General features: G+C 71.1%; 54 protein-coding genes (2 of these 54 running past the window's edge). 27 read left to right on the top strand and 27 right to left on the bottom strand.

Annotated elements, in window-relative coordinates:
* From ABKA17_RS31820 to ABKA17_RS31800, 5 genes are all read right to left on the bottom strand, one after another.
* Nucleotides 1-894, bottom strand: partial view of a glycosyltransferase family 2 protein gene (locus tag ABKA17_RS31820; protein ID WP_353695753.1) — the 5' portion only. Its footprint begins 105 nt before the window's first position; the window shows 894 of its 999 coding nt (coding positions 1-894); the start codon lies at nt 892-894; its stop codon lies off the left edge, out of view.
* Nucleotides 891-1712, bottom strand: a complete 822-nt coding sequence (locus tag ABKA17_RS31815) for a glycosyltransferase family 2 protein (RefSeq protein ID WP_353695752.1) — start codon at nt 1710-1712, stop codon at nt 891-893. Before ABKA17_RS31815 ends, ABKA17_RS31820 begins: the two co-directional genes overlap by 4 nt.
* Before the next feature lie 376 nt (nt 1713-2088).
* A complete protein-coding gene (locus tag ABKA17_RS31810; protein ID WP_353695751.1) occupies nt 2089-3186 on the bottom strand; it encodes a GNAT family N-acetyltransferase in 1098 nt (365 codons plus the stop codon).
* A gap of 1 nt (nt 3187) precedes the next feature.
* The gene (locus ABKA17_RS31805; protein WP_353695750.1) at nt 3188-3613 is read right to left on the bottom strand and encodes a hypothetical protein; all 426 of its coding nucleotides are present in this window, start codon (nt 3611-3613) and stop codon (nt 3188-3190) included.
* Nucleotides 3614-3793: 180 nt separating this feature from the next.
* Nucleotides 3794-4996 (bottom strand): S8 family peptidase, encoded by a 1203-nt coding sequence (locus ABKA17_RS31800; RefSeq protein WP_353695749.1) that lies wholly within the window; start codon nt 4994-4996, stop codon nt 3794-3796.
* Between the two features lie 314 nt (nt 4997-5310).
* On the opposite strand from ABKA17_RS31800, the gene ABKA17_RS31795 reads away from it, so the two are divergent.
* On the top strand, nt 5311-6105 hold the full coding sequence (locus tag ABKA17_RS31795; protein ID WP_353695748.1) for an SGNH/GDSL hydrolase family protein: 795 nt from the start codon (nt 5311-5313) through the stop codon (nt 6103-6105).
* A gap of 4 nt (nt 6106-6109) precedes the next feature.
* Here ABKA17_RS31795 and ABKA17_RS31790 read toward each other — a convergent pair whose 3' ends face one another.
* The 4 genes from ABKA17_RS31790 to ABKA17_RS31775 are packed head-to-tail and all read right to left on the bottom strand — an operon-like array spanning nt 6110 to nt 12458.
* Nucleotides 6110-7699, bottom strand: a complete 1590-nt coding sequence (locus tag ABKA17_RS31790) for a serine/threonine-protein kinase (protein WP_353695747.1) — start codon at nt 7697-7699, stop codon at nt 6110-6112.
* Between the two features lie 57 nt (nt 7700-7756).
* A complete protein-coding gene (locus ABKA17_RS31785) occupies nt 7757-9457 on the bottom strand; it encodes a nickel/cobalt transporter (protein ID WP_353695746.1) in 1701 nt (566 codons plus the stop codon).
* The gene (locus ABKA17_RS31780) at nt 9454-10881 is read right to left on the bottom strand and encodes a tetratricopeptide repeat protein (RefSeq protein ID WP_502994440.1); all 1428 of its coding nucleotides are present in this window, start codon (nt 10879-10881) and stop codon (nt 9454-9456) included. The genes ABKA17_RS31785 and ABKA17_RS31780 overlap by 4 nt, the downstream gene beginning before the upstream one ends.
* 41 nt (nt 10882-10922) lie before the next feature.
* On the bottom strand, nt 10923-12458 hold the full coding sequence (locus ABKA17_RS31775; protein ID WP_353695744.1) for a DUF4331 domain-containing protein: 1536 nt from the start codon (nt 12456-12458) through the stop codon (nt 10923-10925).
* Nucleotides 12459-12689: 231 nt separating this feature from the next.
* Here ABKA17_RS31775 and ABKA17_RS31770 point away from each other — a divergent pair, with 231 nt between their 5' ends.
* The 3 genes from ABKA17_RS31770 to ABKA17_RS31760 all read left to right on the top strand — a co-directional run bounded on the left by ABKA17_RS31770 (nt 12690) and on the right by ABKA17_RS31760 (nt 14434).
* Nucleotides 12690-13232 carry a sigma-70 family RNA polymerase sigma factor gene (locus ABKA17_RS31770; protein ID WP_353695743.1) on the top strand — a complete coding sequence of 181 codons (543 nt, stop codon included), beginning with the start codon at nt 12690-12692 and terminating at the stop codon, nt 13230-13232.
* Entirely contained in the window at nt 13229-14038 is an 810-nt protein-coding gene (locus ABKA17_RS31765) for an anti-sigma factor (protein ID WP_353695742.1), read from the top strand. The genes ABKA17_RS31770 and ABKA17_RS31765 overlap by 4 nt, the downstream gene beginning before the upstream one ends.
* 126 nt (nt 14039-14164) lie before the next feature.
* The gene (locus ABKA17_RS31760) at nt 14165-14434 is read left to right on the top strand and encodes a hypothetical protein (protein WP_353695741.1); all 270 of its coding nucleotides are present in this window, start codon (nt 14165-14167) and stop codon (nt 14432-14434) included.
* 226 nt (nt 14435-14660) lie between these two features.
* On the opposite strand, the gene ABKA17_RS31755 is transcribed toward ABKA17_RS31760, so the two are convergent.
* Both ABKA17_RS31755 and ABKA17_RS31750 read right to left on the bottom strand, forming a co-directional pair.
* A complete protein-coding gene (locus ABKA17_RS31755) occupies nt 14661-15449 on the bottom strand; it encodes an ABC transporter permease (protein WP_353695740.1) in 789 nt (262 codons plus the stop codon).
* On the bottom strand, nt 15446-16393 hold the full coding sequence (locus ABKA17_RS31750) for an ATP-binding cassette domain-containing protein (protein WP_353695739.1): 948 nt from the start codon (nt 16391-16393) through the stop codon (nt 15446-15448). Before ABKA17_RS31750 ends, ABKA17_RS31755 begins: the two co-directional genes overlap by 4 nt.
* 62 nt (nt 16394-16455) lie before the next feature.
* Here ABKA17_RS31750 and ABKA17_RS31745 point away from each other — a divergent pair, with 62 nt between their 5' ends.
* Nucleotides 16456-17175, top strand: coding sequence for a TetR/AcrR family transcriptional regulator (locus ABKA17_RS31745; RefSeq protein ID WP_353695738.1), 720 nt, complete (start codon nt 16456-16458; stop codon nt 17173-17175).
* 89 nt (nt 17176-17264) lie between these two features.
* On the opposite strand, the gene ABKA17_RS31740 is transcribed toward ABKA17_RS31745, so the two are convergent.
* The 3 genes from ABKA17_RS31740 to hmgA all read right to left on the bottom strand — a co-directional run bounded on the left by ABKA17_RS31740 (nt 17265) and on the right by hmgA (nt 20592).
* Nucleotides 17265-18422 (bottom strand): type ISP restriction/modification enzyme, encoded by a 1158-nt coding sequence (locus ABKA17_RS31740; protein ID WP_353695737.1) that lies wholly within the window; start codon nt 18420-18422, stop codon nt 17265-17267.
* Between the two features lie 26 nt (nt 18423-18448).
* Nucleotides 18449-19198 (bottom strand): GntR family transcriptional regulator, encoded by a 750-nt coding sequence (locus ABKA17_RS31735; protein WP_353695736.1) that lies wholly within the window; start codon nt 19196-19198, stop codon nt 18449-18451.
* Between the two features lie 77 nt (nt 19199-19275).
* The gene (gene hmgA / locus ABKA17_RS31730; protein ID WP_353695735.1) at nt 19276-20592 is read right to left on the bottom strand and encodes a homogentisate 1,2-dioxygenase; all 1317 of its coding nucleotides are present in this window, start codon (nt 20590-20592) and stop codon (nt 19276-19278) included.
* Nucleotides 20593-20762: 170 nt separating this feature from the next.
* Here hmgA and ABKA17_RS31725 point away from each other — a divergent pair, with 170 nt between their 5' ends.
* The 13 genes from ABKA17_RS31725 (at nt 20763) to ABKA17_RS31665 (ending at nt 35272) form a co-directional block, all read left to right on the top strand.
* Nucleotides 20763-21389 (top strand): hypothetical protein, encoded by a 627-nt coding sequence (locus ABKA17_RS31725; protein ID WP_353695734.1) that lies wholly within the window; start codon nt 20763-20765, stop codon nt 21387-21389.
* The gene (locus ABKA17_RS31720) at nt 21386-22003 is read left to right on the top strand and encodes a TetR/AcrR family transcriptional regulator (RefSeq protein WP_353695733.1); all 618 of its coding nucleotides are present in this window, start codon (nt 21386-21388) and stop codon (nt 22001-22003) included. The genes ABKA17_RS31725 and ABKA17_RS31720 overlap by 4 nt, the downstream gene beginning before the upstream one ends.
* A 66-nt stretch (nt 22004-22069) precedes the next feature.
* Nucleotides 22070-22570 carry a hypothetical protein gene (locus ABKA17_RS31715; protein WP_353695732.1) on the top strand — a complete coding sequence of 167 codons (501 nt, stop codon included), beginning with the start codon at nt 22070-22072 and terminating at the stop codon, nt 22568-22570.
* Nucleotides 22516-24753 carry a molybdopterin oxidoreductase family protein gene (locus tag ABKA17_RS31710; RefSeq protein ID WP_353695731.1) on the top strand — a complete coding sequence of 746 codons (2238 nt, stop codon included), beginning with the start codon at nt 22516-22518 and terminating at the stop codon, nt 24751-24753. The genes ABKA17_RS31715 and ABKA17_RS31710 overlap by 55 nt, the downstream gene beginning before the upstream one ends.
* 138 nt (nt 24754-24891) lie before the next feature.
* On the top strand, nt 24892-26334 hold the full coding sequence (locus ABKA17_RS31705; protein ID WP_353695730.1) for a CitMHS family transporter: 1443 nt from the start codon (nt 24892-24894) through the stop codon (nt 26332-26334).
* Nucleotides 26335-26425: 91 nt separating this feature from the next.
* Complete coding sequence (locus ABKA17_RS31700) at nt 26426-27667, top strand: MFS transporter (protein ID WP_353695729.1); 1242 nt, start codon at nt 26426-26428, stop codon at nt 27665-27667.
* A gap of 108 nt (nt 27668-27775) precedes the next feature.
* The gene (locus ABKA17_RS31695; RefSeq protein ID WP_353695728.1) at nt 27776-28381 is read left to right on the top strand and encodes a hypothetical protein; all 606 of its coding nucleotides are present in this window, start codon (nt 27776-27778) and stop codon (nt 28379-28381) included.
* Nucleotides 28371-29210, top strand: coding sequence for a class F sortase (locus ABKA17_RS31690; protein ID WP_353695727.1), 840 nt, complete (start codon nt 28371-28373; stop codon nt 29208-29210). The genes ABKA17_RS31695 and ABKA17_RS31690 overlap by 11 nt, the downstream gene beginning before the upstream one ends.
* Before the next feature lie 172 nt (nt 29211-29382).
* A complete protein-coding gene (locus ABKA17_RS31685) occupies nt 29383-30726 on the top strand; it encodes an ABC transporter ATP-binding protein (protein ID WP_353695726.1) in 1344 nt (447 codons plus the stop codon).
* A gap of 20 nt (nt 30727-30746) precedes the next feature.
* Nucleotides 30747-31199: a DUF3574 domain-containing protein gene (locus ABKA17_RS31680; RefSeq protein ID WP_353695725.1), complete on the top strand. Its 453-nt coding sequence runs from the start codon at nt 30747-30749 to the stop codon at nt 31197-31199.
* Between the two features lie 106 nt (nt 31200-31305).
* Complete coding sequence (locus ABKA17_RS31675) at nt 31306-32694, top strand: aldehyde dehydrogenase family protein (protein WP_353695724.1); 1389 nt, start codon at nt 31306-31308, stop codon at nt 32692-32694.
* A gap of 10 nt (nt 32695-32704) precedes the next feature.
* The gene (locus tag ABKA17_RS31670; protein WP_353695723.1) at nt 32705-33784 is read left to right on the top strand and encodes a Zn-dependent alcohol dehydrogenase; all 1080 of its coding nucleotides are present in this window, start codon (nt 32705-32707) and stop codon (nt 33782-33784) included.
* A 165-nt stretch (nt 33785-33949) separates the two neighbouring features.
* Nucleotides 33950-35272 carry an MFS transporter gene (locus tag ABKA17_RS31665; protein WP_353695722.1) on the top strand — a complete coding sequence of 441 codons (1323 nt, stop codon included), beginning with the start codon at nt 33950-33952 and terminating at the stop codon, nt 35270-35272.
* On the opposite strand, the gene ABKA17_RS31660 is transcribed toward ABKA17_RS31665, so the two are convergent.
* The 3 genes from ABKA17_RS31660 to ABKA17_RS31650 all read right to left on the bottom strand — a co-directional run bounded on the left by ABKA17_RS31660 (nt 35264) and on the right by ABKA17_RS31650 (nt 37690).
* The gene (locus ABKA17_RS31660) at nt 35264-36178 is read right to left on the bottom strand and encodes a DMT family transporter (RefSeq protein WP_353695849.1); all 915 of its coding nucleotides are present in this window, start codon (nt 36176-36178) and stop codon (nt 35264-35266) included. The two genes, ABKA17_RS31665 and ABKA17_RS31660, sit on opposite strands and share 9 nt — an antisense overlap.
* 113 nt (nt 36179-36291) lie before the next feature.
* Nucleotides 36292-37014 (bottom strand): ArsR/SmtB family transcription factor, encoded by a 723-nt coding sequence (locus ABKA17_RS31655; protein WP_353695721.1) that lies wholly within the window; start codon nt 37012-37014, stop codon nt 36292-36294.
* 34 nt (nt 37015-37048) lie between these two features.
* Nucleotides 37049-37690, bottom strand: a complete 642-nt coding sequence (locus ABKA17_RS31650; RefSeq protein ID WP_353695720.1) for a TetR/AcrR family transcriptional regulator — start codon at nt 37688-37690, stop codon at nt 37049-37051.
* Between the two features lie 77 nt (nt 37691-37767).
* Here ABKA17_RS31650 and ABKA17_RS31645 point away from each other — a divergent pair, with 77 nt between their 5' ends.
* From ABKA17_RS31645 to ABKA17_RS31635, 3 genes are all read left to right on the top strand, one after another.
* Entirely contained in the window at nt 37768-38919 is a 1152-nt protein-coding gene (locus ABKA17_RS31645; protein WP_353695848.1) for an acyl-CoA dehydrogenase family protein, read from the top strand.
* A 61-nt stretch (nt 38920-38980) separates the two neighbouring features.
* On the top strand, nt 38981-39226 hold the full coding sequence (locus ABKA17_RS31640) for a YiaA/YiaB family inner membrane protein (RefSeq protein WP_353695719.1): 246 nt from the start codon (nt 38981-38983) through the stop codon (nt 39224-39226).
* Between the two features lie 70 nt (nt 39227-39296).
* Entirely contained in the window at nt 39297-39923 is a 627-nt protein-coding gene (locus tag ABKA17_RS31635) for a TetR/AcrR family transcriptional regulator (RefSeq protein WP_353695718.1), read from the top strand.
* Here the strand turns inward: ABKA17_RS31635 and ABKA17_RS31630 are convergent, their stop codons facing one another.
* On the bottom strand, nt 39924-40385 hold the full coding sequence (locus ABKA17_RS31630) for a MaoC family dehydratase (RefSeq protein ID WP_353695717.1): 462 nt from the start codon (nt 40383-40385) through the stop codon (nt 39924-39926). It abuts the gene before it with no gap.
* A 100-nt stretch (nt 40386-40485) separates the two neighbouring features.
* Here ABKA17_RS31630 and soxR point away from each other — a divergent pair, with 100 nt between their 5' ends.
* Nucleotides 40486-40986, top strand: coding sequence for a redox-sensitive transcriptional activator SoxR (gene soxR / locus ABKA17_RS31625; protein WP_353695716.1), 501 nt, complete (start codon nt 40486-40488; stop codon nt 40984-40986).
* A gap of 255 nt (nt 40987-41241) precedes the next feature.
* On the opposite strand, the gene ABKA17_RS31620 is transcribed toward soxR, so the two are convergent.
* On the bottom strand, nt 41242-41970 hold the full coding sequence (locus ABKA17_RS31620) for a 3-keto-5-aminohexanoate cleavage protein (RefSeq protein WP_353695715.1): 729 nt from the start codon (nt 41968-41970) through the stop codon (nt 41242-41244).
* A 136-nt stretch (nt 41971-42106) separates the two neighbouring features.
* Nucleotides 42107-42709, bottom strand: coding sequence for a hypothetical protein (locus ABKA17_RS31615; RefSeq protein ID WP_353695714.1), 603 nt, complete (start codon nt 42707-42709; stop codon nt 42107-42109).
* 223 nt (nt 42710-42932) lie between these two features.
* Between ABKA17_RS31615 and ABKA17_RS31610 the strand changes: the two genes are divergently transcribed.
* Nucleotides 42933-45731: a penicillin acylase family protein gene (locus tag ABKA17_RS31610; RefSeq protein ID WP_353695713.1), complete on the top strand. Its 2799-nt coding sequence runs from the start codon at nt 42933-42935 to the stop codon at nt 45729-45731.
* Nucleotides 45732-45752: 21 nt separating this feature from the next.
* Here ABKA17_RS31610 and ABKA17_RS31605 read toward each other — a convergent pair whose 3' ends face one another.
* Nucleotides 45753-47069: a serine-threonine protein kinase gene (locus tag ABKA17_RS31605; RefSeq protein ID WP_353695712.1), complete on the bottom strand. Its 1317-nt coding sequence runs from the start codon at nt 47067-47069 to the stop codon at nt 45753-45755.
* Nucleotides 47070-47165: 96 nt separating this feature from the next.
* The gene (locus ABKA17_RS31600; RefSeq protein WP_353695711.1) at nt 47166-48398 is read right to left on the bottom strand and encodes an exo-beta-N-acetylmuramidase NamZ family protein; all 1233 of its coding nucleotides are present in this window, start codon (nt 48396-48398) and stop codon (nt 47166-47168) included.
* A gap of 112 nt (nt 48399-48510) precedes the next feature.
* On the opposite strand from ABKA17_RS31600, the gene ABKA17_RS31595 reads away from it, so the two are divergent.
* From ABKA17_RS31595 to ABKA17_RS31585, 3 genes are read left to right on the top strand one after another with little or no spacing between them, the layout of a single operon-like run.
* Nucleotides 48511-49281: an SDR family oxidoreductase gene (locus ABKA17_RS31595; RefSeq protein ID WP_353695710.1), complete on the top strand. Its 771-nt coding sequence runs from the start codon at nt 48511-48513 to the stop codon at nt 49279-49281.
* On the top strand, nt 49278-50945 hold the full coding sequence (locus ABKA17_RS31590; protein ID WP_353695709.1) for a class I adenylate-forming enzyme family protein: 1668 nt from the start codon (nt 49278-49280) through the stop codon (nt 50943-50945). The genes ABKA17_RS31595 and ABKA17_RS31590 overlap by 4 nt, the downstream gene beginning before the upstream one ends.
* Nucleotides 50946-50971: 26 nt before the next feature.
* Complete coding sequence (locus ABKA17_RS31585; RefSeq protein WP_353695708.1) at nt 50972-51565, top strand: TetR/AcrR family transcriptional regulator; 594 nt, start codon at nt 50972-50974, stop codon at nt 51563-51565.
* A gap of 59 nt (nt 51566-51624) precedes the next feature.
* Here ABKA17_RS31585 and ABKA17_RS31580 read toward each other — a convergent pair whose 3' ends face one another.
* The 3 genes from ABKA17_RS31580 to ABKA17_RS31570 all read right to left on the bottom strand — a co-directional run bounded on the left by ABKA17_RS31580 (nt 51625) and on the right by ABKA17_RS31570 (nt 54392).
* Nucleotides 51625-52839 carry an acyl-CoA dehydrogenase gene (locus ABKA17_RS31580; protein ID WP_353695707.1) on the bottom strand — a complete coding sequence of 405 codons (1215 nt, stop codon included), beginning with the start codon at nt 52837-52839 and terminating at the stop codon, nt 51625-51627.
* Nucleotides 52840-52845: 6 nt separating this feature from the next.
* A complete protein-coding gene (locus ABKA17_RS31575; RefSeq protein ID WP_353695706.1) occupies nt 52846-53868 on the bottom strand; it encodes a phosphotransferase family protein in 1023 nt (340 codons plus the stop codon).
* A gap of 227 nt (nt 53869-54095) precedes the next feature.
* Nucleotides 54096-54392: a hypothetical protein gene (locus ABKA17_RS31570; RefSeq protein WP_353695705.1), complete on the bottom strand. Its 297-nt coding sequence runs from the start codon at nt 54390-54392 to the stop codon at nt 54096-54098.
* A 112-nt stretch (nt 54393-54504) separates the two neighbouring features.
* On the opposite strand from ABKA17_RS31570, the gene ABKA17_RS31565 reads away from it, so the two are divergent.
* Nucleotides 54505-55476, top strand: a complete 972-nt coding sequence (locus tag ABKA17_RS31565; RefSeq protein WP_353695704.1) for an NADP-dependent oxidoreductase — start codon at nt 54505-54507, stop codon at nt 55474-55476.
* A 121-nt stretch (nt 55477-55597) separates the two neighbouring features.
* Here the strand turns inward: ABKA17_RS31565 and ABKA17_RS31560 are convergent, their stop codons facing one another.
* Together ABKA17_RS31560 and ABKA17_RS31555 are read right to left on the bottom strand one after the other, a co-directional pair.
* Entirely contained in the window at nt 55598-55933 is a 336-nt protein-coding gene (locus ABKA17_RS31560; RefSeq protein WP_353695703.1) for a DUF202 domain-containing protein, read from the bottom strand.
* Nucleotides 55930-56113, bottom strand: partial view of a YidH family protein gene (locus ABKA17_RS31555; protein WP_353695702.1) — the final stretch only. It continues 209 nt past the right edge of the window; the window shows 184 of its 393 coding nt (coding positions 210-393); its start codon lies off the right edge, out of view — the gene reads right to left on this strand; the stop codon is at nt 55930-55932. Before ABKA17_RS31555 ends, ABKA17_RS31560 begins: the two co-directional genes overlap by 4 nt.

Raw genomic sequence — 56113 nt, 5'->3', positions numbered from 1 at the left:
CGCGACGATCGCGCCCGCCCGCCCGGCGCCGCCCGGCCGGGCCAGCGCGGCGTCGCGCAGTCCGCGCACCACCCCGGCGGGCAGCACCCGGGTGGTGTACCGGCGTTCGGACTCGAGTCCCTTGTCCGCGCCGACACTTCGCGCCACCAGCGCCTTCGACAGGCCCTCGGCGTAGGCGCGGGTGCGGAAGTACCCGAAGTGCTCACGTGCCTCGGGCACCCGGTGATGGATCACCGCCCGGTCGTCGATCAGCAGGACCGCGTCGGGCCGCGCCCGGGTGAGCCGGATGCACAGCTCCGTCTCCTCGCAGCCCAGCGGCCGCTTGTCGCCGTCCCGCCCGATACCGGTGGCGAAACCGCCGGCCGCGTCGAACGCCGTACGCCGGAACGAGGCGTTGCCCCCGAGCACGTTGCGCACCCGCACCAGACCGGGCGGCAGCCCCTTGTACGTGCAGCCCACCACCCAGTCGAACTCCTCGGGGAACCAGGCCGGACGACGTCCCGACGCCCAGATCGGCACCGTACGACCGCCCACGGCCATCACCCGCGGGTCGGCGTACCCGGCGGCGAAGTGGCGCAGCCAGTCCCGTTCGGCGACGGCGTCGTCGTCGAGGAAGGCGACCACCTCGCCGCGCGAGGCGGCGATCCCGGTGTTGCGCCCCGCGGACAGGCCACGGGGGCCCGCGTTGGCGAGCACCCGCACCTCACCGGAGTCCGAGAAGTCCTTGTACTCCTTGGCCAGCCGGTCCAGGAGCGCCGTGTTGTGGTCGACGACCAGCAGCGTCTCCCGCGCCGGGTACGACTGCGCACCGACCGAGGAGACCGCCGCGAGGATGTCCTCCCAGCGGTCCTCGGTGTACACGCAGATCACGACGGAGATGTCGGGACCGCTCAAGACACCTCTCCCCGGACCGAGTCGAGCATCGGGGAGTGATGGGCCTGGCGGCGCAGCTCACGCCGGTTGGAGCGCTCGCCGAGGATCACCTTGAGCACCCGGAACCCGTCCCGCACGGCGCGCAGGTTGCTGGCGCCGTGGATGCGGAGGTACTCGTAGCTGGGTATCTCCTGCACCTTCAGGCCCGCCTTGACCACCCTGATGTTGATCAGGGTCTCGATCTCGAAGCCCGTGCAGTCGAGGTCGATCTTGTCCAGGCAGTGCCGCCAGAACGCGTTGTATCCGTAGCAGAGATCCGTGTAGCGGGCGCCGAACTTGCGGTTGACGATGGTGCACAGCGCCCAGTTGCCGAGCTTGCGGATGAAGGTCATGTCGTCCGTGCCGCCGCCGTTGGCGAACCGGGACCCCTTGGCGAAGTCCGCGCCCGAGACCAGGGCGGAGACATAGCTGAGGATCTCGTTGCCGTCGGCCGAGCCGTCCGCGTCGACCATCACGATGATGTCGCCGGTGCACGCCTCGAACCCGGTGATCAGCGCGTCGCCCTTGCCCTTGCCGGACTGCCGGACGACCTTCACCTCCGGCCACAGATCGCGGGCCACTTGGACGGTGTCGTCCGTGGAGTTCCCGTCCACCAGGACCACTTCGTGGATCCAGTCGGGCAGGGTCTTGAAGACGTACGGAAGGTTCTCCGCCTCGTTCATGGCGGGGATCACGACACTCACCGGTGGCGCTATGGCCAGGTGAGTGGAGACAGGCCGGTACTTCCCGGCCGTGGACAGATCCTGGCCCGTGGTCGCCGAGCGCAGCACTGAGCTCATGAGTCTGGTTCCCTCTCGTCCGGCTGGACCGCCCGCCCCTGGGCGGCCCGGCTGTTGTCCGGTTCGAAAGGGGGGTTTGTTCACCTACGGCATGCCGAAAGGGATCTCCGAGCACGCCCGGGTGAGCTGGCAAAGCCGGCCGACGACCAAAACGGCCGCCGGTCGCGCGGCACGACTCGGTCACAAGTGCGGTCACCGAGCACGGCACCCCCCTACCGCGCCCCGCCCCGGTCCGTCGCGGTCCTTGAGCCCTCCCCTAGTACCGCTGGGTGACGTTCCGACACGGGTGAGATGTATGACGGTATTGACGATTGAACCCGTATGGCAAGACCTGGAACCAGGCCTCACGTTTTTGTTGGTTTGACCGTTACGGAACCTATTCGTTCCTTGAACGGAGCTGCCCCATCCGCTTCAGCATCCGGTCCGCCGGCTCGAACAGCTCCGGCCGCGACTGGACGGTGTTGCGCAGCGCCCGGACCGGGGCGCGGCGCGCCCTGTGTCCGAGTGCGACCGGGTGACGCCGGGTCACCCACCCCTCCGACACGGAGATCTCCCGTGTCCGCAGGGAGTCCTTGTACTCCTTCTGCCCCCGCCCCAGATCGAGGTACGCGATGCCGTCGGCGGCGGCCGCCTCGGCCATCCGCAGATGCAGGACCAGCCCCGGTGAGTACTTCGAGAACGCCGGGTCGTACGCCGGGAACCAGCAGGCCAGCACCCGTTCGCTGCGGAGTCCGAAGTGCGCCGCGATCGGCTTGCCGCCCGCGTACAGCACCGACAGGATCCCCGCGAACGGCTCGGACCGGGTGTGGAACAGGTGCTCCACGAGCTGGGTGATCCAGGCGTGGGCGAAACGGTCGCTGCGCCCGGTCCTGCGGTACTGGGCGGACTTCCAGCCCATCAGGGTGCGCAGCGCCACGGGGTCGCGCTCGTCGTGGACGTAGCGCAGCTCGCCGGCGTCCCGGCCGAGCTTGCGCTCCTTGGCGAGCGTGGTCCTGGTGAACTTCGGCGCGTGGGCGCGCAGATGGGCCAGATAGGCGTCGTAGCCCTGGTCGACGTCCATGACCGGGGACGGGAAGCTGCCGGTGGCCCCGGTCGCGAACGGCTCCTGGCCCTCCACCAGGTGGTCGAACTCCCAGAGCGCGAGCCCGCAGGCGCGCAGCAGTTCCTGCGCGTCCCAGGTGAACCCGGGCCGGTGCACCAGCCCCTGCGCGTCCGAGATGCCGAGCCCCACGGCCCGCCCCACTCCGGTGACGCTCCTTTGGTACGGGAAGAACGCGGCGGGCTCCCCGCCCTCGCGCACCACCGCGATCCGTACACCCCGCCGGTACCGGCCCACCGCGAGCGCGAACTCGGGGGACAGGAACGGGTTCGCCAGTTCCGGCGACCCCTGGAGGTGGGCCTTGGACTGCAACGACGTCCACGCCGCCCGGTCGGCCGCGCTGAGCTCGCCGGGGCGGTACACGCTGATGTCCACGTCAGGGAGTCCGTCCCGTCGCCGTACGGCCGGGTCGCCGTCGCACCCAGACCAGCAGGAGGAGAAGGGCGCTGATCGCGGTCACCGCCACGATCCCGCCCCGCCACGACCATCGGTGCGTGGCCAGCATGCCCTGCGCGACCAGCATGTTGACGACGACCGAGCCCGCGAGCGCGGTGAGCACCCGGCCGAGCGGTGCCAGCCCGCCGAGCGCGGCGGCGATGGCCACGGCCGGTGCCGTCAGCAGGAAGAACAGGGTGAACGGGCCGCGCAACGGTGAGTCCGAGTCGACCAGCGCGAGGATCGCGCCGAGCCCCCCGACGGCCGTCGCGGCGCCCGCGAGCAATGGCGACAGGTCCCTGGCCGGACCCGGTCGGGCGCGCTCGGCGCCGTCCGTTGATGATGTCCTGATACGTATGGTCTGCATTGGCGACTTTGCCCCCTGAAGCGCCGGATGCGAGGCTTCAATGTCGCGCAGGGGCGCCGGGGCCGTCAAGAGCGTAAAAGCCCGCGCATCACGGTTGGTACGGACAATGAGACAAGTGTTCCCCGGAGGCGGAAGTCGCCTCCGGGGAAACGGTCGTTCAGGTGGTGCGCCGCGTGAGGGCTACGGGACGAGCCTCAGAAGCCGGTTCGGCGAACCGCTGCCCGGGCTGGTGACCACGCTGGTGGTGGCACCGGCGGTCAGGGCCGAGGCGACCTGGGCCGGGGTCGCCGAGGTGTGGCCGGCCAGGTAGACGGCGGCCGCGCCCGCGACGTGCGGCGTGGCCATCGACGTGCCGGAGATGGTGTTCGTCGCGGTGTCGCTGGTGTACCAGCCCGCCGTGATCGAGGAGCCCGGCGCGAAGATGTCCAGGACCGAGCCGTAGTTCGAGTAGCTGGCCCGGGCGTCGGTGCTGGTCGTGGCGCCGACGGTGATGGCCTCGGTGACCCGGGCCGGGGAGTACGAGGAGGCGTTGGCGCTGCTGTTGCCGGCCGCCACCGCGTAGGTCACGCCGCTGGCGATGGAGTTGCGGACCGCGGTGTCCAGGGTGGTGGACGCGCTGCCGCCGAGCGAGAGGTTGGCGACCGAGGGGCCGGAGTGGTTGTCGGTCACCCAGTCGATGCCCGCGATGACGCCCGCCGTGGTGCCGGAGCCGGCGTTGTCGAGCACCCGGACCGCCACGATCTTCGCCTGCTTGGCGACGCCGTAGGTGGATCCCGCGATCGTCGTGGCCACGTGGGTGCCGTGGCCGTTGCCGTCGGAGGCGGTGGTGTCGCCGTCGACCGCGTCGTAGCCGTACGAGGCACGGCCGCTGATCTGCGAGTGGGTGATCCGTACGCCGGTGTCGATGACGTAGGCCGTCACGCCGGCGCCCGCGGTGTCCGGGTAGGTGTAGGTGCCCGAGAGCGGCAGCGCGGCCTGGTCGATGCGGTCCAGGCCCCAGGGGGCGCTGGTCTGGGTGGCGTCCACGTGGACGCGCTGGTTCTGCTCGACGGAGGCGACGGCCGGGTCGGCGGCGAGTCTCTTCGCCTCGGCGGCGGAGAGGGTGGCGGAGTAGCCGTTCAGCGCGGCGCCGAACGTCTTCCTGACCGTGCCGCCGTACTCCTTGACCAGGTTCTTGCCGTCGGCCGACGACGACTTGAGGCCGGCGGCACCCTTCTTGAGCGTGACGATGTAGCTGTCCTTGATCGCCGTGGGGGAGCCGGCGGCAAGGACCTTGCCCTCGGCCGGGGCGGCCTCGGCGGGAAGGGCGGTCAGCCCGCCCACGAGGGCGGCGGTCGCCAGGCTGGTTATCGCGGCGAACCGGTACTTACGCAGTGGTGCCATACGAGGGAGTCCTCCTCTTAGGCGACGCGCGTCGGTGTGGGGTGCGCGTCCGTGGGGGGCGTGCGCGTGCTCGCGCACACGACCCGGAACGTCGCGTTCCCGTCCCGGGCTGAGTAAAGAGTCGGCCATCTACGGGCGTAGGCCAAGGGAGTTGAGGAGCTGTCAACAAATCTGTCATGTACGCGCAATCAAACACGCCATGAACATATGCGGGGCGATGGGTAAGGACGGAAAAGTCTTGGCATGGACACTTCCCGTCAACACGCGTAGTTGCTACGACGGTTGTGGCAGAGATCCTGCTAAAGGGAGGTTCCATGAGACGTTCCCGATTTGCCGCTTACGTCACCTCGCTCCTCCTCGCCGCCGGCGCCGCACTCGCGGGGGCAACCCCCGCGCAGGCCGCACCCGGCCCGTACGTGGCCCTCGGCGACTCCTACTCCTCCGGAGTGGGCGCCGGCAGCTACATCTCCTCCAGCGGCGACTGCAAGCGCAGCACCAAGGCGCACCCCTACCTCTGGGCCGCCGCCCACTCACCGTCGTCGTTCAACTTCACGGCCTGCTCCGGCGCTCGAACGGGTGATGTTCTGGCGAACCAGCTGGCCCCGCTGAACAGTGCCACCGCCCTGGTCTCCATCAGCATCGGCGGCAACGACGCCGGCTTCTCCGACGTCATGACCACCTGTGTGCTCCAGTCCGACAGCTCCTGCCTGTCCCGCATCAACACCGCGAAGGCGTACGTCGACTCGACGCTGCCCGGCCAACTCGACAACGTCTACTCGGCGATCAGCGCCAAGGCCCCCAACGCCCATGTCGTGGTGCTCGGTTACCCGCGCTTCTACAAGCTCGGCGCCACCTGTCTCGGCCTGTCCGAGACCAAGCGCAAGGCGATCAACGACGCCGCCGACTATCTCGACAACGCCATCGCCAAGCGCGCCGCGAACCACGGCTTCAGCTGGGGCGACGTCCGCTCCACCTTCACCGGCCACGAGATCTGCTCCGGCAGCTCCTGGCTGCACAGCGTCAACTGGTTCAACATCGGCGAGTCGTACCACCCCACCGCGGCCGGCCAGTCCGGCGGCTATCTGCCCGTTCTGAACAGCGCCGCCTGATCCGTCACTCGGTAGGAGTGGGAGAAGGGGAGGCCCCGCCCGTCGGGGTCTCCGCCTCACAGGTCACCGAGAACGGCACCGAGTTGGATGTCACGTGCTCCGGATCCTGGACCTCGACACTGATGTCGCTCTCGAACGTCCCGCTGTCGTTGCTCGTCGTCGCGACCACCTTGTCCTGCTTGGACGTGCCGCCGCCCGCCGGGAACGACAGCGTCTTCCAGCCGCTGTCCATGACATCACCGTCAGACGACACCCAGCGGTAGCGCACCTCGGCCGGCACCCGGCTCACCGTGATCGTCGCCGTGAAGGAGGGGGCCTCGGCGTTCGGCGGCGGACAGGTCCCCGAGTACTCGGTGTTCGCCCCCGCGAGCGTGGCCTGGACGGTCACCGGCGGTGGCGCGCTGGTCGTGGTCTTGTCCGGAGTGGAAGGCGGCGGCGGCTCCTCGCTCTCCTCGTCCGTCTCGCTCGGCGTGGTCGTCGCCGACCGGCTCGTCTCGCCGCCGCTCTCCTTCCCGCCGTTGTCGTCGCCGTTCAGCAGGGCGTACGTCAGTCCCGCGATCGCCAGCGCCAGGGCGGCGAGGCCCGCGATCAGGACCACGGCGGCCTTGCGGTTGCGCTCGGGGGGCTCGGGCGACGTCCTGGTGGTCGCGGCGGGCGGCGTGGGGGTCGTGGGCGCCGTCGGGAAGGGGGCCGTCGACGGTTCCGCCGGGAAGGCGGCCATCGTCGGCGGGTACGGCGTCGGCGGCGGCGCGTCGGCGCGCAGGGTGCCGCCGGCACCGATGATCCGCAGGTCCTGCTCGGCGCGGTCGGCGGACAGCCGCTCCGCCGGGTCCTTGCGCAGCAGGCCCTCGATGACGGGGGTGAGCGGGCCGGCCCGGTGCGGTGGCGGCAACTCGTCGTCGACGATCGCGCGCAGGGTGTTCAGCGGGGTGTTCTGGCGGAACGGTGAGTTTCCCTCGACCGCGGCGTACAGCAGCACGCCCAGCGACCACAGGTCGGACTCGGGGCCAGGGGTGCGGCCGAGCGCCCGCTCCGGGGCCAGGAACTCGGGCGAGCCGATGACCTCGCCGGTCATCGTGAGTGCCGAACTGCCCTCGACCATGGCGATCCCGAAGTCGGTCAGCACGACCCGGCCGTCGTTCGACAGCAGCACGTTGGCCGGCTTCACGTCCCGGTGCAGCACACCCGCCTCGTGCGCGGCGCGCAGCGCTGCGAGAACCTCGGCGCCGATGTGCGCCGCGCGCTGCGGGGAGACCGGGCCCTCCGCGTCCAGGGCGTCGGCCAGGGAGACACCGCGGATCAGCTCCATCACGATCCACGGGCGGCCGTCCTGGGTGGCCACGTCGTACACCGTCACCACATTGCGGTTGGAGACCCGGGCCGCGGCCCATGCCTCGCGTTCCAGCCGGGCGTACATCCGCTCGACGTCCGACCCCGCCAGTCCCGAGGGCGCGCGCACCTCCTTCACCGCGACCTCGCGGTGCAGCACCTCGTCGCGGGCCCGCCACACGGTTCCCATACCGCCCTCGCCGAGCGGGGACAGGAGGCGGTAGCGGCCCGCGATCAGACGTTCACTGCCCGGCTCTTCGGACACGGGCGTCCCCCATTCGCAACTCCGCACGACTTCGCGTCATTTCTCCCCAAAAGTAGCTCAGCCAAGTGCGGATGCCGCCCCCTTGAGCACCAAACCCGCTCCGAGCGCCACGACGAGGAACGCCGACATCAGCGGCGCGGACCTGCGGACGAGCGCGGTGACCGGGTGCGTGGTCCAGCGGGGGCGCCGGTCCAGCAGCCGGTTCATTCCGTTACCCAGCTTCACGACGGCGAACCCCGCGGCGGTGAGAGTCAGCGCGAGACCGACGCCGTAGGCGACGACGAGCAGGAAGCCGAACCAGGCCTGGCCCAGCGCCATGGCACCGACCAGGACGACGACGGCCGAGGGGCTCGGCACGAGACCGCCGGCGAAGCCGAGCAGGATCGTGCCGCGGACGGTGGGAGCGGTGGAGTGGGTGTGCGTGAAGCCGCCGTGGGTGTGTTCGACGGCGTGGTCGTGCGGGTGGGGGTGGTCGTGGGTGTGGTCGTGGTCGTGACTGTGCGGGGTGTGGGTGGGGGCGTGGCTCTCCGACGCCGCGTGGGAGTGCGCGGACACCAGGGCCAGCTCGCGTGCGGGTGCCTCGGCGGGCGCGTGCTCGTGGGAGTGCCCGGGCCCGCGGTCGTCGTGCCCGTGGTCGTGCGGGTGTCCGTGGTCGTGGTCGTGGTCATGAGCGTGTCCGTGCCCGTGGCCCTGCCCGTGCGTGTGCCCGTCGCCCCGTGCGTGCTGCCGGTGGTGCCAGGCCCGGCGTACGAGCGTCAGGCCCGCCCCGAACACCAGTACCCCGCTCGCGATGCCCAGCCAGGTGATCACCGAGGGCGCCGCGCCCGAGCCGGCCGTGACCAGCAGGCCCAGGGCGACCACGCCCAGGGTGTGGGTGACCGTGACCGACGCGGCCATGGGCATGACGTCCCGGAGGCGGGCCTTGCCGCCGCGGGCCGCCGCGACCGCGGCCATCAGGGTCTTGCCGTGCCCCGGGCCGAGCGCGTGCAGCGCGCCGAGCGCCACGGCGATGAACACGGCCAGCGCGGCGAAACCGAAGGTCAGGTCGTGGCGGGCCACCAGGGAGTCCAGCGCCCGGGTCCAGCGGTCGGCCCCGCGAGGGAGCACGGAGGCCGCCGGGGCGTCCGTCCGCTCCTCGGCCAGGGCGGGGCCGCCGGGACGCGCCCGCAGCTCCGCCGTCGTGGTGTCGGCGGGGGAGGAGAGCAACTCCTGCGGATAGTCGGTCAGTTCACCGGACACGGACTTCTTCGGTACGTCCGACGCGGTGAGCGTCATCCGGTCACCGCGCGCGGTGATCTCCCGCCAGCCCGGCCCGGAGTCCGCGCCCGCGCTGCGGAAGCCCAGGGCGACCGTGGAGCTCTCGGGAAGAGGCGCAGTCAGCTCGCACTCCACGCGCAGGGTGTCGAGCCCCGCCTGCCCGGGCCGCACCCGCGCCTCACTGCTCCGCACGCTCAGATGGACGGTACGGCCGTCGACGGTGACCTCGCTGCCCCGGGCGGCCGTCGCGCACCGGTCGGCGGCCCACTCGGTCATGCCCTGCCGCTCGATGTCCGGCTTCGCCTGGGTCGCCGGGATCTCGGCGAGATCCTCGACATGGTCGACGCGGAGCTGTCCGGGGGCGGCGACAAGACCGTCGTAACGGTTCACGGTGAAGTTGCCGAGGGGATGCGCGCTCGCCGCTTGGGAGGGGAGGAGCACGAGCGCGCACGCGGCCGTGACGGCGGCCGCACCGGAGGCGAACAGACGACGGGACCTCACTTGGCCGCCTCCAGTTGCTTGAGCGCCGCGCGGGCCTTGTCCGCGCCCAGGGGTGAGAAGCCGGGGTTGAGCTTCAGTGCCGCCGTCAGATGGGTGCGGGCGTCCTTGTCGTGGCCGGTGGCGCGTTCGATGACGCCGCGGTGGTAGAGGAACGCGGCGTTGCGGTAGCCGGTCGCGGTGGCCCGGCGCGCGTACAGGAGGGCCTCCTCGTCCTTGCCGTTGACGTGCAGGGCCCAGGCCAGCGCGTCCGCCGTGTGCACGGTGTGCCGGCGGTCCCACTCGGCGCGGGCCGCGCGCAGCGCCGCCTTCTTGTCCCCGTGGTCGGCGGCGGCGAGCGCGGTGTCCAGGTCGGCGTTGACGCCGTTGGCGCGGGCGAGCGCCGTCCAGGCGTCGACGAGGGCGTACTGGTCGTCGGCCTCGGCGCGGTCGCCCCGCTTCTCGTACAGCTCACCGAGCTCGACGAGCGGGCCGGGCAGCGGGAAGCGGGCGACGACGTTCTCCAGACCGCGGACCGCTTCCTTCTCGTCGCCGCTCGCGGCCTGCGCACGGGCCCTGCCCTCGAGGGCGGGCAGATACTCGTCGTCGGCGGCCAGGGCCCGCGCGTAGTAGGTGAGCGCGTCCTTGTACTCCCCCTGGTTCCAGGCGAGTTGACCCAGCTGGGTGGCGACGTACGCCTTGTCGCCGGGGGTCGAGGCCGACCCGAGAGCCTGCTTCAGGACCCGCTTGGCCGTCGTCACGTCACCGCGCAGCTCGTGGACGTAGGCGTACCGCGTGAAGACCGGGATGCCCGGCCTGCGGGAGTCGGCCGTGTCGGCGGCCTTCGCGGCCTGCGGGTAGCGGCCGAGTTCGACGAGGGCGTCGATACGGGAGGACAGGGCGCGTTCGTTGTAGGGGTTCTGCTTCAGGGTCCGGTCCGCGTACTTCAGGGCGTCGTCGAAGTCGTGCCGGGCGGCGGCCAGGGCGGCCCGGCCGGCGAGGGCCTGCTCGTTGTCGCCCTTGAGCTCCAGCGACCGGTTCAGCGCCTTCTCGGCCTGCGGATAGCGGGACGGGTCGCCCTTGGTGCGGGCCTGCTCGACGTAGGCGAGTCCGAGGGTGGCCCAGCCGCCGAAGTCCTTGGGCTGGGACCGCAGATGGGCCTGTATGGAGGCGATGGTCCCGTCGAGGTCCCCGCTGGAGATCATCGCCGGCGACACGGCGCTCTGCGCGGCCGCCACGGTACTGCCGCCGTCGTCGCGCAGGGCGCCGACCGCGAGGGAACCGGTGGTGAGGGCAATGGCCAACAGAACGGCGGACCCGCCGAGTTGCACGGCACGCAGCCGCCGTCCGGTGGCCGCCGTCTCGTCGTCGTTCGTACCCGGGACCATTGCCCTCTCCTGGAAGATCGGTTGGCTGGATGTGCAGGCGCGGCCCGCGCCGTGGGGGATGAGTACGTGCGGGCCGCGCCAGTCGGGGTGGCGGTGGCGGCCTAGTAGGGCCGGGTCCGCATCCGACGCCACCACATGAGCCCGGCGCCGATCAGTGCGATACCGGCCGCGCCCGCCCCCGCGGAGGCGGCGATCAGCGTGGTGTCGTCCATGCCGGTCGAGGAGCCGGCCGGCTGAAGGGCGTCGCCCAGCTGGTTGCGGACGTCGTTGCCGCCGCTGACCCCCTTGGCCAGCTTCCCGCGGGAGCCCGCGGTCGGGTTGGCCAGGTACGGGAAGGACTTGCCGAACTTCTTGTCGTTCTTGTCGACCGCGTCGCCCAAGTCGTTCTTGGCGCCGACCAGTTCACCCTCGACGACCTGGAGCGCGGCGTCGAGCACGTCGTCGGAGAGCCGACGCCCGTTCGGGAAGCCCGCGTTGTCGCCGTCCAGCACACCGAGCCGCTTGGGGTCGTGGGTGGGCTTGATCGAGGTGTTGAGCCGCAGCTCCTCCGCCGGCCGTACGTTCGGCGGCTGGTTGAGGCCCTTGACGCCCTTGAGGAACACGTCGACCAGGTCGTTGCGGGGCTCGGCGGGCGCCTTGATCTTGTAGATCGCCTCGATGAGCTTCGGCAGCTCCGGGTTGGTCACGTTCTTGAGGAACTGGGCGTCCTCCCAGGGCGCGGACGCGTTGAACTTGTCCTTGTCCTTGATGGGGTTGACGACCTCGTTGACCAGCGGCATGCCCAGCCGCGAGACCTGGCTGTAGTAGCCCTGCGCGTTCTTGCGCTGGGTCGTCGACCAGATGCCCACGATCGGCTGCTCGTGCGACTCGGCGATCATGTCCGTCGGCACCTGGAGGGCGATGGAGTTGACGTTGTAGCCCTTGAGGGTGTCCCGGCCGACCTCGGAGAGGTTCCCGCCGTACAGCAGGTCGAAGACCCGCAGGTCAAGGAAGAACGGGTCGTCGGCCTGGCCGGCGAAGGTCGTCGAGCCGCCCGGCAGCTTGTAGACCGCTTCCTTGCGCAGCTTGTTGTAGTCCGGCATCGACGCCTTGCCGACGTTCGAGGGCGCCACCGGCACGTCGTCGGCGACCTTCGTCTTCGACACCACGCGCTGGTTCTTCAGCTTGACGAGGTCGACGTCGTAGGTCTGCGTGATGTTCAGGTCCGGGTCGTCGAGGCTCTCCACGGGACCCGTGTTGTACAGGAAGGTCTTGTCGTTCTTGACGTGCGTCTTGAACGTGTAGCGGTAGAGCAGCTCGCCCTGCGCGTCACCGTTGTTGTCGATGTGGATGTCGTACTGGGCGTCCTCGGCGAACGTGAAGAAGTTCGGTCCGCCGGCCGGCTCCTCGAACGGGATCCAGTTCGCGATGATCGTCGTCGTGTCCGGCTTGTCCGGGCTGACGAACGCGTACACGTCGGTGTTGTCGTACTGCGGGTCCCCGGAGATGAGCGGGGCCTCCCGGTGACTGGAGGCGTTGGCCGCCCCCGGTTCCAGCGCGGCCACACTGGCGGCTGCGAGGCCTCCGGCGGCCAGCGAAGCGCATATGAGGGTCGCGACGCTCCTGCGCCCCGCACCGCTCCTGGAGATAGGTGTCATGCCGTCCGTCCTCAGTCCCAACTTGCCTGACGAACGCTGATTCGGAGCGGTCGGCAGGGTGGATTGGTCGAATCCCAAACGTTCTTACGGCGGATCGGGAATCTTGTTTCATCGAACGGCGACCCGCGTTTTGCGGTCGCTGATCCGTAACCCCATCCGGAGGTGTGTTCGTTGCGAATACCTCGTGGGGTCGGACGGCCCAGATGCGGTTTTGCGGGAGGGGGAGACGAGTTGGAGGCGGACGAGCTTCTGGTGCTCGTGGCGGGCGGTGACCAGAAGGCATTCGAGGAGCTGTACACACTGGTCTCCGGGCCGGTGTTCGGGCTGGTGCGCCGGGTGGTGCGGGACCCGGCACAGTCCGAGGAGGTGGCCCAGGAGGTGCTCCTCGAACTCTGGCGGTCCGCCGCGCGGTTCGACCCCGGCCGGGGCAGCGCCCTGTCGTGGGTCCTCACCCTCGCCCACCGCCGGGCAGTGGACCGGGTGCGCAGCGCCCGCGCGGCCGGCGAGCGCGAGCTGCGGGTGGCCCGGCGGTCCAACGGCCCCGCCTTCGACCAGGTCACCGAGGAGGTCGAGGCCGGCCTCGAACGCGAGTGGGTGCGCCGGTGTCTGCAACGGCTCACCGAGCTCCAGCGCCAGTCGGTGACCCTCGCCTACTACGACGGCTACACGTACCGTGAAGTGGCCGAGCGGCTCTCGCTGCCGCTGGGCACCGTCAAGACCCGGATGCGTGACGGACTGACCCGGATGCGCGAGTGCATGGGAGGTGTGGCGTGAGCGTCCTCGACCGGCTGCTCGGCCGCGACGACCCGCACTCGCTGGCCGCGCCCTACGCGCTCGACGCCCTGGAGCCCGCCGAGCGGGCCCGCTTCGAGAAACACCTGAAGAACTGTCAGGTCTGTGCCGCCGAGGTCCGCGCCCTGGCCGAGGACGCCGCGCGCCTCGCCTGGTCGACGGTCGCCCCGGCGCCCCCCGCCATGCGCGACCGGGTGCTCGCCGCCGTACGCACCACCGCGCAGGAGCCGGTGCGCGCGCACGAGCCGCAGCTGCCGCCGCACGTCTGGGGCACCCAGGCGCCGCCGGCACGCTCCCGTGCGCCCCGCGAGCGCCGACCCCTGTTCGTGCCGTTCGCCACCGCCACGGCCGCCGCGGCTCTCGTGGTCGCCTCCCTGTTCGCCGTACAGGCGAATGACACCCGGGACCAACTCAACGCCGAGCGGGCCCAGGCACGTGAGATCGCCCACGTTCTCGCAGCTCCGGACGCCCGGGCGAGCACCGGCAAGGACGCGCGCGGTCGCAGTATCGGCGTGGTCGCCTCGGCGTCGGAGGGGAGCGCGGTCGTCACCCTCAGCGGATACGACGACATTCCGGGGGACCGCGTGAACCAGTTGTGGCTCATGCGCCCCGGCGCGCAACCACGCTCCCTCGGGCTCTTCGCCACCGACACGCCCTTGGTCACGTCCGGTCTCGACAAGTCCGCGACGTCACTGGCAGTAACCGTCGAGCCCGACGGAGGTTCCGCGCAGCCCACTACACAGCCGGTTGTCCAACTCGCCCTGAAATCGGTTGGATTCGGAGAGTAATCGCGGAGGGGTCGTCAACACCCTTACGGGGAAGGTGAATCCTGTGACCGCGATACACGAGTGCCCCCTGAGGGCGATAGGGTTAACCTGCCCGGGCCGGGTGGACTCGTACGGGTGGGGAGTGACATGGAACAGATAACAGTGCGCAGCAGGGCGCGAGTCCCTGCGATCATCTGCGGGAGCAGCGCGACCAGTTCGCGCCTCGACCGCCATCTCTCGGTGCTGGGCGGCCCTGTCGTCCCGCAGCGTGAGGCGGCCGAGGCCACTTCGCTGATGCGTGAGCTGACCGCCCGTGAACCCGCGCAGAACCGCAGCGACAGGGGTGCGCGCGTCCGTCGCGTCTCGCTCTTCGCTCCGCTGCGTCGACTGCGCCGGTCGCTGTTCGGCGGGCGCTAGCCCGCACGCTCAGGCGTTTTGACCCGCGCCCGGCCGGCCGTACCGCCCCGGCGCCCTGCCGCGACTCCGTCGTCCGTCATCCCCACGGCATGCGGCAGCGCCAGGTACGTCCACCGGGCGCGGGTACACCACCCCCCACCCCCGCTCGAAGTCACCGGCAGGGCCCAGTAGTTGGGCCATGGGCGTCCCGAAGTCACATCCGGCGAACAGCAGTTCAGTGCTCGGCTCAGCGCTCCCCGTGCGCGTACCGACGTACCGCCAGCGGCGCGCACACCCCGATCAGCACCGCGCACCACATCAACGACCCGGCGACCGGGTGCGCCACCGGCCAGGCGGCACCCTCCGGGATCGCGGCGTTGCCGCAGAGATCCCGTACGGCCGTGGTGACCGCGCTGATCGGGTTCCACTCGGCGAGGGTGCGCAGCCAGCCCGGCATGCCGTCGACGGGGATGTAGGCGTTGGACAGCAGGGGCAGCATGAAGGTCGCCCCGCCCAGCTGCCCGGCCGCCTCCTCGCTGCGTGAGGCGAGCCCCAGCAGGATGCCCACCCAGGTCGCGGCGAGCCGGAAGAGCAGCAGCAGACCGAAGGCGCCCAGCGCCGCGAGCCACCCGTCCTCGACGCGCCAGCCCATCGCCAGCCCCACCAGCAGCAGCGGGACCAGCCCCACGGCCGTCGTCAGCAGATCGGCCGCCGCCTGACCCACCGGGATCGCCGAGCGGCTGATCGGCAGTGTGCGGAAGCGGTCCATCACCCCGCGATGGGAGTCCGCCGCGGCGGTGAACATCCCGGTCATGATCCCGTTGGATACGGTCGCCACCAGCATCCCCGGTACCAGGAACGCGCGGTACTCCTCGCCCGGCATCGCGAGCGCGCTGCCGAAGACATAGCCGAAGAACAGCAGGAAGACGATGGGCATCGTCTGGGTCATGACCGTGATCGCCGGCGCGTGCCGGACCTTCTGCAAGTGACGGCCCAGGACCGCCGTACCGTCGTGGATCACCGCGTTCACGCTCATACGGCGACCTCCTCTCGTGCGGTGAGGCGCAGGAAGGCCTCGTCGAGGGTGGGGGGACGCAGGCTCGCGTCGACGACCGGCACCCGGCCGGCGTCGAGTTCGCGGACGATACGCGGGAGTGTGAGGCCCGGGTCGAGGACGACCGCTCCGGCGGTGCGCCGCTCGGCGTCGAGCACCGGCCGCGCGCCGGTCAGCTGGTCGAGGACCACGGCGGCCGCGTGCAGCGCGGGGGTGCCGCCGTCCTCGGCGACGACCACCTCGGCGTACCGCCCGATCTGCGCCTTCAGCTCGTCCGGAGTGCCCTGGTGCGCGGCCCGGCCCTCGTCGATCAGCACGACCCGGTCGGCCAGCCGGTCGGCCTCCTCCAGATACTGCGTGGTCAGCAGCACGGTGGTGCCCTCGCCCACCAACTCCCGTACGGCGTCCCAGATCTCGTTCCTGCTGTGCGGATCGAGCCCGGTCGTCGGCTCGTCCAGGAACAGCACGGCGGGCCGGGCGACGAGGCTCGCGGCGAGATCGAGACGGCGGCGCATGCCTCCCGAGTAGGTGCGCACGGGCCGGTCGGCGGCGCCGGTCAGACCGAAGCGCTCCAGCAGTTCGTCGGCGCGGGTCCGCGGGGCGCGCAGCAGTCGTGCGAACAGCCGCAGGTTCTCGGCGCCGGTGAGGTCGCCGTCCACCGAGGCGTACTGCCCGGTGACCGCGATCCGGCGGCGGACCTTCGCCGCCTCCCGCACCACGTCGTACCCGGCGACCCGGGCCGTCCCGGCGTCCGGCCGCAGCAGCGTGGTCAGCACCCGGACCGCGGTCGTCTTCCCCGCGCCGTTCGGCCCGAGCAGCCCGCAGACCGCGCCCTCCTCGACCGCGAGATCGAGCCCGCGCAGCGCGTGGACGTCACGGAACCGGCGCTCCAGACCTTCACTAAGTACAGCGTACGTAGAAGTCATGCGACCACGGTACCCCACTACGTACGCTGTACGTAACTACGATGGTGGGGAGGTGATGATCAATGGCGGGCCGAGCGGCCGAACCCGAGGTGATCTGGGCGCGCCCCGAGCGCACGGGCCGAGGCCCGAAACCGGCGTACAGCCGTGCGGACATCGCCGCGGCGGCGGTCCGTATCGCCGACGCGGACGGGCTGGACGCGGTGTCGATGCGGCGGGTGGCGGCCGAGATCGGCTGCGGCACGATGTCGCTGTACAACTACGTGCCGCGCAAGGAGGACCTGTACGAGCTGATGGTCGACCTGATCAGCGGGGAGTACGAGCTCTCCGCCGAGGGCCGTGGGGACTGGCGGGCGGACATGACCGACTTCGCCCGGCAGGCGCTCGGCATCATGCGGCGCCATCCGTGGGTGGTGCGGGTGATGTCGACGGTCTACGCCGTCAGCCCGAACGCGCTGCGCGTGCTCGACCGGGTGCTCGCCGGCCTGGAGGGCCTCGATGTGCCGGCCGGCACCAAGCTGGAGCTGTTCGGGATGGTCAACGGCTCGGTGATGACGTTCGTCGCCAACGAGCAGGCCATCGCCGAGCGGACGAGGTCGGTGCCGTGGTCGGCGGAGCGTGAGCAGGCGGTGCGGGCGGAGTACATGATGGGGCGGATCGGGACGGGGGAGTATCCGCACCTGGCTGCGTTGTTCGCGCAGGGGGTGGCGCCGCCGGATGATCCGGAGGGGGCGTTCGATCGGATGATCGGGCGGTTGTTGGACTCGTTCGCGCCGCGGAGGTGATGGTCGCATTCGGGCCGCGGGTCCGTTGCGGCTGGTCGCGCCCGCGCGGCGGAGCCGCCTATCGATACAGCCTCGCGCCCCTAGGTTGGTTACAGGAAGCCCAACTGGCCTTCTGGGCCCTCTTCGTGGTGGTCCAACACCGACGCCGGTCTGCGTGCCGCCTCCGGGACCGGGAGCACGCCCGCCTTGCGCAGGTCCGCCGCCGTGAGCCGGGTCGTCACCGTCAACTCGGCCTGTTGCTGCGTGACTTCCGCGGTCAGTGCCAGGATCGTGATGAGTTCCAGCAGTTCCGACGTCCAGGTCTGGGGCCAGGTCGCCGGGCGGATGGCCGACAGGGTGCCCGGCTCGGGCTCGGCCGTCCTCGCCGTGAACCACCCCTCCAGGACCCGCACACCGCTCACCTCGAAGTCCCAGGCCTCCGGCGGTACGGGGGAGATGCGGCCCTCGTCGAGGTGGAGGGTCTCCTCGTCGCGGTCGTAGTGCAGGCCGAGGGGGCGGGTGGGGAGCGGGGCGCGGACGTAGGGGCGACGGCCGCCCGGGAGTTTGGGGCGGTCGCCGTCGCGGCGCATCAGCCACAGCAGGCGGTGGCCGAGTTCGGTGCCGCGGTCCCAGAGTCCGGGGTCGTCGGTGAGGGGGACCGTGAGGTCCGGACGTACGGCTGTCAGGATCCACGCGAGGACGTCCGACGGGCCCACCGGCCGGTCCAGTCGCTCGGCCAGGTACTCCGGCAGGCCCGGCGCCAGGTTCGGTTCCTCGCCGTCCGGCCGTCGGTACAGCGGGCGGATCCGGCCGGGGCGCAGCAGCGGGAGCAGCGACGTGGCGATCAGCACCGGGCCGGGTCCGCCCGCGGTCTCCGTCACGAAGACCTGGCGCTCGTCCGCCACCCGCCACAACTCCGGCCGGGCCGTGTCGATCAGCCGGTGGTCGGGGATCAGCCAGTGCTCGTCGAAGGGGGCGTGCAGGACGCGTACGGGCTCGGGGCACGGGCCGGTGGCGCGCCCGAGTCTCTCCGTGCCGCCCGACTGCCCCGGCAGCTGCCCGACCGCCGAACCCAGGGTGCGCGAGCGCGTCGGCTCGAACAGGGTCTCGCGGTCGGGGCCCTCGGCCTTCAGCAGGGCGTCCCAGCGGGCCTTCAGGGCTGCCGAGTCGGGACCCGTCGGCCACCCCCGGCCGAGCCGCGGCGGTGCGACGGACCACGGCATGAGGTCCGCGAGCAGCGGAGCGTCGTCGTGCGTCACGCTGGGCATCGTACGACCTGGCGACGACATGGGGGTCAGTTGGCCTCCAAGGTCACCGTGAACGAGAAACGGTCGCCCCGGTAGTGGATGACCGCCACGTCCAGCACCCGGCCGTCGGTGCCGTAGGTGACGCCCGTGTAGTGCAGGATCGGGCTGAGCAGCGGGACTTGGAGCAGCCGGGCCGTCTCCGGGTCCGCGAGGCGCGCCTCGACCGTGTCCGTGATGCGGCTGATGTCCGCGCCGAGGACGTCCCGCAGCACCTTGGTCATGGGCCGGCGGACCAGGTCGTCCAGGTCGATGCGGGCGGCGAGTTCGGGGCGGACCCAGTTGCGGGCATGGTTGGTGGGCTCGCCGGTCTTCTCGTCGCCGCGCAGCCGGTGGTACGTCGCCACGTCGTCGAGGTCCGGGAAGTACTCGGCGAGTTCGGCCGGGACCGGGCCCGTCCCGTGGTCGAGCATCTCCGTGGCCATGCCCGACTGCTGGGCCACGATCGCGTCCACCGAGCCGAGCAGCCGGACCGGCGCGGTCCTGAGCGCGTTCGGCTCGATGAACGTGCCGCGCCTGCGGTGGCGGGTGATCAGCCCCTCGTCCTCCAGCTCCTTCAGCGCCTGCCGCATGGTCAGCACGCTCACCCCGTAGTGGCCCGCCAACTGCTCCTCGGTGGGCAGCCGCAGCGGGTCCTGGGGCGAGCGGCCGAGTATCGAGGCGCGCAGCGACTGCGAGACCTGGTACCAGAGCGGCAGCTTGCGGTTCAGGACGATCGAGTCCGGGGCGAATGAGGTCACGGGCTATCCGTATCGGTCGCCGACGATCAGTGCAACGGAGAGGGGCACCGGCTTTGGCGCCCCGGAGGCGAACGGGGTCATGAAGACGCGCGGAAGTGGCGCTCGAGGCCCTTCCACACGTCGTCGTAGTGCCGTTGCAGATGGTCCGCCTGGGCCGCGTGCGCCGTGAGCGTCACCGGCCAGCGGGTCTCGAACATGAACGCCAGTCCGTCGTCCACCTTCTGTGGCCTGAGCTCGGCCGCGCTCGCCCGGTCGAAGGTCTCCCGGTCCGGCCCGTGCGCCGACATCATGTTGTGCAGCGAGCCGCCCCCGGGCACGAAGCCCTCGGCCTTCGCGTCGTAGGCGCCTTCGATCAGGCCCATGTACTCGCTCATCACGTTCCGGTGGAAGTACGGCGGCCGGAAGGTGTCCTCGCCCACCAGCCAGCGCGGCGCGAAGACGACGAAGTCCACGCCGGCCAGGCCCGGGGTGTCCGACGGGGACGTCAGCACCGTGAAGATCGACGGGTCGGGATGGTCGTAGGAGATCGTCCCGATGACGTTGAAGCGGCGCAGGTCGTAGACGTACGGCACGAGGTTGCCGTGCCAGGCGACGACGTCGAGGGGGGAGTGGTCGTAGGTGGCCGTCCAGAGGTTGCCGCAGAACTTGTTGACCACCTCGACGGGGCCGTCGACGTCCTCGTACGCGGCCACCGGGGCCTTGAAGTCGCGGGCGTTGGCGAGGCCGTTGGCGCCGATCGGGCCGAGGTCGGGGAGTTGGAAGGGGGTGCCGTAGTTCTCGCAGACGTATCCGCGCGCGGAGGCGTCCAGGAGTTCCACGCGGAAGCGGACGCCGCGCGGGATCAGGGCGATGTGGCCGGGCTCGGCGTGCAGCAGACCGAACTCGGTGCGCAGCAGCAGGCCGCCCTGTTCCGGGACGATCAGCAGCTCGCCGTCCGCGTCGCTGAAGACGCGGTCCATGGAGTCGGTGGCGTGGTACAGGTGCACGGCCATGCCGGTGCGCTGGGTGACGTCGCCGTTGCCGCCCAGGGTCCACAGGCCCGCCAGGAAGTCGGTGCCCTGGATCGGCTCCGGCTGGGGGTTCCAGCGCAGCCGGTTCGGGTCGGGCACGGACTCGGTGAACGGGGCCGAGCGGATCCAGCCATTGTGGGTGTGCGTGAACGCCGGATGCGCGGCCGAGGGGCGGATCCGGTACAGCCAGGACCGGCGGTTGTGCGCGCGGGGCTCGGTGAAGGCGGTCCCGCTGAGCTGTTCCGCGTAGAGGCCGAGAGGGGCGCGTTGCGGTGTGTTGCGGCCCTCGGGCAGTGCGCCGGGGACGGCCTCCGAGCTGTGCTCGTTGCCGAAACCGGAGAGGTAGGTCAGCCCTTCCGCGGTCTTCCGCGTGTCCCCGCTCATGATCGCTCCCTTGCGACGCTGATTCCTATGTATCACCGTAGGATTGCGGTTTCCCGGGCGCAAGGGGGGTTCGGGGGGCGCTTTCGGCCGACGGGCCTCCTCATCAGGGAGGAGGAGAACCAGACTCCAGGTGGATTCGGGTTTCGGAACATTGTTCTAGTCTCCCGGGCATGTCGTGGATGCGGACACTTCCGGCCGCGCTCGTGGTCTGTGTCCTTGTGCTGACCGGAATCGCGAGCTGCGGATCCGATGATGCGCGGAAACAGGAGAACAACGCGGTGTCGCCGTCGCCCGTGGGCAAGGTGCTCGACGACACCGACGAGGACGGGCGGCACTATCGCGAGGTGGACGGCGAGGACGCCCCCGAGGTCGACATAGAGGTGCAACCCGACACCGACGACAGCTGGGACGTACGCCTGACCGTGCAGAACTTCCGCTTCTCCCCGGACGGTACGAAGCCGAAGGCGGTCGAGGGCCGCGGCCTGGTGTACCTCTTCGTGGACGGCACCCTCGTCTCCCGGCTGCGCACCCCCGACTGCCGCATCCCGGGCGAGCTCGTCCCGCGCGGCACCCACACCGTCACCGCACGGCTCTACGCCGACGACGGCACCGTGTGGGCCGTCGACGGCGACCCGATCCAGAGCGCGGCCGACATCACCGCCTCGGGCGCGGAGGCCTCGCCGCAGACCAGCTCCACGCCGTCGGCGTCGAAGTCCCCGTCCGATCTGAGTGCACCGGCCACCCTTGTGCGTACCGGGGGGCGAGCTTCACCGGACCGCGGCGGAAAGGCATCATGAAGCCCGTGCCCCACGCGACATCGCTACGCCGAGCGCCCGTGCAGCGGCGCAGCGCCGAACGGCTGACCAGGATCCTCGACGCCTGCGCCGACCTCCTCGACGAGGTCGGCTACGACGACCTGAGCACCCGGGCGGTCGCCCAGCGCGCGGGCGTCCCCATCGGCTCCGTGTACCGCTTCTTCGGCAACAAGCGGCAGATGGCCGACGCCCTCGCCCAGCGCAACCTCGAACGGTTCACGGCCCGCGTCACCGAGCGCCTCAAGGAGACGGCGGGCGGCGACTGGCGGACCGCGATGGACGCCGTCCTCGACGAGTACCTCGCCATGAAACGCACCGCCCCCGGCTTCTCCCTCGTCGACTTCGGCAACCAGATCCCGGTCGGCTCCCGCCACGCCGAACCCAACCACCGCGTCGCCGACCGCCTCACCGACCTCCTCTCCGGCTACCTCGACCGCGAACCCGACGACGACCTGCGCCGCACCTTCCTGATCGCCGTGGAAACCGCCGACACCCTGGTGCACCTCGCCTTCCGGGTGGCCCCGGAGGGGGACGAGCGGATCATCGAGGAGGCGCGGGAGATGTTGCGGGCGTATTTGGCGCGGGTGCTGGACTGAACTCCCGCGGGGAGCCCCTCCGTTGCTAGGGTGATCGCACCCTTGGGTCGGGCATGGGGGGGCGCTATGGCTCGGGTCGTCTGTATCCACGGGATCGGCCAACAGCACGCGGGGGAGAGCCAGTTGGCCTCCGCCTGGCACACCGCCCTGGCCGACGGCCTGCTGCGCGCGGACTCCCCGCTCACGCTGAAACCCGACGACCTGCGCTGTGTCTTCTACGGCGACCTGTTCCGCCCGCCCGGCCGCACCCTCGCCGTCGGCGACCCGCCCCTCGACGCCTCCGACATCGAAGAGGGCTTCGAGACCGAACTGCTCCTCGCCTGGTGGCAGGAGGCGGCCCGCACCGATCCCGCCGGGCTGCCGGCAACGGCCCGATCCTGTTCGACCGGCTCGACTGACCGCCGCCGGACGACCCCTCGCGGTTTCCCGACCTCACCCCCCACACCCCCTCCCCTCCATGCCTACCGGTCGGTATCCTCCTCGGAACAGGCACCGTCGCCCCGGGAGGACCCGTGTCCCGCACCGCCCTACGCATCTGCCCGCTCTGCGAGGCCACCTGCGGCCTGACCCTCACCATCGAGGGGACGCGGGTCACCGGTGCCCGTGGTGATCGGGACGATGTGTTCAGCAAGGGGTTCATCTGTCCCAAGGGCGCCTCCTTCGGGGCCGTCGACAGTGACCCCGACCGGCTGCGCACCCCGCTCGTACGCAGGGACGGTGAGCTGCGCGAGGCCACCTGGGAGGAGGCCTTCGACGCGGTGGCCGCCGGGATCCGGCCGGTCGTCGAGCGGTACGGGGCGAACTCGGTCGCGACCGTCCTCGGCAACCCCAACGTGCACACCATGGCCGGCGCGCTCTACCCGCCGGTGCTGCTCGCCGGCCTCGGCACCCGCAGCATCTTCACCGCCTCCACGATCGACCAGATGCCCAAGCACGTCTCCAGCGGGCTCCTCTTCGGCGACGCCAACGCGATCCCCGTACCGGACCTGGACCACACCGACCATCTGCTGCTGATCGGCGCCAACCCCCTGGAGTCCAACGGCAGTCTGTGCACCGCCCCCGACTTCCCCGGCAAGCTCAAGGCGCTCAAGGCCCGCGGCGGCACCCTCACCGTCATCGACCCCCGCCGCACCCGCACCGCCAAGCTCGCCGACCGCCACCTCGCGATCCGTCCCGGTACCGACGCGCTGCTCCTCGCGGCGATGGCGCATGTGCTCTTCGAGGAAGACCTGGTGGACACCGGGGAGTTGGCCCCGCATCTGATCGGGCTCGACGAACTTCCCGCCGAACTCCGGGACTTCACCCCAGAAGCCGTCGCCGGCGCCTGTGACATCGACGCCGCCACCATCCGTACCCTCGCCCGCGAACTCGCCGCCGCCCCCACCGCCGCCGTCTACGCCCGCATCGGCAGCTGCACCGTCCCGCACGGCACCCTCGCCAGCTGGCTGGTCGACGTACTGAACATCCTCACCGGCAACCTCGACCGGCCCGGCGGCGCCCTCTTCCCGCAGGCCGCCACCGACCGGACGCCCCGGCCCGCCGGGCCCAGCCACGGGTTCGCGCTCGGCCGCTGGCACTCCCGGGTGAGCCGGCACCCCGAGGCCAAGGGCGAGTTGCCGATCTCCGCGCTCGCCGAGGAGATCGACACCGCGACCCCCGAGGGCGAGCCGATCCGCGCGCTCATCTCCGTCGCCGCCAACCCCGTGCTGTCCGTGCCCGACGGCGACCGCCTCGACAAGGCGCTCGACTCGCTCGACTTCATGGTCAGCGTCGACCCGTACCTGAACGAGACCTCGCGCCACGCCGACGTCGTGCTGCCCCCGCCGCCGCCCTCGCAGAGCCCGCACCACGACTTCGCGTTCAACACGCTCGCCGTCCGCAACCAGGTCCGCTACACCCGCCCGGCCGTCCCGCTGGAGCCCGGCCGGATGGCCGAGACCGAGATCCTGGCCCGGCTGATCCTCGCCGCGACCGGCATGCACGGCGCCGACCCGTCGGCCGTCGACGACCTGGTCATCGGGCAGACCCTCGGCAAGGCCGTCAAGGAGCCCCACTCGCCGGTGCACGGCCGCGACCCGCAGGAACTCGCCGCGCGGCTCACCGGCGTCAGCGGTCCCGAGCGCCGGCTCGACATGATGCTGCGCCTCGGTCCCTACGGCGACGGGTTCGGCGTACGACCGGACGGGCTGACCCTGGAACGACTGCTGGCTCATCCGCACGGCATCGACCTCGGGCCGCTCGGGCCGCGGCTGCCGCAGCCGCTGAAGACCCGCAGCGGCAAGGTGGAGCTGCTGGCCCAGCCGATCGTCGACGATCTGCCGCGGCTGCGGCAGGCCCTCGCCGAGCGGCCCGAGGGACTCGTCCTCGTCGGCCGGCGTCATCTGCGCTCCAACAACAGCTGGATGCACAACGTCCCCGCCCTCACCGGCGGCACCAACCGCTGCACCCTGCACATCCACCCCGAGGACGCCGAACGGCTCGGGATCCCCGACAAGGGCCTGGTGCGGGTGAAGGGGGCCGGGGGAGAGGTGACCGCTCCCGCCGAGGTCACCACCGACGTGCGCCCCGGCGTGGTCAGCCTCCCGCACGGCTGGGGTCACAACCGGCCCGGCACCCGCCTCAACCACGCCCTGAAGGACCCCGGCGTCAACGTCAACCAACTCCTCGACGGCAGCCTGCTCGACCCCCTGTCGGGCAACGCGGTCCTCAACGGCGTACCCGTAAAGGTGGCCACTGCAGCGGCCCTGTGAGCAGCGCAAAGCCGTGACCTGGGGTTTTGCGCTTATTGCTCGCATGTCAACGTCTTGTTAACGCTGCTTGAGCGGACCTAACGTCATCGCACTGCCGACTCCGGTGGGAGTTCAAGGGCGAACGTTAGGTATCCACTCATGCTGACCATCCTCGGCTTCGCCATGATCGCGACCTTCCTGGTCCTGATCATGCTGAAGAAGATGTCACCGATCGCGGCGCTCGTGCTGATCCCGGCACTGTTCTGCGTCTTCGTAGGGAAGGGCGCCCATCTCGGTGACTACGTCATCGAAGGCGTCACCAGCCTCGCCCCCACCGCGGCGATGCTCATGTTCGCGATCGTCTACTTCGGTGTGATGATCGATGTCGGCCTCTTCGACCCGATCGTGCGCGGGATCCTGAAGTTCGCCAAGGCGGACCCGATGCGGATCGTCGTCGGTACCGCGATCCTCGCCGCGATCGTCTCGCTCGACGGCGACGGCTCGACCACCTTCATGATCACGGTCTCGGCGATGTACCCGCTGTACAAGCGCCTCAAGATGAGCCTGGTCGTGATGACCGGTGTGGCCGCCATGGCCAACGGCGTGATGAACACCCTGCCGTGGGGCGGCCCGACCGCCCGTGCCGCCACCGCGCTCAAGCTCGACGCCAGCGACATCTTCGTCCCGATGATCCCGGCCCTGCTGGTCGGTCTGCTGGGTGTCTTCGTCCTCTCGTACTTCCTCGGTCTGCGCGAGCGCAAGCGCCTCGGTGTGCTGACGCTGGGCGAGGTCCTGGAGGAGGAGAAGGTCGAGGAGAAGGAGTCCGAGACGGTCCTCGTGGGCGCCGGTTCCGGCTCCGCGGGCACCTCGGGCACGTCCGGCACGTCCGGCACGGACAAGAAGGTCACCGGCGGCGCGGGCTCCGGCACCGACGCCGAGGACGACGAGGAAGAGGAGCGCTTCACGGTCCTCGACCCCAACCGCGCCACCCTGCGTCCCAAGCTCTACTGGTTCAACGCCGGCGTCACGATCGCCCTCCTCACCTCCATGATCATGGAGTGGCTGCCGATCCCGGTGCTCTTCCTGCTCGGCGCCGCGCTCGTCCTCACGGTCAACTTCCCCCACATCCCCGACCAGAAGGCCCGGCTCGCCGCCCACGCCGACAACGTCCTGAACGTCTCCGGCATGGTCTTCGCCGCCGCCGTCTTCACCGGCGTCCTCCAGGGCACCGGCATGGTGGACCACATGGCCCGCTGGATGGTCGACGTCATCCCCGAGGGCATGGGCCCGCACATGGCCCTGGTCACCGGTCTGCTCAGCCTCCCGCTGACCTACTTCATGTCCAACGACGGCTTCTACTTCGGCGTCCTCCCGGTCCTCGCCGAGGCCGGCGCCGCCCACGGCGTCACCCCGCTGGAGATGGCCCGCGCCTCCCTCGTCGGCCAGCCGCTGCACATGTCGAGCCCGCTCGTCCCGGCCGTCTACGTCCTGGTCGGCATGGCCAAGGTCGAGTTCGGCGACCACACCAGGTTCGTGGTGAAGTGGGCCGCGCTGACCTGCCTGATCATCCTGGCGGCGGGAATGCTGTTCGGCATCATCTGACCCACGTCACACGGGACTTGAAAGTCACAGGGGACTTGAAAGTCACAGGGGACTTGAAGGTCACAAGAGACTTGAAAGGAAGGGCTCGCACATGACGCCCGGTGGGAACCGCGGCTGGCTGCTCCGCCTCGTCATCGCCTTCAGCTTCGCGCAGGGGGCGGTGTCGATGGCCCGGCCCGCCGTCTCCTACCGGGCCCTGGCGTTGGGCGCGGACGAGCGGGCGATCGGTGTGATCGCGGGGGTGTACGCCCTGCTCCCGCTGTTCGCCGCGGTACCGCTGGGCCGCCGTACCGACCACGGCCGTTGCGCACCGCTCCTGCCGGTCGGCGTGGTCCTGATATCCGGCGGCTGCGCGCTGAGCGGCCTCGCCGACTCCCTCTGGACGATGGCGATCTGGAGCGGGGTGATGGGCCTCGGCCACCTCTGCTTCGTGATCGGTGCCCAGTCCCTGGTGGCCCGCCAGTCCGCCCCGCACGAACAGGACCGCAACTTCGGCCACTTCACCATCGGCGCCTCCCTCGGCCAACTGGTCGGCCCCATCGCCGCGGGCGCGCTGATCGGCGGCCCGGACATGGCGGGCACGAGCGCCCTCGCACTCATCGTGGCGGGGGCGGGCGGCGCGGTCGCACTGACCTCGCTGTGGCGCATAGAGCATCGCGCTACGGCGGCCAAGTCCCGTGAGGAGAACGGCAAACCGGTCCCCATGGGGCGCATCCTCCGCGCCCGGGGCGTACCCGCCGGCATCTTCGTCAGCCTCGCCGTGCTCTCCGCGACCGACATCCTCACCGCCTACCTCCCGGTGGTCGGCGAGCACCGCGGCATCGCCCCCTCCGTCATCGGCCTGCTGCTCAGCCTCCGCGCGGCGGCCACCATCGCCTGCCGTCTGGTGCTGACACCGCTGCTGCGCCTGCTGGGCCGCAGCCTGCTCCTGACGGTCACCTGCCTCATGGCCGCCCTGCTGTGCGCGGGCATCGCCCTGTTGGTGCCGGTGTGGGCACTCGCCCTGATGCTCGCCGCGCTCGGCTTCTGCCTCGGTGTCGGACAGCCGCTCTCCATGACGACGGTCGTCCAGGCGGCCCCCGACGGCGCCCGCTCCACGGCCCTGGCCCTCCGCCTGACCGGCAACCGCCTCGGCCAGGTCGCCGCCCCCGCCACGGCGGGCCTGATCGCCGGCGTCGCGGGCGTGGCCGCGCCCTTCGTGATGCTGGGCGCGCTGTTGCTGCTGTCGGCGGGGGTGGCCCTGCGCTCACCGGCTAAGCCCGCCGAGGGGGCCGCCGACCCCGTCGTGGCCCGCCGGTCCCGGATGGCGTTGGGCCGGAAGAGGGATGACTGACGGCTCGTAGGGCGGGTCTCCCCCAGTCTGCGAGCGTATGTGACAGAGAGTCAGACGAAGCAGGATTTGTACGACAATCGTCTGACTCGGAGGCTTCGCATGCCCACCATGTCTCTTCCACGCCGAGCCGGAGCGCGCGCCACCGCGCTCGCGGCACTCACCGTCACGGTCGGCTCCCTCACCGGGATGCCCGCGGCGGGCGCCGCACCGCTGGCGCCCGGGGACAACGGCACCGTCAAGATCCACAAGGCGCCGGTCGGCAATCTGCCGCGCACGCCGTACGGCGACCCGCGCGACGAGCCGAAGGTCTGCAAGTTCTACATCGACGCCGCCAACTTCGACAAGGGTCAGGCGATCACCTGGAGCATCGAGACGCAGCCGTCGGTCCCCAACGGTGCCACGCTGTCCGGTGACATCTCGCTTCCCGACGGCACCGGCCACACCCAGGACTACACGCTGCCCGACGGGCAGTACAAGCTCACGTGGAACATCACCGGCGGCATGGGCGCGGGCAAGCACAAGGTGTTCAAGGTCGACTGCGTCACCCCGCCCGGTGGCGGCCCCGGTGGCCCCAACGGCGGTCCGCCCGCCGGCGGTGGCGGGATCGCGCGCGACGCGGCGTTCGGCCCGGTCGCCGGTGCCGCGGCCGTAGGCATGGCCGCGGTCGGCGGGGCGGTGTGGCTCCGGCTCCGTCGCCGCCCGCATGGCGCGTAGACGCCGAGGCAGGCCCTGGTACCGGACGCGCGCCTACCGCCTGGCGAGAACGGTCGTCGTGACCGTCTCGCTGGTGGTGGGCGGCGTCTGGTGGGCCCAGGGAGAGGAGTCCGGCGGGGCGGTCGAGGCCGCCCGGCCCGGTTCCCCGGCGGCCGCCTCCGCCAGGGACCGGACCGACGCGCGCGGCGCGGCGCAACAGCGCCCACCCGCCGCACCGCACCAGCCTCCGAAGGCCACCCCGCCTCCCGAGGTCACCGTGCCCCCGAGGGCCACCATGCCCCCGAAGGCACCCCCGCCCGGGAAGGCCACCGCACCCCGGAAGGCCGTCCCGCCGCTCCGACCCCTGCCCCGGTCCCGCGCGACCCGCCTGGTCATCCCCTACCTCGACATCGACGCCCCGGTCATGAGCCTCCGGCTCGATCGCGAACGGCGGCTGACCGCCCCGCCCGACGACGACGCGAACCTGGTCGGCTGGTACGAGGGCGGCCCGTCCCCCGGCGAGCAGGGCACCGCCGTCGCCGTCGGCCACCTCGACACCGACACCGGTCCGGCCGTCTTCGCCGGCCTCGGCGAGCTGCGGCGCGGCCGCCTGGTCGAAGTCGCCCGCGCCGACGGACGCACGGCCGTCTACGCGGTCGACGCCATCAGGTCGTACGAGAAGGACCGGTTCCCCAACAAAGAGGTGTACGGCGCCCGGGGCCGCCCCGAACTGCGGCTGATCACCTGCGGCGGCGACTACAACCGCAGGACCGGATACTCCGGCAACGTCGTGGTCTTCGCCCACCTCGTGGAGACCCGCGAACCGCGCGCGCCCGCCGCCCGGCGCTGAATCTGGCCGTCCGTTTTCTCACCTGCTGGACGGCACCGTCCGATCCTGCCCGTTCTCTTCCCCCGGCTGCGCGCATTCCGTTAACTTCCGTGACCCACAGGCCCCGTTCGACCCGTGCGGGGTATTCGGCCACGGAGCATCAGCGCTCAGTCAGCCCCCGGGGGCACCTGCCATGACACGCGCCATCTCTCTGCACCACGTGAGCAAGAGCTACACCCGGGGCAGCCTCGTGGTGGACCGGCTCTCGCTGGACATCGAGCCCGGCGAATTCCTCGTCCTGCTCGGTCCCTCCGGCTGCGGCAAGTCCACCGTGCTCCGGATGATCGCCGGGCTTGAGGAGATCGACGAGGGCGAGCTGCGGCTCGACGGCGAGTACGCCAACGACCTCTCGCCGTCCGCCCGGGACATGGCGATGGTCTTCCAGAACTTCGCCCTCTATCCGAGCATGACCAGCCGCGACAACATCGGCTTCCCGCTGCGCATCGAGGCCCCCGGCGCCGACCCACGCCCCCGCGTGGACGCCACCGCCCGCATGCTCGGCATCGAGGAGCTCCTGGACCGCTTCCCCGGCCAGCTCTCCGGCGGTGAACGCCAGCGCGTCGCGATGGGCCGGGCCATCGCCCGCCACCCCTCCGCGTTCCTGATGGACGAGCCGCTGTCCAACCTCGACGCCAAGCTCCGCAACCACCTGCGCGCCGAGATATCCGCCCTCACCCGCGAGCTGGGCGTCACCACGGTCTACGTCACCCACGACCAGTCCGAGGCGATGTCCCTCGGCGACCGGGTCGCCGTGCTGCGCGGGGGAGTCCTGCAACAGGTCGGCACCCCGCGCTCGGTGTACGCGCTGCCCCGCAACGTCTTCGTCGCCGCCTTCATCGGCACCCCGCGGATCAACCTGCTGCGCGGTCTGGTCCGGGCCCCGCTCGACGGCGCGATGACCATCAGTCTCGGCAAGCAGTACCTCCGGTTGCCCGAACCGCTCTCCCTGGACCACCAGTTGCTCCGCGTCCAGCAGGGCCGGGAGGTCATCGTGGGCCTGCGCTCGGAGGCGGTGCGTATCGCCAAGCCGTCCGCCGCGCGCCCGGGTGAGATGGCGCTCACCGGTCTCGTGGAGCACGTGGAGTTCCAGGGCCACGAGGTCCTCGTCCACTTCAACACCGGCTCCAGCCCCGCCGTCGTACCCGACCTGGAGGCCCCGCGCCCGGCGGCCCGCCCCACCCGGCGCCGGCGCCGGGACGGCGGCCCCGGTGTCCTGGACCGCTTCAGGGAGCGCGCGAGCGCCCTGCGCGCCGGCCCCGTCGTGGTCCTCGAGCACCCCATGGACGCGGCTCCCGCCCCGACGCCCCCCGAGGGCCGCCTCCCCGGCGACCTGATCGTCCGCACCACCCCCGACATCCACCTCCGGCACGGCATGCAGGTCCCGCTTCTCGTCGACCTCGCCCACCTGTTCGTCTTCGACCAGCACGGCGAGCGAATCTGCCCGGCCCCGGCGCGGCTGCCCGATCTGGAGGAGTAGGTCCCGCTAGGCATGGGCGCATGAACATCCAGCTCACCCGGACCCGGGCGATCCTCGCCACCGCTGCCCTCCTCCTCGCCGTCGGCGCCCCCACGGCGTACGCCGGCCTCGACGGCGCGGACACCGCCGTGCCGCAGCGCGGCGAGCCGTACGTCGAGACCTCGCTGTTCTTCGGCACCGAGCGCCCTGACGGCGGCCCCGCCGTCACCGACAGGCAGTTCATGACCTTCGTCGACGAGGAGGTCACCCCGGACTTCCCGGACGGGCTGACCGTGCAGAACGGGCGCGGGCAGTGGAGGGACGCCGCGGGGCGGATCGAGAAGGAGCGGTCGTACGAGCTGATCCTGCTGTACCCGGTCGCGCGGGCGGGGGCGAGCGACCGGAAGATCGAGGAGATCCGGCGGGCGTACGAGAAGGCTTTCGGTCAGGAGGCCGTGGGGAGGGTGGACGACAGGGTCCGGGTCGACTTCTGATGGCATGAGTCACGTACCGGGACGTCTGGCGCGCGAAAACTATCGTCGCTAGTTTAAGACCCGGACCGAGCCGGACGACGAGACGGCCCCGCCGGGAGGAAGCACGATGAAGGCACACGACGGCATGTACATCGACGGCGAGTGGCGGCCCGCCGCCGGCCGGGACGCGATCGAGGTCGTCAACCCGGTCGACGAGCAGGTGATCGGCCGGGTCCCGGCCGGCACCGCCGAGGACGTCGACACCGCCGTACGGGCCGCCCGTGCCGCCCTCCCGGCCTGGGCCGCGACGGCACCGGCCGAGCGCGCGGCAAGGCTTGCCGCCCTGCGGGACGTCCTCGTCGCCCGCGCGGACGAGATCGCCGAGACGGTCACCGCCGAGCTGGGCTCACCGCTGAAGTTCTCGCAGGCCGTCCACGCGGCCGTGCCCATCGCGGTCGCCGGCTCCTACGCCGAGCTGGCGGCGACGTACGCCTTCGAGGAGCAGGTCGGCAACTCGATCGTCCGCCAGGAGCCGATCGGCGTGGTCGGCGCGATCACGCCCTGGAACTACCCGCTGCACCAGATCGTCGCCAAGGTCGCCCCGGCCCTCGCGGCGGGCTGCACGGTCGTCCTGAAGCCCGCCGAGGACACCCCGCTGGTCGCCCAGCTCTTCGCCGAGGCGGTCCACGAGGCCGGCGTCCCGGCGGGCGTCTTCAACCTCGTCACGGGCCTCGGCACGGTCGCCGGGCAGGCGCTCGCCGAGCACGAGGGTGTCGACCTGGTCTCCTTCACCGGCTCCACCGCGGTCGGCCGGCAGATCGGTGCCACGGCGGGCGCCGCGATCAAGAAGGTCGCCCTGGAGCTCGGCGGCAAGTCCGCCAACGTCATCCTGCCCAGCGCCGACCTCGCCAAGGCGGTCAACGTCGGCGTCGCCAACGTGATGTCCAACTCCGGCCAGACGTGCAGCGCCTGGACCCGGATGCTGGTGCACACCGCGCAGTACGACGAGGCGGTGGCGCTCGCCACGGCCGCCGCCGCCAAGTACGGCGACCGCATCGGCCCCGTCGTCAGCGCCAAGCAGCAGGCACGGGTGCGGGGTTACATCGAGAAGGGCGTCGCCGAGGGTGCCCGGCTGGTCGCCGGTGGCCCCGAATCCCCGCGCGAGCAGGGCTGGTTCGTGGCGCCGACGGTCTTCGCCGACGTCACCCCCGAGATGACCATCGCCCAGGAGGAGATCTTCGGCCCGGTCCTGTCCATCCTCCGCTACGAGGACGAGGAGGACGCCCTGCGCATCGCCAACGGCACGGTCTACGGCCTTGCCGGTGCCGTCTGGGCCGGCGAGGAGGCGGAGGCAGTGGCCTTCGCGCGCCGGATGGACACCGGCCAGGTCGACATCAACGGCGGCCGCTTCAACCCCCTTGCCCCGTTCGGCGGTTACAAGCAGTCGGGCGTCGGCCGCGAGCTCGGCTCGCACGGGCTCGCCGAGTACCTCCAGTCCAAGTCCCTCCAGTTCTAGGAGCCTTCACGTGGTTCGCGCAGCAGTCCTTCCCGCCGTGGGCGCTCCCCTGGAGGTCACCGACATCGAACTCCCGGACCCCGGCCCCGGCCAGGTCCGCGTCCGCCTCGCCGCCGCCGGCGTCTGCCACTCCGACCTCTCCCTGTCCAACGGCACCATGCGGGTACCGGTCCCGGCGGTCCTCGGCCACGAGGGCGCGGGCACGGTCGTAGCGGTCGGCGAAGGCGTCACCCAGGTCGCACCCGGCGACGACGTCGTCCTCAACTGGGCCCCCTCCTGCGGCAGTTGCCACGCCTGCACGCTCGGCGAGGTCTGGCTGTGCGCCAACGCCCTCAACGGCGCCGCCGACGTCCACGCCCGCACCGCAGACGGCACCGACCTCCACCCCGGCCTGAACGTCGCCGCGTTCGCCGAGGAGACGGTCGTGTCGGCGTCCTGCCTCCTGCCGCTCCCCGAGGGCATCCCGCTCACCGACGCGGCTCTCCTGGGCTGCGCGGTCCTCACCGGCTACGGCGCCGTCCACCACTCGGCGAAGGTCCGCGAGGGCGAGACGGTCGCGGTCTACGGCGTCGGGGGAGTGGGCCTCGCGGCCCTCCAGGCGGCCCGGATCGCGGGCGCCGCGAAGATCGTCGCGGTCGACGTCTCCCCGGAGAAGGAGGAGTTGGCCCGCGAGGCCGGCGCCACCGACTACGTCGTCGCCTCCGAGAACACCGCCCGCGAGATCCGCGGCCTGACCGGCAGGCAGGGGGTCGACGTCGCCGTCGAGTGCGTGGGCCGCGCGACGACGATCCGCACCGCCTGGGACTCCACCCGCCGCGGCGGCCGTACGACGGTCGTCGGCATCGGCGGCAAGGACCAGCAGGTCGCCTTCAACGCCCTCGAGATCTTCCACTGGGGCCGCACCCTCTCCGGCTGCGTGTACGGCAACTCCAACCCGGCCGAGGACCTGCCGGTGCTCGCCGACCACGTCCGCGCGGGCCGTCTGGACCTCGCCATGCTGGTGACGGAACGGATCGCCCTGGACGGCATCCCGGCGGCCTTCGAGAACATGCTCGCGGGCAAGGGTGGCAGGGCGCTGGTCGTCTTCTAGCTCGTCGCGCGGTGTCCCCGGCCTGAGGCGAGGCCGGGGCCACCGGCATGCCCACCCGCCCCTTGAGTGCTCAGGGCAACCTTCCCGCGCAACCGTTGCCTCCATACCGTCCGGTTAGTATGTTCGCCGCCAACGTCCCCACGCACCCATCGGAGTGTGCACCGCATGGACATGGCCCCCTCCGCTCAGACCCTCCCCCCGACCGCCCTCCCCACGGTCAACCGCCGCCGCGTAGCCACCGCGGCCGCCCTCGCCTCGGCCGTCGAGTGGTACGACTACTTCGTCTTCGGCATAGCCGCCGCCCTCGTCCTCGGCGACCTGTACTTCCCGGCGGGCAGCTCCACCGCCGGCGTCCTCGCCTCCTTCGCGACCTTCGCCGTGGGCTTCCTGGCCCGCCCGATCGGCGGCATCGTCGCCGGCCAGCTCGGTGACAAGCGCGGCCGTAAGCCGATGCTGGTCCTCGCGCTCACCCTCATGGGCGTGGCGACGACGGGCATCGGCCTGCTGCCGACGTACGAGACGATCGGTGTCGCCGCGCCCATCCTCCTCGTGACCCTCCGCGTCCTCCAGGGCATCGCGGTCGGCGCGCAGTGGGGCGGCGCGATGCTGCTGGCCACCGAGTACGCCCCCGAGGGCAAGCGCGGCATCTACGGCAGCGTCGTCCAACTCGGCGTCCCCATCGGCGTGGTGACCGCCAACACGGTCTTCCTGCTGGCCGGCGCCTTCACCACCGACGCCCAGTTCGCGGCCTGGGGCTGGCGAGTGCCCTTCCTCATCGGCCTGTTCGTCCTCGCCCTCGCCTGGTACATCCACACCAAGGTCGAGGAGACCCCCGAATTCCGCGACGCGGAGAAGGCGTTGGCCGAGAAGGAGAAGACGGAGCAGAACTCCCCGCTGCGCACGATCCTGCGCGGCCACCTCGGCACGGTCCTGCTCGCCGGCGGCTCCTTCGCCGTGAACACCGCGACCTTCTACATCCTCATCACCGGCGTCCTCGACTACACGACCCGCGAACTGGACATGAAGAAGAGCGCGGTCCTCACCGTCTCCCTCTGCGTCAGCCTCACCCAGCTCGTCCTGATCCCGGCCGCCGCCGCCCTCTCCGACCGCTACGGCCGCATCCGGATCTACACCATCGGAGCGATCGGCATCGCCCTGTGGGCCATCCCGCTCTTCCTCCTGATCGACACCGGCTCACTGCTGTGGCTGGCGGTCGGCACCTTCGTCGCCAGCTGCTTCCTCAGCATCATGTACGGCCCTCAAGCCGCCCTGTTCGCCGAGCTGTTCACGCCCGAGATGCGCTACACCGGCGCCTCCCTCGGCTACCAGATCGCGGCGGTCGCGGGCGGCGGCCTGGCACCCTTCCTCATGGTCCTGCTGCTGGAGACCACCGGGACGTCGATGTCGGTGTCGGCCTACATCATCGCCCTCTCCGTGATCGCCCTGATCTCCATCAAGGTCCTGTCGGACCGGGCGCGTTCACGCTGAGTCGGTGACCTTCGCGGGCCGCGGCCCAGCCGCCGCGGCCCGCGAACGGGACACCGCGACACCCGCGAGGCACAGCCCACCGCCCGCCAGCGTGAGCAGTCCCGGCACCTCGCCGAGCACCAGCCAGGACATCAGCACCACCAGCGCCGGCACGGCGTACGTGGTCGCCCCCATACGTCCGGCGGTCGTACGGGCCAGGGCGTACGCCCAGGTGGTGAAGGCCAGAGCGGTCGGGAAGACGCCCAGATAGACCATGTTGAGCGTCGCCGAGACGGGCGCGTCGGCCGCCTCGTGCACAAGCTGACCGGCGAACGGCAGACACACCACGGCACCGACCAGACAGCCGTACGTGGTGACCTGGAGCGCGCTCGCCGACGCCAGGGCCGGCTTCTGCGCGACGACCCCACCGGCGTACGCGACGGCCGCGAGCAGACACAGCACGACCCCGAGTACGGACGACCCGCCCTCACCCGACATCGACAGCCCCACGGCGACGGCCCCCGCGAACGACACGGCCATCCCCGCGAGCAGCCTCGGCGGCAGGGCGTCGCCGAGCAGCCGCGCGCCGAGCAGGGCGATGAGGATGGGGCCGACATTCACCACGAGCGCCGCGGTCCCGGCGTCGACCTGCTGCTCGCCCCAGTTGAGGGCGACCATGTAGAAGCCGAACCAGAGGATGCCGGAGACGAGGATGCCGGGCCAGGCGGCCTTCGGGGGCAGCCCTTCTCGGCGTACGGCACAGATGGCACCCAGCGTCAGGACTCCCGCCAGCAGTCGCCCGAGGGCGAGGGCGCCCGGCGAGTACTCGGCGCCGGCGCTTCGGATGGAGACGAAGGCGGAGGCCCACAGGGCGACGGTGACGGTCGCTGCGCCGGCTGCGAGGAGGTCGGGGCGGCGGGGGTTCATCATGCTCCTGAGGGTAGGAATGGCGAGGGAGTAGAGCTCGCGGCTTTCGGACGTTGTTTGTCTGCGGGTGTGTGGGGGCTGGTCGCGCAGTTCCCCGCGCCCCTTCAGGGCGCTCACCGCAATGTCCTCGACTCGATGCCCAGCAACTCGCCCAGGGCCCTCTCACCCGCCCCCGTCACCTTCACCGCCCTCTCGGAGCCGATCCGGACACACCAGCCCGAGTCCAACGCGTGGCGGCAGAGCGCCGCGCCCGCGACCCCCGCCAAGTGAGGCCGTCGCTCGGTCCAGTCGAGGCACGCTCGGGCCAACGGCCTGCGCCCCTTGCGGTCGAGGGCGATACCGGCCCCCTCGAACCACGCGAGCCCCGCCTCCGTCAGCGCGAACCCGGTGTCCTGGCGCAACAGTTGACGCGCCGTCATCGCATCCGTGACCGCGATGCCGAGACGCCCCGCCAGATGGTCGTAGCAGGTACGCCCCCGTGCCATCGCCGACCCGGCGCTCGACTCGCGCAGGTTCCGCGGGCGTACGGCCGGACCCGGGGTCACATGAGAGGCGAGTTCCTCCACCAGCTGGGCGACTCGCGCGTCGGCGAGCCGCACGTACCGGTGTCGCCCTTGGCGTTCCTCGGTCAGCAGGCCACCGGCCACGAGCTTGCCCAGGTGCTCGCTCAAGGTCGACGCGGCGACCCCGGCGTGCCGGGCCAGCTCACTCGCGGTCCACGCCCGCCCGTCGAGCAGCGCCAGCAGACACGAGGCACGGGTCTCGTCGGCGATGAGTCCGGCGAGGCGGGCCAGCTCCGCCGCCCGAGGGTTCCTGGAGGTCATGTCCTCCAGCATGGGCCCCGGACACTTCGGCGCCCACCGAAGCGTGCTAGGGGGTCCGCCGGACCTGCTCGTACTGCTGCGCCAGGCCGTCCAGCAGGGCGGCGAGGCCCGTCTCGAAGGCCCGCTCGTCGATCTTCTCCTGCTGCTCGGCCAGCAGATGGGCCTGTCCGAGGTGCGGATAGTCGGCGGGGTCGTAGGCGCTCTGGTCGTCGACGAAACCGCCGGCGAACGAGCCGAGCGCGGAGCCCATGACGAAGTACCGCATCAGCGCACCGATCGAGGTGGCCTGGGCGGGCGGCCAGCCCGCGGCGACCATCGCGCCGTAGACCGCGTCCGCGAGCCGCAGCCCGGCGGGCCGGCGCCCGGGGCCCTGGGCGAGTACGGGGACGATGTTCGGATGGTCCCTGAGGGCGGCCCGATAGGAGACCGCCCAGTCGTGCAGTGCGGTCCGCCACTCCCGGCCGTCCTCGAACATCGACAGGTCGACCTGCACGCTGACCGAGTCGGCGACCGCCTCCAGGATCTCGTCCTTGGTGCGGAAGTGGTTGTAGAGCGAGGGCCCGCTGACCCCCAGTTCCGCGGCGAGCCGGCGCGTGGAGACGGCCGCGAGGCCCTCCGCGTCCACGAGCGCGCGTGCCGTCTCGACGATCCGGTCGGTGCTGAGGAGGGGCTTGCGCGGTCGGGCCATGGCGCACATAGTAGGGCTGCGCTCAGAAACTAGCAGTGCTAATTTAAGTGTGTAGCTTTCAGAGGGGTGATCTCGTGGTGAACCTGGGGCTCAGCGACGAGCAGGAGGCCGTACGGCAGCTCGCCCGGGACTTCGTGGCCCGCGAGATCTCCCCGCACGTGATCGCCTGGGACCGCGCCGAGGAGGTGGACCGGGCCATCGTGAAGAAGCTCGGCGAGGTCGGCTTCCTGGGCCTGACGATCGACGAGGAGTACGGCGGCTCGGGCGGCGACCACCTCTCGTACTGCCTGGTCACGGAGGAGCTGGGCCGCGGCGACTCGTCGGTGCGCGGCATCGTCTCCGTCTCCCTGGGCCTGGTCGCGAAGACGATCGCGGCATGGGGGAGCGAGGACCAGAAGCGCCACTGGCTCCCCGGCCTCACCTCCGGTGAGCTGCTCGGCTGCTTCGGCCTCACCGAACCGGGCACCGGCTCCGACGCGGGCAACCTCGCCACCCGCGCCGTACGCGACGGCGACGACTACGTCATCAACGGCACGAAGATGTTCATCACCAACGGCACCTGGGCGGACGTCGTCCTCCTCTTCGCCCGCTCCACGGACGCCCCCGGCCACAAGGGCGTCTCCGCCTTCCTCGTCCCCACCGACACCCCCGGCCTGACCCGCCGCACCATCCACGGCAAGCTCGGCCTGCGAGGCCAGGCAACGGCGGAACTGCACCTTGAGGACGTGCGCGTCCCGGCGTCCGCGATGCTGGCCCCCGAGGGCAAGGGCTTCTCGGTGGCGATGTCGGCCCTGGCCAAGGGGCGGATGTCGGTCGCGGCGGGCTGCGTGGGCATAGCGCAGGCAGCCCTCGACGTGGCGGTGAAGTACGCGGGTGAGCGCGAGCAGTTCGGCAAGTCGATCGCCCACCACCAGCTGGTCCAGGAGCTGATCAGCGACATAGCCGTCGACGTGGACGCGGCCCGCCTCCTCACCTGGCGGGTCGCCGACCTGATCGACCGCGGCGAGCCCTTCACCACGGAGTCCTCCAAGGCCAAGCTGTTCGCCTCGGAGGCCGCGGTCCGAGCCGCCAACAACGCCCTCCAGGTCTTCGGCGGCTACGGCTACATAGACGAGTACCCGGCGGGCAAACTCCTGCGCGACGCCCGCGTGATGACCCTCTACGAGGGCACCAGCCAGATCCAGAAGCTGGTCATCGGCCGCGCCCTCACCGGAGTCTCGGCCTTCTGAGTACGGCACCTGAGTACCTCGGCGGATGTGGCCCGGGCCACGCCCGCCGAGACTCGACCCCATGAGTGACACCACGGGCAAGCCCCAGAACACCGCCGCCTTCTACGGCCAGTCGGTCGCCTCCTTCGCCGTCGCCATGGCCGCGACCGCGATCGGCATCTTCAAGCTGCACGCCGACGCCTGGGTGCGGGCCTTCCTGGCGATCGCCGTCCTCTACCTGGTCACCTCCGCCTTCACCCTCGCCAAGGTCATCCGCGACCGGCAGGACGCGCAGACCCGCGCGTACAGCCCGTTCGAAAAGCTCTGAGCGGCAGGACTAAGCGCTCGCTCACCTTCGGCGGTATGGTGGTGCCTCTGTCAGTGGAGAGGGGCAAGCGATGGGTACGGCGGAGGAGACGGCCGGCGGCGAGACGTCGGCGTGGGGCGAGGTCACGCCCGACGCGGCGCGGAGGCTGCTGATCGCCGCGGTGGAGGCCTTCGCCGAGCGCGGCTACCACGCCACCACGACCCGCGACATCGCGGGCCGCGCCGGCATGAGCCCGGCGGCCCTCTACATCCACTACAAGACCAAAGAGGAGCTCCTGCACCGCATCAGCAGGATCGGCCACCAGAAGGCCCTCGACATCCTCCGGACGGCGTCCCGCCGCGAGGGCACCGCGACCGAACGCCTCGCGGACGCGGTCAGCTCCTTCGTCGGCTGGCACGCGGGCGGCCGCACCACCGCACGCGTCGTCCAGTACGAACTGGACTCCCTCGGCCCCGACGCCCGCGCCGAGATCCTCGCCCTGCGCCGCCAGTGCGACGCCGAGGTGCGCGCCATCATCGAGGACGGCGTGGCCGCCGCCGAGTTCGACGTCCTGGACGTCAAGGGCACCACCCTCGCCGTCCTCTCCCTCTGCATCGACGTCGCCCGCTGGTTCAGCGTCGACGGCCCCTGGACGCCCGACGAGGTCGGCTCGCTCTACGCCGACCTCGTACTGCGCATGGTGGGCGTCGGCAAATAGCTACAGGTAATACCGGGACACCGACTCCGCGACACACACGGGCTTGTCGCCGCCCTCACGCTCCACACTGAAGCCGACGGTGACCTGCACGCCCCCCGCCACGTCGTCGACCCCGCTGATCACCGCGGTGGCCCGCAGCCGTGAGCCGACCGGCACGGGGGCGGGGAACCGCACCTTGTTGGTGCCGTAGTTGACCCCCATCTTCACGCCCTCGACCTTGATCAGCTGCGGCCCGAACAGGGGCAGCAGCGACAGGGTCAGATACCCGTGCGCGATCGTGGTCCCGAACGGCCCGGCGGCGGCCTTCTCGGGGTCGACATGGATCCACTGGTGATCACCGGTGGCCTCGGCGAAGAGATCGATCCGCTTCTGGTCGACCTCCAGCCAGTCGGTGTACCCCAGCTGCTCACCCACCGCGGCCTTCAGTTCGTCGGCCCCCGCAAACACCCTCGGTTCCGCCATTGTCCCGGCCTCCCGCATAGCGACGTAACGTCTAAGCAACTGCTTAGCATGGTCGCCGAAGACCCCCCTGTCAACGGACCGTCCGGGTAGGGTCCGAGGGGTGCCCCAGATTTCAGAGAAGATCCACGAGCTCACAGTCGGCCAGCTCGCCGCCCGCAGCGGCGCGGCCGTCTCCGCCCTGCACTTCTACGAGTCCAAGGGCTTGATCACCAGCCGCCGCACCACCGGCAACCAGCGCCGCTACCACCGCGACGCCCTCCGCCGCGTGGCCTTCGTCCGAGCCGCCCAACGCGTGGGCATCCCCCTGGCCACCATCCGCGAGGCCCTGGCCGAACTCCCCGAGGAACGCACCCCCACCCGAGAGGACTGGGCCCGCCTCTCGGAGGCCTGGCGCTCCGAGCTGGACGAACGCATCAAACAACTCAACCGCCTCCGCGACCACTTGACCGACTGCATCGGCTGCGGCTGCCTCTCCCTGGACACCTGCGTCCTCTCCAACCCCGACGACGCCTTCGGCCAACGCCAGGCAGGCTCCCGCCTGCTGGTGGAACGCGCCCCCCGGAAGCCAGGGCGCCAGGAGGACGCCCAGCACTGCGGCTGACGACAAGTAGGAACGCACCCGCACCGGCGCAACGGCGAGCAGGGGACGTACCGGGGGGTGTCCGCCCGCAGCGTCGGGCGTCGATCACCGCGCACCCCTAAACCAGACAGCACCGCCCGACCGAGGACGGACACCCCCCGGGGCGGCACCGACTCACAACGCACCGTAGTGCGCGACGCGAACCCCCACGCACAGGCCACGGGCCGCCGCAGGCATCCACCCACGAGGCGAACGAAGCAGACGAACCGCCCGCGACTACGACGACCGCCGGGCCCACCCGTACTGAACCAGCCCAGCCGCGACCAACTGCGCATTGGACGAGGCAGGTTCACCGGACGGCAACAACAACGTGTCCTCCAGCCCCACCCGAGTGGAAAGCCCCAACCGCCCGGCCAGCCGCAGCACCGCCCACGCCCCACCGTCCTCCCCATGCAGCAGCACCGGACGACCATGGGCGCCCCCGATCCCGGCGAGCAGCTCACGAGCCGTGGACTGGGCGGTCTCCGCGGAAGGATCGGTCACCTCGGCCAGCACCCGCAACACCCGAGGCCCGAGCGGCGACGACGCGAACCGGGACACCCCGTCCGTCCCGGACCAGACACCGGCCTCCACCCCCACCCCCCGGTCGAGCAGAACCGCGGCCAACTCCTCCGCGCCCTCCTCATGCCAGTTGACCGAAGCGTGATCGGGCAGCACGGTCCAGGCTCGCACCCGCTCCACCCGCCGCACGGGATCCGGTTCCGCCCAGGCCCCCGTGGTCACACCGACGGGCACGGACACCCGAGCCCGTATCGCCTCCAGGGTCGCCGCCAGCACTCGAGGGGACAACGTGTCATCGCCACAAGGCGACTTGGGATGCACATGAACATCCGTGGCACCGGCCGCCACGGCCGCAGCAGCCGCGTCGGCCATGTCCTCCGGCGACAACGGCACCCCCGCCCCGTCGCCGGCCCCGCGGGCCCCGTTGAGACACACTTGCATCATGACCCGATGGTGCCAGCCACCTCGAACAAAGGCGCCTTGAAGTAAGAACCCTCGTAGACAGAGCCCATGAAGCCAGGCCCCTTAAAGAGCTCAAAGAGGGGGTGCGGCATCCCCGGCGCACCCCCGGTCGCACCACTCAGGCGGACACCAGCAGCCGTCCCCGTCGGGACGCCGCCAGAGCCTCGGGCGTCAGCACCGGACGCGGCACCACGATCCCGCAGTCCGTGCAGACGGGGCCCGAGGACGGTTCGTGGGCCAGGTCGTACTTCCAGGTCAACCGGTCCCCGCGGCACACCGGGCAGATCGAACCCGGTTCGCGTTCCAACGCGGAGATCAGCTTGCGCAGCACCTCGGCCAGCGGTTCACGGGGGTGGAGCCGCGGGTCGTCGCACCAGGCGACCCCGAAGCCGCCCCAGGTCAGCCGGTGCCAGTCGTCGAAACTGCCCGGCCTGCGCAGTCCGTCGTGCTTCTCCTTCTTGCGTCGCTCGGCGAACTCGACCTCATAGGCCAGCCAGACCGAACGCGCCTCTTCCAGCTCGTCCAACGCGGCCACGAGCCGCGCAGGATCGGGGGACCGGTCCTCGGGACCGAACCCGGCCCGGGAGCACAGATGGTCCCAGGTCGCCCTGTGCCCGTAGGGAGCGAATCGCTCGAGGCACTTACGCAGCGAGTAGCGTCGCAGCGCCAGATCGCATCGCGGATCTCGCACCTGTCTCGCCAGACTCCGGAAACCGGCCATCGCCCTGCACCTCCGTCACACCTGCACCTGTACTTCGGTCACTTCGGCGTCGTCGCTTCGGACGTCGCCGAATAGACGTATCGACACGCGATTCGGCTCCATCCGATTTCCGATGCCTCCCATCAGCCTCCGGACCGACTACCAAAACTTGACGCATGTTCACCTTCGAACCCGGGGATACCGGCGGTAACGTCCGACTCAACTCCCGTCGGTAGGAGCTGCCATGCCACGGCGCACCTCACGCACCGCACTCGACAGACTGAGAACTCCCGGCAGACTCACCGGGTTCCTGAAGAGCGCATCCGTATGCGTCCTGATTGCCGGTCTTTTGTCCCCCCTTGGCCAAGCGGCCACGGCCACCGAAGCGGTCGCCGCCGAAGCGGCGGCCGCCAACGACTACTGCGGCAGCCAGTGCTCCGACATCCTGCCGCCGGGTCAGAACGGCAACGCCACCCTCGCCCAGATCCTCCTCAACCAGGCCTTCGGCTCCCAGCCCGAGCACGCCGAGGACCAGCTCGGCCCCTACGCCAACCTGGCCAAGGGCTACCCGTCGCTCACCAACGCCACGATCAACAACTTCTTCAACGACGCCTCCTTCGGCGTCCCGTCCGATCAAGTCGCCTCCACGCTCAATCCCGGTGGCCGCACCGATGTGACGATCGTCCGCGACAAGAAGACGGGCGTACCGCACATCACCGGTACCACCAGATACGGCACTGAGTACGGAGCGGGCTATGCGGCGGCTCAGGACCGGCTGTGGCTGATGGACGTCTTCCGCCACGTCGGCCGCGGCCAGCTCACCACCTTCGCGGGCGGCGCCCCTTCCAACCAGGGCCTCGAGCAGCAGTTCTGGCGCAACGCCCCCTACACCGAGGCCGATCTACAGGCCCAGATCGACAGCGCCGCCGCGGGCGCCGGGGCGCGCGGCCAGCAGGCCCTCGCCGACGTCAACGCGTACGTCGCCGGCATCAACGCCTACATCGACGCCTCCGACAGCGGCCGTTACTTCCCCGGCGAGTACGTCCTGACCGGCCACAAGGACTCCGTCACCAACGCCGGCACGATCGAGCACTTCAAGCCCACCGACCTGGTCGCGCTGGCGTCCGTGATCGGCGCCCTGTTCGGCTCCGGCGGCGGCGGCGAGGTCAACAACGCGCTCTCGCTGCTGGCCGCACAGCAGAAGTACGGCGTCACGGAGGGCACCAAGGTCTGGGAGTCCTTCCGTGAGCGCAACGACCCCGAAGCGGTCGTCACCGTCCACGACAAGAGCTTCCCGTACGCCACCAAGCCCGCCGACCCGCAGGGCGGGGCGCTGCCCGACGCCGGCTCGGTGACCACCGAGCCGCTGGTCTACGACCCCACGGGCACCGGCGCGGGCCAGAGCGCCACCGCGGCCGCCACCGCGGCGACGGCGACCGCCCTCAGCTCGGCCAGGCGAGGCATGTCCAACGCCCTCGTCGTCAGCGGCGACCACACCGCCAGCGGCCACCCGGTCGCCGTCTTCGGCCCGCAGACCGGCTACTTCGCACCGCAGCTGCTCATGCTCCAGGAGATCCAGGGCCCCGGCATCAGCGCGCGCGGCGCCTCCTTCGCGGGTCTGAGCATGTACGTCGAACTCGGCCGCGGCCAGGACTACGCGTGGTCCGCCACGACCTCCGGCCAGGACATCATCGACACCTACGCCGTCGAACTGTGCCAGGACGACTACCACTACCTGTACCACGGCACCTGTACGGCGATGGAGAAGATCGAGCAGAAGAACTCCTGGGCCCCGACCACCGCCGACGGCACCGCGGCAGGCTCGTACACGATGCGGGTCTGGCGCACGAAGTACGGCCCCGTCGAGTACCGGGCGACGGTCGGCGGCAAGAAGGTCGCCTACACCAGCCTGCGCTCGTCGTACATGCGCGAGGCGGACTCGATCATCGGCTTCCAGATGCTCAACGACCCGGACTACGTGAAGAGCCCGGAGACCTTCCAGAGCGCGGTGCAGCACATCAACTACACCTTCAACTGGTTCTACGCCGACTCCGAGCACACCGCGTACTACAACAGCGGCGACAACCCGGTGCGCGCCACCGGCGTCGACGCCGACTTCCCGGTGTGGGCGCGGTCGGCGTACGAGTGGCAGGGCTGGAACCCGACCACGAACGCGGCGACCTACACGCCCGCCTCGGCCCACCCCAACTCCATCGACCAGGACTACTACATCTCCTGGAACAACAAGCAGGCCGCCGACTACTCGACCGCGCCCTGGGGCGACGGTTCCGTGCACCGCGGCAACCTGCTGGAGGACCGGGTGAAGAAGCTCGTCGCGGCGGGCGGCGTGACCCGGGCCTCGCTGGTGAAGGCCATGGCCGACGCGGCACTGGCCGACCTGCGCGCCGAGGACGTGCTGCCGGACCTGCTGAAGGTGGTCAACAGCAGTACGGTCACCGACTCCACGGCCGCGGCCGCGGTGAGCAAGCTCCAGACCTGGCTCACGGCGGGCGGCAAGCGCACCGAGACGTCGGCCGGTTCGAAGGTGTACGCCAACGCCGACGCGATCCGGATCCTCGACGCGTGGTGGCCGCTGCTGGTGAAGGCCGAGTTCGAACCCGGGCTCGGCACCGACCTCTACACGGCGATGACCGCGAACCTGCCCATCGACGAGGCGCCGTCCGCCGCGCACGGCCCGACCGGCGCGCACGCGGGCAGCTCCTTCCAGTACGGCTGGTGGTCCTACGTCGACAAGGACATCCGGGCGGTGCTCGGCGAGACGGTCAAGGGTCCGCTGGCGCAGAAGTACTGCGGCGGCGGCAGCCTGAGCGCCTGCCGGGACATCCTGATCAGCACCCTGAAGACGGCGGCCGGCAAGACCGCGGCCCAGGTCTACCCCGGTGACGACCTGTGCGCCGCGGGCAACCAGTGGTGCGCCGACTCGATCGTCCAGCGCACGCTGGGCGGCATCAAGCACTACAACATCAGCTGGCAGAACCGGCCGACCTACCAGCAGGTCGTGGAGTTCACGTCACACAGGTGACGGTCAGCGGGCGGCGGCGGGTCACTTGATGCGGCCCGCCGCCAGCACCACCCGCGCCAGCTCCCGGTGCACGATGTCGCTGTGCGCCCCGGCCGGCGCCCCACCACGCCTGACCACCTCGGCCGCGTCGATGTTCACGCACCCCGAGGTGGGCAGCGTCGTCCGCAGCGCGTCGGCGAGCTTCCACGCGCGCGTGCCCGGCACCGCCTGCACCCCGTCGAAGCCCATCGCACCCCACTTGGCGCCCAGCAGCCGACCGGCGTCCGCCCCGGCGACCCCCTGCGCGTCCCCCGCCATGCGCGAGGCCAGCGGGTACATCGTGCTCAGCGCGGAGTCATGACGGGAGTGACAGCACACCAGAGGACCGTCGATCCGGTTCTGCTGGCCCTGCAACACCCCGCCCGCGCGCGTGTCGTGCGGCAGCCGGGACGCGAACGCGTAGTGCGAGAAGGCTCCTTGGAGCAACGTCACGGACTTCACCGTGCGCACCCCCTCGGGCAGCCCGCGCAGCGCGAACGACACCAGCCGCCCGCCGAAGCTGTGCCCGACCAGATGCACCCGGACACCGGGCGCCTTGGCGGCGAGCTGCCCGACGACCCGCCCGAGTCCCCGCTCACCGACGGTCCCCGCACGCCGCTTCATCGCGTAGTACGTCGCCTGCCGCAGCAGTTCGTGGGCGCCGTCCCACGGGTTGGGGATCGCGAACCCCTGGACCCCGTCCGGCGATTCGAGACGGGCCAGCGCCTGTGCGAAGTCCTCGCACACCGGTGTCACCGGCCCGGAGAACATGTCCGGCTCGCTCTGCGGCACGCCCTCCGCCAGCGTGTCCGCCCCGAACAGCGCCTGCGGCCCCGGCGGCACCAGCTCGACCAGCATCCGCACCAGCCGGCCGAACTCCTCCAACTCGGCGTCCTCGCGCGGCTGCTGGTCCAGCAGCCGCGCGATCTGCTCCACCACGGTGGCCCGACCGGGGAACGTCTCCAGCAGGGCGTGCCGGGTGTCCTTGTCGAGCGCCGGACGCCGCGCCGACTCGGCCGCCACCGACCGCGGGAAGTCCGGGATCGGCTCGTCGGAGAACCGCATCGACGGCCACACCACGCCGACATAGCCGAGGTGGGCGTGGGGCGCGAGCTCCGGGATCGGCTCGAAGAACCGGCTGTAGAGCCGGGTCGCGCCGGAGCGGTCGCTGTTCCAGCCGTGCGCGAAGACGATCAGATCCTTCACACCACGCTCCACGACACCCGCCAGCAGCCGATCCCGCCGCCTGCCGTCCGGGTCGCCGTCCGCGTCGAAGGTCAGCTCCCAGTACGGACTCACGCTCATCGCCGGATCCGACATGACAGGCCCCCTTGTCCCCCGTAGTGGTGCGATGCGGTCGCATCGTCCTGCTAAGGGGCGTGGTTGGCCATACGTAACGGCTCAACTACTTCGGGTTCACCGGTAGACGAGGTATTTCCGCCGGATCGCCCGGAACACGGCCAGTTCCTCCTGCCAGCCGGCGACCACCTCGTCGGGGTCGGCCCCCGCGTCGATCGCGGTGCGCACCTGGGTGGAACCCGTCAGCTTGTCGATCCAGTTGTCGGGCCGCCAGGCGAAGCCGCTCCACACCCGTTTCGCGGTCACCAGCAGGGCGATCCCGGTCCGCACGGGGTCGTAGGCCGCCCGGTCGTGCACATGGATCTGCACACCGCCGACCGTCTTGCCCTGGAACTTGGAGAACGTCGGCGCGAAGTACGCCTCCCTGAAGTGCACGCCCGGCAGGGCGAGTTCGTTCGCGGCCGCGGCCCAGCGCCCGTCGACGCCCTCCGCGCCGAGCAGTTCGAAGGGCCGGGTGGTCCCACGGCCCTCCGACAGGTTCGTGCCCTCGAAGAGACACGTACCCGAGTACACCAACGCGGTGTCCGCAGTGGGCATGTTGGGGCTCGGCGGCACCCACGGCAGCCCGGACGCGTCGTAGAACTCCGACCGCCGCCACCCGCTCATCCGCACAGTCTCGAGCGGGACCGGCGCGGTGAGGAACTCCCCGTTGAACAGCCGCGCCAGCTCCACGACGGTCATCCCGTGCGCCTGCGAGATCGGCTGCCGCCCCACGAAGGTGGCGAACTCCTTGTGCAGGACCGGCCCCAGGGCGGCGCGGCCGGTGACCGGGTTCGGCCGGTCCAGCACCACGAACCGCTTGCCCGCGAGCTGGGCCGCCTCCATGCAGTCGTAGAGCGTCCAGATGTACGTGTAGAAGCGCGCGCCCACGTCCTGGATGTCGAAGACGACGGTGTCGACGCCGGACGCGGTGAAGATGTCCGCGAGGGGCCGACCGCTCTTTAGATACGTGTCGTAGACCGGCAGGCCCGTGGCGGGGTCGTCGTAGCGGCCCTCGGAGCCGCCGGCCTGGGCGGTGCCGCGGAAGCCGTGCTCCGGGCCGAAGACGGCGGTGAGGTTCACCCGGTCGTCGGCGTGCATGACGTCGACGATGTGACGGGCGTCGCGGGTGATGCCGGTGGGATTGGTGACGATACCGACGCTCCGGCCGTCGAGGAGGGCGTAGCCGTCGGCGGCGAGGCGTTCGAAGCCGGTGCGCAGACGGTGTGGGGCCGCGGAGGCGGGGGGTGCGGCGGATAGTGCGGTTGCTGCCGTTGTCGCTGCGAGGAGAGCTCGTCTGGATAGGCGCATGAGGGGCACGGTATTGCTCCGGCGGGTCCGGGGGAACGACCTCGCCCCTTCCTTGATACATACCGACTGGTTAGTCTGGTCATCGCCGCAGAGCCGCAGTCGAAGGAGACCGATGGTGGAAGCCGTTCAGGGTGCTGGTGTCGTCGTCACGGGGGCCGGAGGAGGCATCGGGGCCGCTCTCGCCCGGCGGTTCGCCGCCGAGGGGGCCCGGGTGGTCGTGAACGACCTGGACGGTGATCGCGCCAAGGCCGTCGCCGAGGAGATCGGCGGGATCGCGTTGCCCGGCGACGCGTCCGCCGTCGTCGGCGAGGCCCGCACCGCCCTCGGCGGCACCGTCGATGTCTACTGCGCCAACGCCGGCGTCGCCTTCGGCGGGGAGCTCCACGAGCAGCTCGACGAGACGGGCTGGACGGCGTCCTGGGACGTCAACGTGATGGCACACGTGCGTGCCGCCCACGCGCTGCTGCCGGACTGGCTGGAGCGGGGCAGCGGACGGTTCGTGTCCACCGTCTCCGCGGCCGGGCTGCTCACCATGATCGGCGCCGCGCCCTACAGCGTCACCAAGCACGGGGCGTACGCCTTCGCCGAGTATCTGTCGCTGACGTACCGGCACCGCGGGATCAAGGTCCACGCGATCTGCCCGCAGGGGGTGCGCACCGACATGCTGAACGCCACCGGCAGCGCGGGCGACCTGGTGCTCAAGCCGACGGCCGTGGAACCGGACGACGTCGCGGAGGCTCTCTTCCAGGGGATCGCCGAGGACCGGTTCCTGATCCTGCCGCACCCCGAGGTCGCCGAGTACTACCGGACCCGGGCCGCCGAGCCCGACCGCTGGCTCGGCAACATGAACCACATCCAGCAGAAGTGGGAGGAGATGCGGTGACCGGGTCCCGGTACGCGGCCAAGCCCTGGGTGGCGCTGCTGAACGACGCCCAGCGCGCCCCGATCGACCCCGCCGACTCCCTGGTGCACGCCCTGCGCCGTTCTGTCGCCGAGGCCCCGGACCGCCCCTTCCTCGCCTACTTCGACGGCCGCCTCAGCTACCGCGAGGTCGACGAGCTGAGCGACTCGGTCGCCGGGCACCTGGCCGCGCGCGGCCTGGAGCGCGGCGACCGGGTGGCGATCCTGCTCCAGAACTCCCCGCACTTCGTGCTCGCCCTGCTCGGCGCCTGGAAGGCGGGCGCGACCGTCGTGCCGGTCAACCCGATGTACAAGTCGGGGGAGGTCACCCATGTCCTGCGGGACGGCGAGGTGGCCGCGCTGATCTGCTCCGACCGGGCCTGGGAGTCGTACCTGCGCGACACGGCGGCCGACTCGCCGGTGCGGATCGTGCTCACCGGCTGCGAGCTGGACTTCCAGACCCGCGACGACGCGCGCGTGCTGACCTTCGAGCGGCTGCCCGAGGCCGCCGACGCCGACGACCTGGCCGCGGTGGCCCGCGCGGGTCACCGGGCGCCGGAGGGCCGTGATCCGGCCCCGTCCGACATCGCGCTCATCAGCTACACGTCGGGCACCAGCGGCACCCCCAAGGGCGCCACCAACACGCACGCCAACATCATGTACAACGCCGAGCGGCAGCGGACGGGGCTGGCCCTGCCCGAGGGGCCCGTCTACTACGCGCTGGCGCCGCTGTTCCACATCACCGGGATGGTCTGCCAGCTCGGCGCCTGTCTCAACAGCGCGGGCACGCTGGTGCTGACGTACCGCTTCGAGACGAGTGTCGTGCTGGAGGCGTTCGCCGAGCACCGGCCGCACTACACCGTCGGCCCCTCCACCGCCTTCATGGCGCTGGGCGCCCACCCGGACGCCACCCCGGACCACTTCGCGTCCTTCGTGAACATCTCCTCCGGCGGCGCCCCCGTGCCGCCCGCCCTGGTGGAGAAGTTCCGGGCGGGCTTCGGGCCGTACATCCGCAACGGCTACGGCCTCACCGAGTGCAGCGCCCCCTGCGCCTCCGTGCCGCCCGGCCTGGAGGCGCCGGTCGACCCGGCCTCCGGGACGCTGGCCGTGGGCGTGCCGGGCCCGGAGACGGTCGTACGGATCGTCGACGACCAGGGCGCCGAGGTGCCCTTCGGCGAGCAGGGCGAGATCCTCGTCCGCGGCCCGCAGGTCGTCCCCGGCTACTGGCGGCGCCCCGAGGCCACCGCCGAGACCTTCCCGGACGGCGAGCTGCGCACCGGCGACATCGGCTTCATGGACGAGCAGGGCTGGCTGTACGTCGTCGACCGCAAGAAGGACATGATCAACGCGTCCGGCTTCAAGGTGTGGCCGCGCGAGGTCGAGGACGTGCTGTACACCCACCCGGCGGTACGCGAGGCGGCCGTCGTCGGGGTGCCGGACGGGTACCGCGGGGAGACCGTGAAGGCGTACATCAGCCTGCGTCCGGGCGCCGACACGGACCCGGATGAACTCGCGGTGTACTGCAAGGAGAGACTGGCCGCCTACAAATACCCGCGACAGGTGGAGATCCTGCCCGACCTGCCGAAGACGGCGAGTGGGAAGATCCTCCGGCGGGAACTGCGTTCCCGCAGGCACAACGAGCAGTAGCGATCGGAAAAGCAGGAGGCGGCACAGTGCCCAGGACGACCGACGGAGACGGTACGCCCGTCCCGCAGCGGCTGCTGGCCGCCGCCACCCGGCTCTTCGCGGAGCAGGGCTACGACCGCACGTCCGTGCAGGAGATCGTCGAGGCGGCCGGCGTCACCAAGGGGGCGCTGTACCACTACTTCGGCTCCAAGGACGACCTCCTGCACGAGGTGTACGCGCGCGTGCTGCGCGTCCAGCAGGAGCGCCTCGACGCGTTCGCCGACGCGGACGAGCCGATCGAGAAGCGCCTTCGGGGCGCCGCCGCGGACGTCGTCGTCACGACGATCGAGAACCTCGACGACGCCTCGATCTTCTTCCGCTCGATGCACCAGCTGAGCCCGGAGAAGAACAAGCAGGTGCGCGCCGCCCGCCGGCACTACCACGAGCGCTTCCGCGCGCTGGTCGAGGAGGGCCAGGAGGCGGGCGTCTTCTCCAAGGCCACGCCCGCCGACCTGGTGGTGGACTACCACTTCGGTTCGGTCCACCACCTGTCCACCTGGTACCGCCCCGACGGCCCGATGGGCCCGCAGGAGGTCGCCGACCACCTGGCCGACCTGCTGCTGAGGGCGCTGCGCCCGTAAGCGCACGAGGACATGGGTAAGGGGCGGTCGCCATGGGCGACCGCCCCTTACCCCTCACCTCACAGGTACTTCTTCAGCTCCCGTCGCGCCAGCGACCGCTGGTGCACCTCGTCCGGACCGTCCGCGATCATCAGCGTCCGGGCCCCGGCGTACAGCTCGGCCAGCGGGAAGTCCTGGCTGACCCCGCCCGCGCCGTGCAGCTGGATCGCCCGGTCGATGATGTCCACGACCGCGCGCGGCGTCGCGATCTTGATGGACTGGATCTCGGTGTGGGCGTCCCGGTTGCCGACCGTGTCCATCAGCCAGGCCGTCTTCAGCACCAGCAGCCGCAGCTGCTCGACCGTCACGCGCGCGTCGGCGATCCAGTTGTGCACCACACCCTGCTGGGCCAGCGCCTTGCCGAACGCCGAACGGGACACCGCGCGGCGGCACATCAGCTCGATGGCCCGCTCCGCCATGCCGATCAGCCGCATGCAGTGGTGGATCCGGCCCGGACCCAGGCGGGCCTGGGCGATGGCGAAGCCGCCGCCCTCCTCGCCGATCAGGTTCGACACCGGCACGCGCGCGTGGTCGAAGATCACCTCGGCGTGGCCGCCGTGGGAGTGGTCCTCGTACCCGAAGACCTGCATCGCGCGCTTGACCGTGACGCCGGGGGTGTCACGGGGGACCAGCACCATGGACTGCTGACGGCGGATGTCGGCCCCGTCCGGGTCCGTCTTGCCCATCACGATGAAGATCTTGCAGTCCGGGTTCATCGCCCCGGAGATGTACCACTTGCGGCCGGTGACCACGTAGTCGTCGCCGTCGCGCTCGATGTACGTCGTGATGTTGGTGGCGTCCGAGGAGGCCACCTCCGGCTCGGTCATCGCGAACGCCGAGCGGATCTCACCGGCGAGGAGCGGCTGAAGCCACTGCTTCTTCTGCTGCTCGTCGCCGAACTGGGTCAGCACCTCCATGTTCCCGGTGTCCGGCGCCGCGCAGTTCAGCGCGGTGGGCGCCAACTGCGGGGAGCGGCCGGTGATCTCGGCGAGCGGCGCGTACTGGAGGTTGGTCAGTCCGGCACCGTACTCGGAGTCGGGCAGGAAGAGGTTCCACAGCCCCTGCCTGCGCGCCTCGGCCTTGAGCTCCTCCACCACGGCCGGGGTGTCCCACGGCGAGGCCAGCGCGGCCCGCTGCTCCTCCGCCACCGCCTCGGCGGGGTAGACGTACTCGTCCATGAAGGCGAGCAGCTTGGCGCGGAGTTCCTCGGTGCGCGCGTCGAACGCGAAGTCCATGGCGGGTCAGCCTTCCTGAAGGGTGGTCAGGCCGTGCGAGATGAAGACGGGGACGAGGTCGCCGATGCGGTCGAAGCCGGCGCCGACCGTCTGGCCCAGGGTGTAGCGGTAGTGGATGCCCTCCAGGATCACGGCGAGCTTGAACCACGCGAACGCCGTGTACCAGGAGACCGTGGCGACATCGCGCCCCGACCGGGCCGCGTACCGCTCGATCAACTCGGCCGGATCCGGATGTCCCGGCGCCGCGGCGGTCGTGGAGACGGGGGAGTCGGGCATCTGGAGCGGGATGCTGTACATCACCAGCAGGCCCAGGTCGGTGAGCGGATCGCCGAGGGTCGACATCTCCCAGTCGAGGATCGCCTTGATCCGGTCGTCGTCCCCGATCAGCACGTTGTCGAGCCGGTAGTCGCCGTGCACCACCGTCGCCGCGGGGGAGGTGGGCAACTGCCGTCCCAGCGCCGCGTGCAGCTCGTCGATGCCGGCCAGCTCACGGTTGCGGGAGGCGTCCAGCTGCTTGCCCCAGCGCCGCAGCTGCCGGTCCAGGAACCCCTCGGGGCGCCCGAAGTCCGCTAGCCCCACCTCCGCCGGATCCACCGCGTGCAGCTCGACCAGCGTGTCCACGAGGGACAGCACGGCCTGCCGGGTGCGCTCCGCGCCCAGCGGCACGAGCTGGTCGGCGGTGCGGTACGGGGTGCCCTCGACGAACTCCATGACGTAGAACGGCGACCCGAGCACGTCCTCGTCCTCGCACAGCAGCACCGGACGCGGCACCGGCACGTTCGTCGGGTGCAGGGCGCTGATCACCCGGTGCTCGCGCTTCATGTCGTGCGCGGTGGCCAGGACATGGCCGAGCGGGGGACGCCGTACGACCCATTTGGAGGTGCCGTCGGAGAGCGCGTAGGTGAGGTTGGAGCGTCCGCCCTCGATCAGCCGGCCGGTCAGGGGGCCGTGGACCAGTCCGGGCCGCTCGCGCTCCAGCAGGCCGCGCAGCCGGTCGAGATCGAGTCCGGGCGGATGGTCGGGGCTCATGCATCGCTCCTACGGGCAGGTGAACGGTTCCCGAATCATGATGCCGACCGGTCGGTATGCCGTCCAGTGCGTAGCGCGAACGTGATCTGAGCCACCCTCGGAGCCGCCCTCTGGAACACCTTGGTTCGCCACCCTCGCCACCATAGGCCGACAGCTCCCCGCACGGTGCGTCGGGGAGCTGTCGGGTGCTGCTTCTCGGCCGGGCGGCCTGAGGTCGGTGCCCGGTGTCAGTGGTCGTCCCAGTGGCCGTCGTGCTTGGCGTGCCGGTGACCGTCGTGCAGATAGTCCACGTGGTCACCGTGCAGCACGCTCTCGTGTCCGCAGGAGTCGCCGTGGGTGTGCTCGTGGGCGTCGTGGGTGACGTGCCCGCCCGGCTCGCACTCGTCCCAGTGGCCGCTGTGCTCGCGGTGCAGATGCCCGCCGTGCGCGTAGTCGACGTGGTCCCCGTGCGGGACCGCGGTGTGACCGCAGTCGGGGCCGTGGGTGTGGGAGTGGGAGGCGTGTTCCTGGTGCAGGGTGGTCATGGTGCTCGCCTTCGGAGATGGTGCCGATGCCGTCGGACAGGCTGCCACGCGAACGCCGCATATCCGGGCATCCCGCTTGCGTGGCGTACGCGAACCCCGGAGGGTCGGAGCCATGAAGGGCATCAGCTACTCACGCTACGGCGGACCCGAGGTCCTCGCATACGGGGACGTGCGCGACCCCACGGTCGGGGTCGACGCGGTGCTGGTCAAGGTCCGGGCGGCGGCGGTCAACCCGGTCGACTGGCACGCCCGCGAGGGCCATCTCGAACGCATCCTCGACCCCGTCTTCCCGGTGGTCCCCGGCTGGGACGTCTCCGGGGTCGTGGTCGGACTCGGGGTGTCCGCCACGGAGTTCGCGATCGGCGACGAGGTCATCGGGTACGTCCGCGAGGACTTCCTCTCCCGTGGCACCTTCGCCGAGTACGTCGCCGCCCCCGTCCGCACGCTCGCCCGCAAGCCCCGCAACCTCTCCTTCGAGGAGGCGGCCGGTCTGCCGCTGGTGGGGCTCACCGCCTACCAGGTGCTGGTGAAGGCGCTCCAGATCAAGCGCGGCGAGACGGTCCTGGTGCACGCCGCGGCGGGCGGCGTGGGCTCCCTGGCCGTACAGCTGGCCCGGCACTTCGGCGCCCGCGTCATCGGTACGGCGAGCCCGGGCAACCACGACTTCGTACGGGGCCTGGGCGGCGAGCCGGTCGAGTACGGCGAGGGACTGGCCGAACGGGTGCGCGGGCTGGCTCCCGAGGGCGTCGACGCTGCCTTCGACACGATCGGCGGCGAGACCCTGACGACCTCGGCGAACCTCCTGGCCCCCGAGGGCCGCCTGGTGTCCATCGCGGACGGGGACGTCGTTTCCTACGGAGGCCGCTACTACTGGGTGCGCCCGGACGCGGAGGACCTCCAGCGCCTGTCCGAACTGGCGGAACAGGGCGTGGTGTCGGTGCACGTGTCGAAGTCGTTCCCGCTGGAACGGGCGGCGGAGGCGCAGCGGCTGAGCCAGGAGGGACGGACCAGGGGAAAGATCGTGGTCACGGTGGACTGGGAGGCGGAGGAACCGGCGGAGTCGGGGGAGCCGGAGGCGGGCTGAGCGCTCCGCCGGAAGCGCCGCGATGGGCCGTCGGTCGACTGCGGCGCCGTCGTGGCTGGTCGCGCAGTTCCCCGCGCCCCTTGGGGGGTCGCCGAACCGCAGTCGGCTTCGCCCGGCCCGCTCAGAGCACCAGGGCGGCTCCGCAGACGGCCAGGGCGACGGTGCACAGGGCCGCCGCCGTGGCGTGGCGCGGGGTGATCGCGGAGGGGCTCGCGAGAGCCGCGAGGGCACGGATGCGCCGGTGAGCGAGGAGCAGGAAGCCCAGCCAGAGGCCGCACACCAGGGCGCAGACGACGACCCCGGCGGTGGACGGACCGCCGTGCAGTGCGGCCTTCACGGCGAGCACGGCGGAGACGGTGCCGGCGAGGGTCGTACGACGCCACGCGAGGCGGGTGCGCTCCGGCTGGAGCCCGGGGTCCCGTTCCTCGGCGGGACCGGCGGGGCCGGTCGCGCTCACCCCTCCCACCCGACGAGCACGACGACGACCATGGCGACGGCGACGACCGCCACGACCACACTCAGCAGCGCCGGGAACCGCGACACCGGCAGATCCTCGCCCCGCCGCATCGCCCGCTCGCACCGCATCCAGTGATTGACCGCCCGCAACGAACACAGCACCCCGGCCACGAGCAACGCG

This window comes from Streptomyces sp. RG80, from assembly GCF_040446465.1.
Classification (GTDB): Bacteria; Actinomycetota; Actinomycetes; order Streptomycetales; family Streptomycetaceae; genus Streptomyces.
This window is presented reverse-complemented; position numbering and strand designations above follow the sequence as displayed.

Coding starts and splice junctions, on each gene's coding strand:
- ABKA17_RS31610 (WP_353695713.1), top strand. CDS start 42,933: ATGCCACGGCGCACCTCACGCACCGCACTCGACAGACTGAGAACTCCC.
- ABKA17_RS31695 (WP_353695728.1), top strand. CDS start 27,776: ATGTCTCTTCCACGCCGAGCCGGAGCGCGCGCCACCGCGCTCGCGGCA.
- ABKA17_RS31600 (WP_353695711.1), bottom strand. CDS start 48,398: ATGCGCCTATCCAGACGAGCTCTCCTCGCAGCGACAACGGCAGCAACC.
- ABKA17_RS31635 (WP_353695718.1), top strand. CDS start 39,297: ATGGGTACGGCGGAGGAGACGGCCGGCGGCGAGACGTCGGCGTGGGGC.
- ABKA17_RS31665 (WP_353695722.1), top strand. CDS start 33,950: ATGGACATGGCCCCCTCCGCTCAGACCCTCCCCCCGACCGCCCTCCCC.
- ABKA17_RS31620 (WP_353695715.1), bottom strand. CDS start 41,970: ATGATGCAAGTGTGTCTCAACGGGGCCCGCGGGGCCGGCGACGGGGCG.
- ABKA17_RS31595 (WP_353695710.1), top strand. CDS start 48,511: ATGGTGGAAGCCGTTCAGGGTGCTGGTGTCGTCGTCACGGGGGCCGGA.
- ABKA17_RS31700 (WP_353695729.1), top strand. CDS start 26,426: ATGACGCCCGGTGGGAACCGCGGCTGGCTGCTCCGCCTCGTCATCGCC.
- ABKA17_RS31775 (WP_353695744.1), bottom strand. CDS start 12,458: ATGACACCTATCTCCAGGAGCGGTGCGGGGCGCAGGAGCGTCGCGACC.
- ABKA17_RS31745 (WP_353695738.1), top strand. CDS start 16,456: ATGGCGGGCCGAGCGGCCGAACCCGAGGTGATCTGGGCGCGCCCCGAG.
- ABKA17_RS31795 (WP_353695748.1), top strand. CDS start 5,311: ATGAGACGTTCCCGATTTGCCGCTTACGTCACCTCGCTCCTCCTCGCC.
- ABKA17_RS31570 (WP_353695705.1), bottom strand. CDS start 54,392: ATGACCACCCTGCACCAGGAACACGCCTCCCACTCCCACACCCACGGC.
- ABKA17_RS31615 (WP_353695714.1), bottom strand. CDS start 42,709: ATGGCCGGTTTCCGGAGTCTGGCGAGACAGGTGCGAGATCCGCGATGC.
- ABKA17_RS31720 (WP_353695733.1), top strand. CDS start 21,386: ATGAAGCCCGTGCCCCACGCGACATCGCTACGCCGAGCGCCCGTGCAG.
- ABKA17_RS31680 (WP_353695725.1), top strand. CDS start 30,747: ATGAACATCCAGCTCACCCGGACCCGGGCGATCCTCGCCACCGCTGCC.
- ABKA17_RS31755 (WP_353695740.1), bottom strand. CDS start 15,449: ATGAGCGTGAACGCGGTGATCCACGACGGTACGGCGGTCCTGGGCCGT.
- ABKA17_RS31575 (WP_353695706.1), bottom strand. CDS start 53,868: ATGAGCCCCGACCATCCGCCCGGACTCGATCTCGACCGGCTGCGCGGC.
- ABKA17_RS31655 (WP_353695721.1), bottom strand. CDS start 37,014: ATGCTGGAGGACATGACCTCCAGGAACCCTCGGGCGGCGGAGCTGGCC.
- ABKA17_RS31715 (WP_353695732.1), top strand. CDS start 22,070: ATGGCTCGGGTCGTCTGTATCCACGGGATCGGCCAACAGCACGCGGGG.
- ABKA17_RS31725 (WP_353695734.1), top strand. CDS start 20,763: ATGTCGTGGATGCGGACACTTCCGGCCGCGCTCGTGGTCTGTGTCCTT.
- ABKA17_RS31565 (WP_353695704.1), top strand. CDS start 54,505: ATGAAGGGCATCAGCTACTCACGCTACGGCGGACCCGAGGTCCTCGCA.
- ABKA17_RS31675 (WP_353695724.1), top strand. CDS start 31,306: ATGAAGGCACACGACGGCATGTACATCGACGGCGAGTGGCGGCCCGCC.
- ABKA17_RS31705 (WP_353695730.1), top strand. CDS start 24,892: ATGCTGACCATCCTCGGCTTCGCCATGATCGCGACCTTCCTGGTCCTG.
- ABKA17_RS31660 (WP_353695849.1), bottom strand. CDS start 36,178: ATGAACCCCCGCCGCCCCGACCTCCTCGCAGCCGGCGCAGCGACCGTC.
- ABKA17_RS31630 (WP_353695717.1), bottom strand. CDS start 40,385: ATGGCGGAACCGAGGGTGTTTGCGGGGGCCGACGAACTGAAGGCCGCG.
- ABKA17_RS31690 (WP_353695727.1), top strand. CDS start 28,371: ATGGCGCGTAGACGCCGAGGCAGGCCCTGGTACCGGACGCGCGCCTAC.
- ABKA17_RS31800 (WP_353695749.1), bottom strand. CDS start 4,996: ATGGCACCACTGCGTAAGTACCGGTTCGCCGCGATAACCAGCCTGGCG.
- ABKA17_RS31640 (WP_353695719.1), top strand. CDS start 38,981: ATGAGTGACACCACGGGCAAGCCCCAGAACACCGCCGCCTTCTACGGC.
- hmgA (WP_353695735.1), bottom strand. CDS start 20,592: ATGAGCGGGGACACGCGGAAGACCGCGGAAGGGCTGACCTACCTCTCC.
- ABKA17_RS31760 (WP_353695741.1), top strand. CDS start 14,165: ATGGAACAGATAACAGTGCGCAGCAGGGCGCGAGTCCCTGCGATCATC.
- ABKA17_RS31605 (WP_353695712.1), bottom strand. CDS start 47,069: ATGTCGGATCCGGCGATGAGCGTGAGTCCGTACTGGGAGCTGACCTTC.
- ABKA17_RS31750 (WP_353695739.1), bottom strand. CDS start 16,393: ATGACTTCTACGTACGCTGTACTTAGTGAAGGTCTGGAGCGCCGGTTC.
- ABKA17_RS31815 (WP_353695752.1), bottom strand. CDS start 1,712: ATGAGCTCAGTGCTGCGCTCGGCGACCACGGGCCAGGATCTGTCCACG.
- ABKA17_RS31740 (WP_353695737.1), bottom strand. CDS start 18,422: ATGCCCAGCGTGACGCACGACGACGCTCCGCTGCTCGCGGACCTCATG.
- ABKA17_RS31685 (WP_353695726.1), top strand. CDS start 29,383: ATGACACGCGCCATCTCTCTGCACCACGTGAGCAAGAGCTACACCCGG.
- ABKA17_RS31650 (WP_353695720.1), bottom strand. CDS start 37,690: ATGGCCCGACCGCGCAAGCCCCTCCTCAGCACCGACCGGATCGTCGAG.
- ABKA17_RS31805 (WP_353695750.1), bottom strand. CDS start 3,613: ATGCAGACCATACGTATCAGGACATCATCAACGGACGGCGCCGAGCGC.
- ABKA17_RS31580 (WP_353695707.1), bottom strand. CDS start 52,839: ATGGACTTCGCGTTCGACGCGCGCACCGAGGAACTCCGCGCCAAGCTG.